The organism is Bradyrhizobium sp. 62B (assembly GCF_030272265.2).
GTDB lineage: Bacteria > Pseudomonadota > Alphaproteobacteria > Rhizobiales > Xanthobacteraceae > Bradyrhizobium.
On the sequence record NZ_CP092841.2, the window covers coordinates 6743036 to 6798229 of the forward strand.

Annotated in this window: 59 protein-coding genes (2 of these 59 only partly in view); 28 read left to right on the forward strand and 31 right to left on the reverse strand. The window is 65.0% G+C overall.

The features are described from left to right. From ML401_RS32280 to ML401_RS32310, 7 genes are all read right to left on the reverse strand, one after another. A protein-coding gene (locus ML401_RS32280) for a thioesterase family protein (protein WP_285808080.1) crosses the window boundary here: on the reverse strand, positions 1 to 449 show its 5' portion. 325 nt of this gene lie to the left of the window's left edge; the window shows 449 of its 774 coding nt (coding positions 1-449); it begins with the start codon at positions 447 to 449; the stop codon falls past the left edge of the window. A gap of 207 nt (positions 450 to 656) precedes the next feature. Then, positions 657 to 1625, reverse strand: coding sequence for a nitronate monooxygenase family protein (locus ML401_RS32285; protein WP_211415746.1), 969 nt, complete (start codon positions 1623 to 1625; stop codon positions 657 to 659). A gap of 189 nt (positions 1626 to 1814) precedes the next feature. Then, positions 1815 to 3215: an aspartate ammonia-lyase gene (locus ML401_RS32290; RefSeq protein WP_211415745.1), complete on the reverse strand. Its 1401-nt coding sequence runs from the start codon at positions 3213 to 3215 to the stop codon at positions 1815 to 1817. 36 nt (positions 3216 to 3251) lie between these two features. After that, complete coding sequence (locus ML401_RS32295; protein ID WP_194404618.1) at positions 3252 to 3779, reverse strand: hypothetical protein; 528 nt, start codon at positions 3777 to 3779, stop codon at positions 3252 to 3254. A gap of 48 nt (positions 3780 to 3827) precedes the next feature. Beyond that, the gene (locus ML401_RS32300) at positions 3828 to 4430 is read right to left on the reverse strand and encodes a YqaA family protein (RefSeq protein WP_194404619.1); all 603 of its coding nucleotides are present in this window, start codon (positions 4428 to 4430) and stop codon (positions 3828 to 3830) included. Between the two features lie 46 nt (positions 4431 to 4476). Beyond that, positions 4477 to 4881 (reverse strand): phosphoribosyl-ATP diphosphatase, encoded by a 405-nt coding sequence (hisE, locus tag ML401_RS32305; RefSeq protein ID WP_028140691.1) that lies wholly within the window; start codon positions 4879 to 4881, stop codon positions 4477 to 4479. A 116-nt stretch (positions 4882 to 4997) separates the two neighbouring features. Beyond that, positions 4998 to 5366, reverse strand: coding sequence for a hypothetical protein (locus ML401_RS32310; protein WP_285808081.1), 369 nt, complete (start codon positions 5364 to 5366; stop codon positions 4998 to 5000). 226 nt (positions 5367 to 5592) lie between these two features. Here ML401_RS32310 and ML401_RS32315 point away from each other — a divergent pair, with 226 nt between their 5' ends. The 9 genes from ML401_RS32315 to ML401_RS32355 all read left to right on the forward strand — a co-directional run bounded on the left by ML401_RS32315 (position 5593) and on the right by ML401_RS32355 (position 14355). Further along, positions 5593 to 6645 (forward strand): ABC transporter substrate-binding protein, encoded by a 1053-nt coding sequence (locus ML401_RS32315; protein WP_285808082.1) that lies wholly within the window; start codon positions 5593 to 5595, stop codon positions 6643 to 6645. A 67-nt stretch (positions 6646 to 6712) separates the two neighbouring features. Then, a complete protein-coding gene (locus ML401_RS32320) occupies positions 6713 to 6988 on the forward strand; it encodes a type II toxin-antitoxin system RelE/ParE family toxin (RefSeq protein WP_285808083.1) in 276 nt (91 codons plus the stop codon). 39 nt (positions 6989 to 7027) lie between these two features. Then, positions 7028 to 7339, forward strand: coding sequence for a HigA family addiction module antitoxin (locus ML401_RS32325; protein WP_063200303.1), 312 nt, complete (start codon positions 7028 to 7030; stop codon positions 7337 to 7339). A 74-nt stretch (positions 7340 to 7413) separates the two neighbouring features. After that, positions 7414 to 9210, forward strand: a complete 1797-nt coding sequence (locus ML401_RS32330) for a glucan ABC transporter ATP-binding protein/ permease (RefSeq protein WP_194404622.1) — start codon at positions 7414 to 7416, stop codon at positions 9208 to 9210. Positions 9211 to 9398: 188 nt separating this feature from the next. Further along, positions 9399 to 10916 (forward strand): D-alanyl-D-alanine carboxypeptidase family protein, encoded by a 1518-nt coding sequence (locus tag ML401_RS32335; RefSeq protein ID WP_285808084.1) that lies wholly within the window; start codon positions 9399 to 9401, stop codon positions 10914 to 10916. A 187-nt stretch (positions 10917 to 11103) separates the two neighbouring features. Then, positions 11104 to 12789 carry a long-chain fatty acid--CoA ligase gene (locus ML401_RS32340; RefSeq protein WP_194404624.1) on the forward strand — a complete coding sequence of 562 codons (1686 nt, stop codon included), beginning with the start codon at positions 11104 to 11106 and terminating at the stop codon, positions 12787 to 12789. A 12-nt stretch (positions 12790 to 12801) separates the two neighbouring features. Continuing rightward, positions 12802 to 13374 (forward strand): DUF924 family protein, encoded by a 573-nt coding sequence (locus ML401_RS32345; protein WP_285808085.1) that lies wholly within the window; start codon positions 12802 to 12804, stop codon positions 13372 to 13374. Between the two features lie 108 nt (positions 13375 to 13482). After that, entirely contained in the window at positions 13483 to 13968 is a 486-nt protein-coding gene (locus ML401_RS32350; protein ID WP_194404626.1) for a peroxiredoxin, read from the forward strand. Positions 13969 to 13995: 27 nt separating this feature from the next. Continuing rightward, positions 13996 to 14355, forward strand: a complete 360-nt coding sequence (locus ML401_RS32355) for a hypothetical protein (RefSeq protein ID WP_285808086.1) — start codon at positions 13996 to 13998, stop codon at positions 14353 to 14355. A gap of 22 nt (positions 14356 to 14377) precedes the next feature. On the opposite strand, the gene rnhA is transcribed toward ML401_RS32355, so the two are convergent. From rnhA to ispH, 3 genes are read right to left on the reverse strand one after another with little or no spacing between them, the layout of a single operon-like run. Beyond that, complete coding sequence (gene rnhA / locus ML401_RS32360) at positions 14378 to 14842, reverse strand: ribonuclease HI (RefSeq protein WP_285808087.1); 465 nt, start codon at positions 14840 to 14842, stop codon at positions 14378 to 14380. Next, on the reverse strand, positions 14839 to 15822 hold the full coding sequence (locus ML401_RS32365) for a homoserine kinase (RefSeq protein ID WP_285808088.1): 984 nt from the start codon (positions 15820 to 15822) through the stop codon (positions 14839 to 14841). The genes rnhA and ML401_RS32365 overlap by 4 nt, the downstream gene beginning before the upstream one ends. Before the next feature lie 6 nt (positions 15823 to 15828). Next, a complete protein-coding gene (gene ispH, locus ML401_RS32370) occupies positions 15829 to 16797 on the reverse strand; it encodes a 4-hydroxy-3-methylbut-2-enyl diphosphate reductase (RefSeq protein ID WP_194404630.1) in 969 nt (322 codons plus the stop codon). 264 nt (positions 16798 to 17061) lie between these two features. On the opposite strand from ispH, the gene ML401_RS32375 reads away from it, so the two are divergent. Beyond that, on the forward strand, positions 17062 to 17757 hold the full coding sequence (locus tag ML401_RS32375) for a DUF1013 domain-containing protein (protein WP_194404631.1): 696 nt from the start codon (positions 17062 to 17064) through the stop codon (positions 17755 to 17757). A 130-nt stretch (positions 17758 to 17887) separates the two neighbouring features. Here ML401_RS32375 and ML401_RS32380 read toward each other — a convergent pair whose 3' ends face one another. The 5 genes from ML401_RS32380 to ML401_RS32400 form a co-directional block, all read right to left on the reverse strand. Then, positions 17888 to 18634 (reverse strand): OmpW family protein, encoded by a 747-nt coding sequence (locus tag ML401_RS32380; protein ID WP_285808089.1) that lies wholly within the window; start codon positions 18632 to 18634, stop codon positions 17888 to 17890. Positions 18635 to 18826: 192 nt separating this feature from the next. Continuing rightward, positions 18827 to 19096: a hypothetical protein gene (locus ML401_RS32385; protein WP_285808090.1), complete on the reverse strand. Its 270-nt coding sequence runs from the start codon at positions 19094 to 19096 to the stop codon at positions 18827 to 18829. Between the two features lie 232 nt (positions 19097 to 19328). Next, positions 19329 to 21239: a propionyl-CoA synthetase gene (locus ML401_RS32390; protein WP_285808091.1), complete on the reverse strand. Its 1911-nt coding sequence runs from the start codon at positions 21237 to 21239 to the stop codon at positions 19329 to 19331. A gap of 352 nt (positions 21240 to 21591) precedes the next feature. Next, positions 21592 to 22977 (reverse strand): tetratricopeptide repeat protein, encoded by a 1386-nt coding sequence (locus tag ML401_RS32395; RefSeq protein ID WP_285808092.1) that lies wholly within the window; start codon positions 22975 to 22977, stop codon positions 21592 to 21594. A 185-nt stretch (positions 22978 to 23162) separates the two neighbouring features. Next, on the reverse strand, positions 23163 to 23927 hold the full coding sequence (locus ML401_RS32400) for a tetratricopeptide repeat protein (RefSeq protein ID WP_211416591.1): 765 nt from the start codon (positions 23925 to 23927) through the stop codon (positions 23163 to 23165). 161 nt (positions 23928 to 24088) lie between these two features. On the opposite strand from ML401_RS32400, the gene ML401_RS32405 reads away from it, so the two are divergent. Beyond that, positions 24089 to 25666 carry a sodium:proton antiporter gene (locus ML401_RS32405; RefSeq protein ID WP_211415733.1) on the forward strand — a complete coding sequence of 526 codons (1578 nt, stop codon included), beginning with the start codon at positions 24089 to 24091 and terminating at the stop codon, positions 25664 to 25666. A 66-nt stretch (positions 25667 to 25732) separates the two neighbouring features. Next, a complete protein-coding gene (locus ML401_RS32410) occupies positions 25733 to 26503 on the forward strand; it encodes a hypothetical protein (protein WP_285808093.1) in 771 nt (256 codons plus the stop codon). A gap of 57 nt (positions 26504 to 26560) precedes the next feature. On the opposite strand, the gene ML401_RS32415 is transcribed toward ML401_RS32410, so the two are convergent. The 5 genes from ML401_RS32415 to ML401_RS32435 all read right to left on the reverse strand — a co-directional run bounded on the left by ML401_RS32415 (position 26561) and on the right by ML401_RS32435 (position 31714). Beyond that, positions 26561 to 27367: an SDR family NAD(P)-dependent oxidoreductase gene (locus tag ML401_RS32415; protein WP_091955767.1), complete on the reverse strand. Its 807-nt coding sequence runs from the start codon at positions 27365 to 27367 to the stop codon at positions 26561 to 26563. A 55-nt stretch (positions 27368 to 27422) separates the two neighbouring features. Then, entirely contained in the window at positions 27423 to 27800 is a 378-nt protein-coding gene (locus ML401_RS32420) for a DUF1850 domain-containing protein (protein ID WP_212067770.1), read from the reverse strand. Continuing rightward, positions 27797 to 29908, reverse strand: coding sequence for a TRAP transporter permease (locus ML401_RS32425; RefSeq protein WP_211415729.1), 2112 nt, complete (start codon positions 29906 to 29908; stop codon positions 27797 to 27799). Before ML401_RS32425 ends, ML401_RS32420 begins: the two co-directional genes overlap by 4 nt. Before the next feature lie 184 nt (positions 29909 to 30092). After that, a complete protein-coding gene (locus ML401_RS32430; RefSeq protein WP_194404640.1) occupies positions 30093 to 31040 on the reverse strand; it encodes a TAXI family TRAP transporter solute-binding subunit in 948 nt (315 codons plus the stop codon). 194 nt (positions 31041 to 31234) lie between these two features. Beyond that, positions 31235 to 31714, reverse strand: a complete 480-nt coding sequence (locus ML401_RS32435) for a hypothetical protein (RefSeq protein WP_212067768.1) — start codon at positions 31712 to 31714, stop codon at positions 31235 to 31237. 193 nt (positions 31715 to 31907) lie between these two features. Between ML401_RS32435 and ML401_RS32440 the strand changes: the two genes are divergently transcribed. Next, positions 31908 to 32213: a hypothetical protein gene (locus tag ML401_RS32440; RefSeq protein ID WP_211415728.1), complete on the forward strand. Its 306-nt coding sequence runs from the start codon at positions 31908 to 31910 to the stop codon at positions 32211 to 32213. Positions 32214 to 32361: 148 nt separating this feature from the next. On the opposite strand, the gene ML401_RS32445 is transcribed toward ML401_RS32440, so the two are convergent. Together ML401_RS32445 and ML401_RS32450 are read right to left on the reverse strand one after the other, a co-directional pair. Continuing rightward, positions 32362 to 33576, reverse strand: a complete 1215-nt coding sequence (locus ML401_RS32445) for a hypothetical protein (RefSeq protein WP_285808094.1) — start codon at positions 33574 to 33576, stop codon at positions 32362 to 32364. A 53-nt stretch (positions 33577 to 33629) separates the two neighbouring features. Beyond that, positions 33630 to 34256 (reverse strand): CoA pyrophosphatase, encoded by a 627-nt coding sequence (locus ML401_RS32450; protein WP_211415726.1) that lies wholly within the window; start codon positions 34254 to 34256, stop codon positions 33630 to 33632. Positions 34257 to 34326: 70 nt separating this feature from the next. On the opposite strand from ML401_RS32450, the gene ML401_RS32455 reads away from it, so the two are divergent. The 5 genes from ML401_RS32455 to ML401_RS32475 all read left to right on the forward strand — a co-directional run bounded on the left by ML401_RS32455 (position 34327) and on the right by ML401_RS32475 (position 40121). Then, positions 34327 to 34752, forward strand: coding sequence for a PaaI family thioesterase (locus ML401_RS32455; protein WP_211415725.1), 426 nt, complete (start codon positions 34327 to 34329; stop codon positions 34750 to 34752). Positions 34753 to 34980: 228 nt separating this feature from the next. Continuing rightward, positions 34981 to 36003, forward strand: coding sequence for an aldo/keto reductase (locus ML401_RS32460; protein ID WP_285808098.1), 1023 nt, complete (start codon positions 34981 to 34983; stop codon positions 36001 to 36003). A gap of 15 nt (positions 36004 to 36018) precedes the next feature. Beyond that, positions 36019 to 37332 carry a tetratricopeptide repeat protein gene (locus tag ML401_RS32465; RefSeq protein WP_285808100.1) on the forward strand — a complete coding sequence of 438 codons (1314 nt, stop codon included), beginning with the start codon at positions 36019 to 36021 and terminating at the stop codon, positions 37330 to 37332. A gap of 203 nt (positions 37333 to 37535) precedes the next feature. Next, positions 37536 to 38126, forward strand: a complete 591-nt coding sequence (locus tag ML401_RS32470) for a hypothetical protein (RefSeq protein ID WP_212067765.1) — start codon at positions 37536 to 37538, stop codon at positions 38124 to 38126. A gap of 147 nt (positions 38127 to 38273) precedes the next feature. Continuing rightward, positions 38274 to 40121, forward strand: a complete 1848-nt coding sequence (locus ML401_RS32475) for an ATP-binding protein (protein ID WP_285808103.1) — start codon at positions 38274 to 38276, stop codon at positions 40119 to 40121. A gap of 35 nt (positions 40122 to 40156) precedes the next feature. On the opposite strand, the gene ML401_RS32480 is transcribed toward ML401_RS32475, so the two are convergent. Then, positions 40157 to 41716, reverse strand: a complete 1560-nt coding sequence (locus ML401_RS32480) for an oleate hydratase (protein ID WP_285808104.1) — start codon at positions 41714 to 41716, stop codon at positions 40157 to 40159. Between the two features lie 97 nt (positions 41717 to 41813). Beyond that, positions 41814 to 43676, reverse strand: a complete 1863-nt coding sequence (locus tag ML401_RS32485; RefSeq protein ID WP_285808106.1) for a long-chain fatty acid--CoA ligase — start codon at positions 43674 to 43676, stop codon at positions 41814 to 41816. A gap of 95 nt (positions 43677 to 43771) precedes the next feature. On the opposite strand from ML401_RS32485, the gene ML401_RS32490 reads away from it, so the two are divergent. From ML401_RS32490 to ML401_RS32500, 3 genes are all read left to right on the forward strand, one after another. After that, the gene (locus ML401_RS32490) at positions 43772 to 44119 is read left to right on the forward strand and encodes a DUF3088 domain-containing protein (RefSeq protein WP_285808108.1); all 348 of its coding nucleotides are present in this window, start codon (positions 43772 to 43774) and stop codon (positions 44117 to 44119) included. Positions 44120 to 44241: 122 nt separating this feature from the next. Continuing rightward, on the forward strand, positions 44242 to 44811 hold the full coding sequence (locus ML401_RS32495) for a cysteine hydrolase family protein (RefSeq protein WP_285808110.1): 570 nt from the start codon (positions 44242 to 44244) through the stop codon (positions 44809 to 44811). A gap of 163 nt (positions 44812 to 44974) precedes the next feature. Beyond that, positions 44975 to 45292: a hypothetical protein gene (locus tag ML401_RS32500; protein WP_211415716.1), complete on the forward strand. Its 318-nt coding sequence runs from the start codon at positions 44975 to 44977 to the stop codon at positions 45290 to 45292. 32 nt (positions 45293 to 45324) lie between these two features. Here the strand turns inward: ML401_RS32500 and ML401_RS32505 are convergent, their stop codons facing one another. From ML401_RS32505 to ML401_RS32525, 5 genes are all read right to left on the reverse strand, one after another. Continuing rightward, on the reverse strand, positions 45325 to 46596 hold the full coding sequence (locus ML401_RS32505; protein WP_285808112.1) for an NAD(P)/FAD-dependent oxidoreductase: 1272 nt from the start codon (positions 46594 to 46596) through the stop codon (positions 45325 to 45327). Positions 46597 to 46604: 8 nt separating this feature from the next. After that, on the reverse strand, positions 46605 to 47312 hold the full coding sequence (locus ML401_RS32510; RefSeq protein WP_212067761.1) for a dihydrofolate reductase family protein: 708 nt from the start codon (positions 47310 to 47312) through the stop codon (positions 46605 to 46607). Between the two features lie 21 nt (positions 47313 to 47333). Further along, positions 47334 to 48005 (reverse strand): FABP family protein, encoded by a 672-nt coding sequence (locus ML401_RS32515; protein WP_211415713.1) that lies wholly within the window; start codon positions 48003 to 48005, stop codon positions 47334 to 47336. Positions 48006 to 48239: 234 nt separating this feature from the next. After that, a complete protein-coding gene (locus ML401_RS32520; RefSeq protein WP_212067760.1) occupies positions 48240 to 48419 on the reverse strand; it encodes a hypothetical protein in 180 nt (59 codons plus the stop codon). Between the two features lie 180 nt (positions 48420 to 48599). Next, positions 48600 to 48848, reverse strand: a complete 249-nt coding sequence (locus ML401_RS32525; protein ID WP_194404658.1) for a hypothetical protein — start codon at positions 48846 to 48848, stop codon at positions 48600 to 48602. 299 nt (positions 48849 to 49147) lie between these two features. On the opposite strand from ML401_RS32525, the gene ML401_RS32530 reads away from it, so the two are divergent. The 4 genes from ML401_RS32530 (at position 49148) to ML401_RS32545 (ending at position 51333) form a co-directional block, all read left to right on the forward strand. After that, complete coding sequence (locus ML401_RS32530) at positions 49148 to 49693, forward strand: sigma-70 family RNA polymerase sigma factor (protein WP_211416590.1); 546 nt, start codon at positions 49148 to 49150, stop codon at positions 49691 to 49693. Next, the gene (locus tag ML401_RS32535; protein WP_285808118.1) at positions 49690 to 50331 is read left to right on the forward strand and encodes a ChrR family anti-sigma-E factor; all 642 of its coding nucleotides are present in this window, start codon (positions 49690 to 49692) and stop codon (positions 50329 to 50331) included. The genes ML401_RS32530 and ML401_RS32535 overlap by 4 nt, the downstream gene beginning before the upstream one ends. A 119-nt stretch (positions 50332 to 50450) precedes the next feature. After that, the gene (locus tag ML401_RS32540; protein ID WP_259218671.1) at positions 50451 to 50996 is read left to right on the forward strand and encodes an RNA polymerase sigma factor; all 546 of its coding nucleotides are present in this window, start codon (positions 50451 to 50453) and stop codon (positions 50994 to 50996) included. 19 nt (positions 50997 to 51015) lie between these two features. Continuing rightward, positions 51016 to 51333 (forward strand): hypothetical protein, encoded by a 318-nt coding sequence (locus ML401_RS32545; RefSeq protein WP_285808119.1) that lies wholly within the window; start codon positions 51016 to 51018, stop codon positions 51331 to 51333. A 25-nt stretch (positions 51334 to 51358) separates the two neighbouring features. Here ML401_RS32545 and ML401_RS32550 read toward each other — a convergent pair whose 3' ends face one another. Both ML401_RS32550 and ML401_RS32555 read right to left on the reverse strand, forming a co-directional pair. Continuing rightward, complete coding sequence (locus ML401_RS32550) at positions 51359 to 51760, reverse strand: DUF2177 family protein (protein ID WP_285808120.1); 402 nt, start codon at positions 51758 to 51760, stop codon at positions 51359 to 51361. Between the two features lie 138 nt (positions 51761 to 51898). Beyond that, positions 51899 to 52705, reverse strand: coding sequence for a DUF1295 domain-containing protein (locus ML401_RS32555; RefSeq protein WP_259217803.1), 807 nt, complete (start codon positions 52703 to 52705; stop codon positions 51899 to 51901). 159 nt (positions 52706 to 52864) lie between these two features. Here ML401_RS32555 and ML401_RS32560 point away from each other — a divergent pair, with 159 nt between their 5' ends. The 3 genes in view from ML401_RS32560 to ML401_RS32570 are tightly spaced (at most 4 nt apart) and all read left to right on the forward strand, a layout consistent with a single transcriptional unit that may run on beyond the window. Next, a complete protein-coding gene (locus tag ML401_RS32560; protein WP_285808121.1) occupies positions 52865 to 54178 on the forward strand; it encodes an NAD(P)/FAD-dependent oxidoreductase in 1314 nt (437 codons plus the stop codon). Positions 54179 to 54182: 4 nt separating this feature from the next. Beyond that, positions 54183 to 54971 (forward strand): DUF1365 domain-containing protein, encoded by a 789-nt coding sequence (locus ML401_RS32565; RefSeq protein ID WP_285808122.1) that lies wholly within the window; start codon positions 54183 to 54185, stop codon positions 54969 to 54971. Positions 54972 to 54974: 3 nt separating this feature from the next. Further along, positions 54975 to 55194 carry the 5' portion of a cyclopropane-fatty-acyl-phospholipid synthase family protein gene (locus ML401_RS32570; protein ID WP_285808123.1) on the forward strand. It continues 998 nt past the right edge of the window, so 220 of the gene's 1218 nt are visible here — the first part of the coding sequence; it begins with the start codon at positions 54975 to 54977; its stop codon lies off the right edge, out of view.

Genomic DNA, 55194 nt, shown 5'->3' on the forward strand with positions numbered 1-55194 from the left:
CGGCCGCGCGCGGCACGCATCGAGACCGAACGCACGAACGGGCTGGTGGCGGCGTGACCATCCTCGGCCAGTGAATCCTCCGGCGACGGCAGCGTGACCGGAAGCTCCTCGACATCATCGGGCAGGCTCAAGGCCTGGCGCCTGATCTTGAGCACGGTTGCGCCGACGACCTGCACGCCATCGGCCAGCAACTTGATATTGCAGAGCTGGATCTTGCGGCCCTCGCGCAGGACCTCGGTCTCGATCGTGAGCGGCGCCACTGGCACCGGGCGCATCAGGTCGATGGTGACGCGTGCGATGTCCATTGCAACAGGCGTCGGAATGCGCTCGGCTGCCCACGTCACCAGCGACGCCGGCGCCGAGCCGTGCTGCATGCGCCGATCCCAGGGACCGGCGGCATCCGGGCTGGTGACGACGCTGTTGCCGTCGACGCGGTAGATGGCGGACATCACTCAAATCTCTGTTGGCTTTGAATGTCGGAGCTTAGCAAAAAGTGTCGTCCCTGCGAACGCAGGGACCCATAAAGCCAGGAAGAAGTTGTCGCGCGAGACTGGCAACCCCGAGTGTTCGCCAAACTCCTCGTGGTGGCTATGGGTCCCGGGTCTGCGCTGACGCTTGCCCGGGACGACGGTGGAGAGAGGCGGGACGACAGTGTTCTACAACGGCGGATCGACCGCTTCGTCGTATTCCTTCTTGAAACGGGCGATCAGTTCGGCGGCGGGCACGATGCCGTCGACGCTGCCGATGCCCTGGCCCGAGCCCCAGATCTCCTTCCACGCCTTCGGCTTGGCGCGCTCGCCGGAGGCGTCGGTGCCGAAATTCATCTTGGAGGGATCGGAGGTCGGCAGATTCTCGGGATCCATGCCGGCAGCGAGAATCGAGGGCTTCAGATAATTGCCGTGCACGCCGGTGAAGAGGTTGGAATAGACGATGTCGTCGGCGGTCGATCCCGCGATCATCTCCTTGTACTTCTCGACCGCGTTGGCTTCCTTGGTCGCGATGAAGGCCGAGCCGATATAGGCGAAGTCGGCCCCCAGGATGCGCGCCGCGCGGATCGCCTTGCCGTTGCCGATCGCCCCGGACAGCGCGATCGGTCCGTCGAACCATTTGCGCGTCTCGGCGACGAAGGCCAGCGGCGAGATGGTGCCGGCATGGCCGCCGGCGCCCGCTGCGACCAGGATCAGACCGTCGGCGCCCTTCTCGATCGCCTTGTGCGCGAACTTCTGGTTGATCACGTCGTGGAAGACGATGCCGCCCCAGCCGTGCACGGCCTGGTTCAGCTCCTCGCGGGCGCCGAGCGAGGAGATGATCATCGGCACCTTGTACTTGGCACAGAGCTGCATGTCGTGGTCGAGCCGGTTGTTCGACTTGTGCACGATCTGGTTGACGGCAAACGGCGCCGACGGCTTGTCGGGATGGGCGCGGTCATAGGCCGCGAGCTCTTCGGTGATCCGCGCCAGCCATTCGTCGAGCAGCTCCGGCGGCCGCGCGTTCAGCGACGGGAACGAGCCGACCACACCCGCCTTGCACTGCGCGATCACGAGATCGGGCACCGAGATGATGAAGAGCGGCGAGCCGATCACGGGGATCGACAGGCGCCCTTTGAACAGGGCAGGCATGGACATTTCGAAACGATCCTCTGTTGGTCGGCCGATGGCAGGTTGGACGCCATACCAACAAGGCAATCTTTCCACTGTCAAGTATTGCGTTTTGGCGCCGTGGCGACACCAGCGCCACTATTCCAAGGTGCGGAATTCTCTCCTCGTCGATCCGGGGAGACGCGTCAGCGTCGAACCCGGAATGACGGCGACTGCCTATCCGATCAGATCCGGATTGATCAGCCGCTCGAACGAGAACATCTCGTCCCACTTCTCCTGCGTCAGCAGTTTGCGCTCGGTCACCACGATCTGGTGCAGCGACTTGCCGCTCTTGTAGCCTTCACGCGCGATCTCGGCGCATTGCTTGTAGCCGAGCAGCGGCTTGAGCACCGTGACGATACCGAGCGAATTCAGCACCATGTTGCGGGTGTGCTCCGCGTTGGCGGTGATGCCGACGACGCAATTCTCGCGCAGGCTGTTGACGGCGCGCTCCATGGTGCGGATCGAGAAGAACAGCGCGAACGAGATCACCGGCTCCATCACGTTGAGCTGGAGCTGGCCCGCGGACGCCGCGAGCGTCACCGTGGTGTCGAGCCCGATGACGAGGAAGCTGGTCTGGTTGACGACCTCGGGGATGACAGGGTTGACCTTGCCGGGCATGATCGAAGATCCAGGCTGCAGCTGCGGCAGGTTGATCTCGTTGAAGCCGGCGCGCGGGCCGGAGGCGAGCAGGCGGATGTCGTTGCAGATCTTCGTCAGCTTGCTCGCCGTGCGCTTGAGGACGCCCGAGAGCTGCACATAGGCGCCGGTGTCCGAGGTCGCCTCGACGAGATCGCCTGCGAGGATGAAGTCGACGCCGGTGAGCGCGCTCAGATGCCGGACCGCGAGCTTGGGATAGCCGACGGCCGCGGTGACGGAGGTGCCGATCGCGGTGGCGCCGAGATTGATCTCGCGCAGCAGCGCGCGCGCTTCCGAGATGCGGTCGACCTCTTCGCCGATCGTGGTGCCCCATCCCCGGAATTCCGCCCCGAGCGACATCGGCACGGCATCCTGCAGATGCGTGCGGCCCATCTTCAGAACGCGGTCGAACTCGCGCCCCTTGGCGAAGAACGCTTCCTGGAGCTGGCGCAGCGCGGTCATGTAGCTCTCGAGCCGCAGGACCAACGCGAGGCGAAAGGCGGTCGGATAGGTGTCGTTGGTGGACTGGCCGTAATTGACGTGATCGTTGGGACTGACGTGCTGGTAGTCGCCCTTGCCGAAGCCGAGCGATTCCAGCGCGAGGTTCGCGATCACCTCGTTGGCGTTCATGTTGGTGGAGGTGCCGGCGCCGCCCTGGATGAAGTCGGTGACGAACTGGTCCATCATGTCGCCGGCGATGACGCGGTCGCAGCCGAGGATGATGGCGTCAGCGATCCTGGCATCGATCGCGCCGAGATCGCGGTTGGCCATGGCGGCTGCCTTCTTGACGTAACCGAGCGCCTTCACGAAGTAAGGCTCCTGGTTCATCGGAATGCCGGTGATGTGGAAGTTCTCCTTACCCCGGATGGTCTGGACGCCGTAGTAGATGTCGTCGGCGATCTCACGCTGTCCGAGGAAGTCCTGCTCCGTACGGCTCATAGGCGCTCCTTGTTGCATGCGCGCGAGGCCTTCACCTCAGTTCTGGCACAGCGCGCTGGTCACGAAAGTATCGGTGCGGCAGTCGTCCGGCTTGCGTTGCCTACCCGGGATCAGGACCTTGGCCGAGCATTTCTCGGCGGAATCGGCATTCAGGCTCTTGCCTTCCTTGTAGCCCTTGCTCTGGCAGAGCTGGTCGGCGGCCTGCTTGCAGTCGGGCGCGCCGTTCGACGAGGCCGGACAGGCCACACGCCCTGACACCATGGTCGAGGGCTTGGTGAGCCGTGACAGGTCGTTCATGGTTTCGCCGGGGCTTTTGATCGGCGGCAGGATCGAGGGCAGCTTGTCGAACAGCTTGCCCATTTCATTGATCAATCCGGGATTTTCCTCGCGGGCCGGCGGCGCCGGTGGAGCGGGCGTCGACGGTGGCGGCGCGGCCTGCGTTCCCTGCTGCTGGAGGCCGAGCGATTGCGGCCATCCTGTCCCGCCGGCACCGAGCAGGAGCAGAAGCGCTGCTGACATCAGCGTCCCGAGCCGCAGAGCCGGATTGCCGGATCGAACCATCATGCCGGCAACCGTAGCCGAAGCCGGCCCGGCGGCAAAGCCGCCAAGACGTTAGATCAGCTTGATGGCGATGACGAAGCCGAGCACCAACGCCGCGGCGCCGACCGCCACCACGAGACCAAGATGCTTCTCGATCTTGACGCGGATCCAGTCGCCATAGCGATTGAGCAGGATCGCGACGATGAAGAAGCGTCCGCCGCGTGCAATGACGGAGAACAGGACGAATAGAAGCAGGTTGTATCCGGCAAAGCCGGACGTGATGGTGACGAGCTTGTACGGGATCGGCGTCAGCCCCTTGAGCAGGATGATCAGCGCGCCCCATTCGGCATATTTGGCACGGAAGCCGTCGACCTGATCGCCGAGCCCGTAGAGCTGGATCAGCCAATGACCCAGCGAGTCGTAGAGCAGCGCGCCGATGGCGTAGCCGAGGATGCCGCCAAGCACCGAGGTCGCGGTGCAGACGGTCGCATAGAGCCAGGCGCGCTGCGGGCGCGCCAGCGACATCGGGATCAGCATCACATCCGGGGGGACCGGAAAAAAGGAGCTTTCGGCGAAAGACACGATGCCCATGATCCAGAGCGCGTAGGGCTTATGGGCGGCGTCGATGCACCAGTCGTAGATACGTTTCAGCATGGCGCCGCGATGAAGCACCATGGGGCGGATTTGTCCATCGCGAGTTTTGTGACGATTTTGTCGCGCTTTAGTGGCGCTTGCGCGCGGCGCGCCCCTCGAGCGCGACAATTGGCCGCCTGGCAGCCACGCGCGGTGAGGCGACTTTGGGCAGCTTCATCGACGATTTCGGCAACTTCTCGGCTATGCCGAGCATGTCTTCCCGCCGCGTCATCTCGCGCCAGACGTCCTCGGGGCGCACGCCGGCCGAGGCCCAGAGCACGGTGAGATTGTACAGGAGGTCGGCGCTTTCCCGGATCACGGCGTCGGTGTCGCCATTGACCGCATCGATCACGACCTCGATGGCCTCTTCGGCAAGCTTCTTTGCCATCTTCGAGGGCCCGCGCTGAAACAGCCGGGCCGTACGCGATGTTGCCGGATCAAGATCCCTGGCCGCGAGCACAGCCAGATATAGCCGCTCAAGCGAATCACTCATGGTACTCAAAACTACTCTAAACAAATGGCGAGCGTGTTAACGCGCGGGCATAAAAGCAGAAAACAGGCCGGCGCGGCAAGCGCGACGGCCTGTTCGGGTCAAGTTCGGTAACCCGCTTAGTAGCAGGTTGAGAGGTTGCCCTGGCCGCCTTGCGCAGACTGGTAGGGACCGCCGCAACGATGGAACGGGCGCGGGCCGATATAGGAATCGCCGCCGTAGTAGACCGGGCCCTCGTCATAGTAGACCGGACCGCCGCCATAATAGGCCGGTGCGTCGTAAGCATAGGCGTCGCGGGTGGCGGCGATCGCAAGGCCGGTGCCGATGGCGCCGGCGATGGCCGCGCCGGCAAAGGCCGCGCCGCCTCCGCCATGCCAGTGGCGACCGCCGGCGTAGGAGGCAGTCGGGGCGACCGCGGTCAGCGCCAGCACCGCGGCAGTGGCGAGAACGGCCTTGCGGCCGGTAAACTTCGAAAAACTGTCAAACATGTCCTGGACCCTCCTTGGGACCTCGAATGGTGCCTGCAGACAAGGCTCATGTCTTTCAAACACGCACCTCCATGTTGGGTTCCCCACCCCCAACACAAGCTGAACGGGGTTGCGTAATCGTGACGCAACCGCCGCTCATCCTCCGTTCATGTTGGCGCGCGCACGGTGTCGCTGGCCGGCGCTGCAAGCGTCACGAAACCATAACAATGCGGGACCGGCGCAATTGATGTCGGAATTTCGGACGATCGCGCTTCGTTGCCTGCTGGCCCTCTCGATCTCGCTTGCGACACTGATCACACGCGGTGTCAGCGCGGCCGAGACGCCTGCGCCTTCCTCCGTTGCGATTCACTTCACCTTCGACCGTCCGTTCGACGCGAGCATGGCCCCGTTCTTCCTTGCGGCGAAGGACGGCAGGTTCGGCGCCGAGCGTCTCAACGTGTCCTTTGGCAGCGCGAGCGGATCGCCGGAAGCGCTCGCGCGCGTCGCCAAAGGCGAGAGCGAGCTTGCGCTCGTCGACATCAACGAGTTGATCCGGTATCGCGACAAGGAAGACGCGGCGCCGGTCAAGGCGGTGTTCGTGCTGTTCAATCGCGCGCCCTACGCGATCGTGGCGCGCAGCAGCCGGGGCATCCATGTGTTACCGGATCTCGACGGCAAGACCGTCGGCGTTGCCGACGGCGATCTGTCGATGCGGCTGTGGCCGGCGCTGGCGCAGCACAACGGCATCAAGTCATCGCGCGTCAAATTCCACAAGATCAGCGCGGCGGTGCGCGAGCCGATCCTGTCCGCGGGACAGGTCGATGCCGTCGCGGGCTTCAGCTATCTGTCGGCGGTGAACCTGCGTGATCGTGGCGTGCCCGGAGCCGATCTCGTCGTGCTGCGTTATGCCGATTATGGCTGCGAGGCCTATGGCTTCGCCGTGGTGGTCAATGCCGCCTTCGCCGCAGCAAAGCCGGATGCCGTGAAGGGCTTCATTCGCGCCTTGATCGCCGGCGTCGCCGCGACCGTCAAGGAGCCGGCGCGTGCGGCGGACGAGGCCGCGAGCCGCATCGACGACGGCGACCGCGCCCTGGAGCTGGAGCGCCTGCGCGCCGTCCTCGCCGACAACATCCTGACCGACGAAGTCAAGCGCAACGGTCTTGGCGGTATCGAGCCAGTGCGCCTGGAGCGCTCGATCGACCAGATCGCGCAGGACTTCAAATTCCGCAAGCGGCCCACGGCGGGCGATATCTTCGACGACCAATTCCTGCCGCCGGTCGCGGGGCGGTTGATCAATTGAGCCTTCCGATCTTGACTCATGTAAGCAAATAGCTTACACTCGTTGCCGGATCAGATTTGGCGGACTCTTGATAAAGTCTTTCCGAAACAAGGCTCTTGGCGATCTCTGGTCTAAAGGAAAGACGGCGAAGATCGACTCGAAGATGCGCGCCAGGATTCTGCGGCGTCTCGATCAACTCGATAGCGCCACGCTCGCCGAGGACATGAACGTGCTCGGCTTTGACTTCCATCGTCTGCAAGGAAAGCCAGTCCGTTACACTGTCCATGTGAACGGCCCCTGGTGCATCACTTTCGAATTCGAGGATGGCGACGCTTACCGGGTCGATTTCGAGCAATATCACTAATTACCTCAGCCGAGAGGGACTCGGTGTCGTGGAGCTGCCATGGTCGAATACGCTGCAAAGAAAAATCCGCGCCGTTGCCCGGTTCATCCCGGCGCGGTGCTGCGCGAGGACATGCTGCCGGCCTCCGGCAAGACCAAGGTCGAGATCGCGCGGCTATTGGGCATCTCGCGGCAGCACCTTCACGACATCATGGAAGAGAAGAAGCCGCTGTCGCCGGAGGTGGCGGTGCGTGTCGGAAAGCTGTTTGGAGGCGGCGCCGGGATCTGGGTCCGGATGCAGGCGGCCCATGATACCTGGCATGCGGAGCGGACGGTGGACGTCAGCCACATCCCCACCTTGAAGGTGGCCTGAACCGTCCATGCCGGTGTAGTGTTGCACCTTCCTACCGGTGATCCACGACCTTCTCTCACGGTTCAGCCTATCGCATGTCCATCCTCCGTCTCTATACCCGCGTTCTCGAGCTGCTCGGCAGGGAGGCGCGGCTGGGCTGGCTGCTCGCGGTCGCCAATCTCCTGCTGGCGGGTTCGCAATTCGCCGAACCCGTGCTGTTCGGCCGGATCGTCGACGTGCTCTCCGGCAAGACGGTGGCCGGCTCGAACTCGGCCTGGCCGTTCCTGGTCGCCTGGGTCGCATTCGGGCTCTTCACCATCCTGTGCAGTGCGCTCGTGGCTCTGCAGGCCGACCGGCTCTCGCATCGCCAGCGCCAGGCGGTGCTGACCGACTATTTCGAGCACATCCTGCAACTGCCGCTGACCTTCCATTCCGGCACCCATTCGGGCCGTCTGATGAAAGTGATGCTCAACGGCACCGACGCCCTGTGGCGACTGTGGCTCGGCTTCTTCCGCGAGCACTTTGCCGCGATCCTTTCGGTCGTGGTGCTGCTGCCGCTGTCGCTCTACCTGAACTGGCGGCTCGCGATCCTGCTGTTCGTGCTCTGCATCGTCTTCACCGCCCTGACCACCTTCGTGGTACGCAAGACCTTCGGCATGCAGATGGAGGTCGAGGAGCATTACAGCGAGCTCTCCGCGCGCGCCTCGGATGCGCTCGGCAACGTCGCGCTGGTACAGAGCTTCGTCCGCGTCGAATCCGAGGTGAAGGGGCTGCGCTCCGTCGCCGACCAATTGCTCGAAGCCCAGATGCCGGTGCTGTCGTGGTGGGCGCTGGTCACCGTCATCACGCGCGCCTCCACCACCATCACGGTGCTGGCGATCTTCACGCTCGGCATCGCCCTGCACGACCAGGGCCTCACCTCGGTCGGCGAGATCGTGATGTTCGTGAGCTTCGCCACGCTCCTGATCCAGAAGCTGGAGCAGGTCGTGAGCTTCATCAACAACGTGTTCATGGAAGCGCCGCGCCTGCGCGAGTTCTTCAATGTGCTCGACGCCGTGCCCGCGGTGCACGATCGTCACGACGCGATCGATGCCGGCAGGCTGTCCGGCCTCGTCGAGTTCAACGACGTCACCTTCTCCTATGACGGCAAGCGGCCGGCGATCGAGGATCTCACCTTCACCGCGCTGCCCGGCCAGACAATCGCGCTGGTCGGCCCGACCGGCGCCGGCAAATCGACCGCGATTGCCCTGCTGCATCGCGCCTTCGATCCGCAGTCCGGCTTCATCAAGATCGACGGCATGGACGTGCGCGGCGTGACGCTGACCTCGCTGCGGCGGAACATCGGCGTCGTGTTCCAGGAAGCGCTGCTGTTCAACCGTTCGATCGCGGAGAATTTGCGCGTCGGCAAGCCGGATGCGACCGAGGCCGAGATGCGCAAGGCGGCCGAGCGCGCGCAGGCGCTCGAATTCATCGAGCGCAGCGGCGGTTTCGAGACCAATGCCGGCGAGCGTGGCCGCATGCTGTCCGGCGGCGAGCGGCAACGCCTGTCGATCGCCCGCGCGCTGCTGAAGGACCCGCCGATCCTGATCCTGGACGAGGCGACAAGCGCGCTCGACGCCGTCACCGAGGCCAAGGTGAATGCTGCTCTCGACGAAGTGATGAAGGGCCGCACCACCTTCGTGATCGCCCATCGCCTCTCCACCATCCGCAACGCCACCCGGATCCTGGTGTTCGAGAATGGCCGCGTGATCGAAAGTGGAACTTTCGATGAACTCGTGGCCAAAGGCGGCCATTTTGCCGAGCTCGCCAGGGCCCAGTTCATGGTCCATGAAACCGCACGGGCCAGCGTGACGGCCTCTGAGGCTGCCGCGACGGCAGCCAAGTCCCCGTAGCAAGTCCCGACAGCACCGTCGAAATTCGGCCTATTTCATTGCGGAATACCGCACCCGGCCCCCTATTCTCGACGCATCAGCCGGTATAGGTTTGCGGCGCCGCAAGCGGCGGCGCTGGATTTCAGAACCGACAATCAGATCACGAGAGCCGCCTGGAACAGCGGGTCTCCAAGGACCGGAATCGGATAGTGCACGCCCTACGCCCGCTGCTTCGCAAATCCTTGTTCAACCTGTTTGCTGCGAGCCTCGCCTGTGCCGCGCTGCTTGCGCCGCGCGCTGCGAGCGCCGAAGCGCTGCTGCTGATCGAGGCCGACAGCGGCAAGGTGCTGCAGGCGGATAACGCGACCATTCCCTGGTATCCGGCCTCCGTCACCAAGATCATGACCGCCTATGTGACGCTGAAGGCGGTCAAGGACGGCAGACTGACGCTCGACACGCTGCTCACGGTATCTCCGGCGGCGGCCTCGCAATCGCCCTCGAAGATGGGGTTCCGTCCGGGAACGCAACTCACCGTCGACAACGCGCTGAAGATGATGATGGTCAAGTCGGCGAACGACATGGCCGTGGTGCTCGCCGAAGGCGTCGGCGGTTCGATCGACGGCTTCTCCGCGATGATGAACGACACCGCAAAGAAGCTCGGCATGACGCAGACCAGCTACGTCAATCCGAACGGCCTGCCCGCCGATGGCCAGATCACGTCGGCGCGCGACCTCGGCATCCTCGCGCGCTCGTTCCTGCGCGACCTGCCGGAATACGAATATTTCGTGCACATCCCGGCGATCCGCTTCGGCAAGCGCGTGACCGGTAATTTCAACAAGCTGATCGGCCGCTATCCCGGCGCCGACGGCTTCAAGACCGGCTTCATCTGCGCCTCCGGCTACAATCTCGTGGCCTCGGCGACGCGCAACGGCCGCCGGCTGATCGCGGTGGTGCTGGGCGCCAATTCCGGCACCGCGCGCGCGGTGAAGGCGGCGCAGCTGCTGGAACGCGGCTTCGCTCAGGACAACCTTACCTGGCTGCGCCCCTCGCTCGGCACGGTCGACAACCTCGTGCCGGTCGACGCCTCGCCGCCGAACCTCCGCGACGAGATGTGCGGCGGCCATCGCAAGCGGCCGGCCAGCGACGACGACGATGCGCTGATCGCCGCCAATGGCGGCACGTCAGGATCGGCCTCGGCCACCGGCGGCGAAGCCCAGGTGACCTTCTTCACCGCCGGCCTCCAGCCACCCCTGATGAAAGCCTCCGAACTGATGGCCTCGGCACCGGCGGCGACCGAGCCCGTGCTGGTCTATACCGGCCCGACCCGCACCGGCACCGCCCTGATCGCGGCAGTCGCGGCCGATGCCGATCAGCAGGCAGCGTCCAAGCCGCGTGGCAAGAAGTCGCGCGTCGCCAAGAAGCCTGATGCGGCCGACAAGCCGAAAGACGGCGGCAAGGACGCGAACACCAGGACGGCAGCGGTAAAGCCGGCCGGAGCCAAGAACAACGGCAAGAACGACGCGAAGAACGACGCGAAGAACGACGCCAAGAGCGACTCCAAGAGCGACTCCAAGACTGCAGCGAAGCCGGCACCGCCCAAGCATGCGGCCGCCAAGCATGATGCGGCGGCAAAACCCGCCGAGAAGCCTGCAGCGGGCGGCGATCCGAAGCCGGCCAAGCCGAAGGCCGCGACTAAGCCCGCGACCAAGCCCGCCAACAACAGTTAACGGCGCAGGCCGGCCGATCCGGCCCGGCTTCGCACCTGCGGCAGCACTTCGCGCGGATTCCAGTAGCCACTCCCCAACCTTTGCCCTAAGCGTCGACCGCTTGCCACCCGTTCCGGCAGGCTCGATACTGGCGGCAATGAGGCAAGCCCGAGACACAACGGGCTCAGGTCAATGAGGGGAGTTTTCCATGGAGCGCATCTGGCTCAAGCAATATCCGCCCGGCGTGCCTGCCGATATCGAGCCGACCCAGTACGCATCGCTGGTCGACCTGTTGGAGGAGAGCTTCACCAAGTTCGCCGACCGCAAGGCGTTCATCTGCATGGACAAGTCGGTCAGCTACCGCGACCTCGACCAGATGTCGGTCGCGCTGGCTGCCTATTTGCAGGGCCGCGGGCTGCAGCGCGGCGCCCGCGTCGCCATCATGATGCCGAACGTGCTGCAATATCCGGTGGCGACCGCGGCCGTGCTGCGCGCCGGCTTCGCGGTGGTCAACGTCAATCCGCTCTACACGCCACGTGAGCTCGAGCACCAGCTCAAGGATTCCGGCGCCGAAGCCATCATCGTGCTGGAGAACTTCGCCCACACCGTCGAGCAGGTGATCGCGAAGACCGCGGTGAAGCATGTCATCGTCGCCAGCATGGGCGACCTGCTCGGCTTCAAGGGCGTGATCGTCAATCTCGTCGTCCGCCGCGTCAAGAAGATGGTACCGGCATGGTCGCTGCCGGGCTCGGTCTCCTTCAACGACGCGCTGTCCGCGGGACGCGGCATGACGTTCAACAAGCCGAAGCTCTCGCCCGGCGACGTCGCCTTCCTGCAATATACCGGCGGCACCACAGGCGTCTCCAAGGGCGCCACTTTGCTCCACCGCAACATCGTCGCCAATGTCCTGCAGAACGACGCCTGGCTGCAGCCGGCGATGGCCGCGCCGCCGCATGTCGATCAGCTCATGATCGTCTGCGCGCTGCCGCTCTATCACATCTTCGCGCTGACGGCCTGCTACCTGCTCGCGGTGCGCGCCGGCGGCTGCAATCTCCTGATCCCCAACCCGCGCGACATCGCGGGCTTCGTCAAGGAGCTGGCGAAATACCAGGTCAACAGCTTCCCGGCCGTCAACACGCTCTACAACGGCTTGATGCACCATCCCGACTTCAAGAAGCTCGACTTCTCCAAGCTGAAGATCTCCAACGGCGGCGGCATGGCGGTGCAGCGTCCCGTGGCCGATCAATGGAAGGCGATCACCGGCTGCTTCATTGCCGAAGGCTATGGCCTGTCGGAGACCTCGCCGACGCTGACCTGCAATCCGGCGACCGCGACCGAGTTTACGGGGACGATCGGCATCCCCGTGCCGTCGACCTACATCTCGATCCGCGACGACGACGGCAACGAGGTGCCGCTCGGTCAGCCCGGCGAGATCTGTGCCAAGGGTCCGCAGGTGATGTCGGGCTACTGGAACAGGCCGGAGGAGACCGCCAAGGTGATGACCGCGGACGGATTTTTCCGCACCGGCGACATCGGCGTGATGGACGAGAAGGGCTACACCAAGATCGTCGACCGCAAGAAGGACATGATCCTGGTCTCCGGCTTCAACGTCTATCCGAACGAGATCGAGGAAGTGATCGCGAGCCATCCGGGCGTGCTCGAATGCGCCGTGATCGGCATCCCCGATTCCAAGTCGGGCGAAGCGGTGAAGGCTTTCGTGGTGAAGAAGGATCAAAACCTCACCGCCGAGGCCGTGATCAAATTCTGTCACGAGCAGCTCACCGGCTACAAGGTGCCCAAGCACATCGAGTTCCGCAACGACCTGCCCAAGACCAATGTCGGCAAGATCCTGCGCCGGCAGCTGCGCGACGAGAAGAAGGCCGAGGCGGCGTAAGCCGCACCGCTGATGACGGACGCCAGTGACATCGCGCCATCGGGCATTCTCGCCTTCTGGCGCGAGGCTGGCCGCGAGCGCTGGTACGAGCGCAACGAGGCTTTCGACGCCGAGGTCCGGCACCGCTTTCTTGCGCTGTGGCAGCAAGCGATCGCCAGCGAACTGGCATCATGGGAAGACAGTGACGACGGCGCGCTCGCGCTGATCATCGTGCTCGACCAGTTTCCCCGCAACATGTTTCGCGGCACGCCGCAAGCCTTTGCCAGCGACGCGCTGGCGCGCGACGTTGCCCGCCGCGCCATCGACCGGGGTGTCGATACCAGGGTCGCCCCGGTCCTGCGCGAATTCCTCTATCTGCCCTTCATGCATTCGGAGCACCTGCCCGACCAGCTGCATTGCGTCGCGCTGTTTCAAAATGCCGGCAACGCCAGCAAGGCTGACCATGCCGAGAACCTGAAATACGCCCGGGTGCACGCCGACATCATCCAGCGGTTCGGCCGGTTTCCCCACCGCAACCGCCTCCTCGGCCGCGACACCACGGAGGAAGAGCAGGCCTTTCTCGACAATGGCGGCTTTTCCGGCTGATGACATCGCGGTGAAGGCCCCCCGCCCCGGCCGCTTTCCCCGCCGGCAATATTGTGCAGGCCCGCCGCACGGTCTAAAAAGCGGGACCGATTTTCAGGGAGACTGACGATGGCGATCCAGATTGGCGACAAGCTGCCCGAGGCGAAATTCCGCGTGATGACGGCGGAAGGCCCGCAGGTGAAGACCACCGACGATATCTTCAAGGGCAAGAAGGTGGCGCTGTTCGCGGTGCCGGGCGCCTACACCGGCACCTGCCACAAGATGCATCTGCCGAGCATCTTCCTCAACGCCTATGCCATGAAGGACAAGGGCGTCGAGACCATCGCCATCGTCTCCGTCAACGACGCCTTCGTCATGAACGCCTGGAAGCGCGACACCGACCAGCGTGACGAGGCGATCTTCCTCGCCGACGGCAATGCCGAGTTCGCCAAGGCGATCGGCATGGAGCTCGACGCCTCCGCCAACGGCCTCGGCATCCGCTCCAAGCGCTATTCGATGCTGGTCGAGGACGGCGTGGTGAAGAAGCTGAACCTCGAGGCGATGCCCGGCAAGGTCGAGGTCTCCGGCGGCGATACGCTGCTCGGGCAGCTCTGAGCCTCCACTAAAAGCGGAGGGTTGGCCTTGCCGATATCCATCAATGTTCATCTTGAAGAACACGCTGGCAGTACAAGCCAACCCTTCCACCCTGCGGGCGCCAAATATCAGTACCGCAAGGCTTCGAGCCTAACGGACAAGCCTGCACGGCTGACCGAGAGACAGGCCGTCTTTTACCGCAATTTGATTCGCATGGCGGAGCAGGTTCAATCGCAGGAGCTGCCTATCGACTTTGTCGATGCTAGCGGCGCGCACATGGCCATGGATCTGGGCTGCGTCAAGATCGCCGAGCACGCAAGTTTTCTGAAACCGCTCGCTGACGGCCCAAGTGGCGAGATGAAAACGGTCGTTTTGAATTGGTCCGTGCTACCGTCAGACAAGACATGAATGGGAGCAGAGATCTGCCTCGCTACTCGCTGATCCGAGCCTGCAACCGCGCCTTCGCAATCCCATCGCGCGCGAGCTGATCGGCGCGCTCGTTCTCGGGGTGGCCGGCGTGGCCCTTGACCCAGTGCCAGCGCACCTCGTGCTGCTTCAGCGCGGCATCGAGGCGCTGCCATAGCTCGACATTCTTCACCGGCTTCTTGTCGGCAGTGCGCCAGCCATTGCGCTTCCAGCCGTGGATCCAGCCGGTGATGCCCTGCCGGACATATTGGCTGTCGGTGTAGAGATCGACGATGCACGGTTTCTTCAGCGCTTCGAGCGCCGAGATCGCCGCCATCAGCTCCATCTGGTTGTTGGTGGTGTGACGCTCGCCGCCGTTCAGCTCTTTTTCCTTGTCGCCGAACTTCAGGATCGCGCCCCAGCCGCCCGGCCCGGGATTTCCCGAGCAGGCGCCGTCGGTATAGATCGTGACATTGGGACGCTCGCTCACGCCACCAGCCCCGACGGCATCAGCCCATAGTCGCGCACGCTCGTGACGCTCTGGTGGAAGCGCAGCTTGCGGACATATTCGAGAGGGTCTTTCGGCTTCACCAGCGCACCGGGCGGCACGTTGAGCCAATCCACCAGCCGCGTCAGCAGAAAGCGGATCGCCGCCCCGCGCGCCAGCAGCGGCAGCGCGGCCTCTTCCGCCTCCGAGAGCTTGCGCACCCGGCCATAGGCGTTGAGGAAGGCACGCGCCTTGGTGACGTTGAAGGAATGATCCGGCTCGAAGCACCACGCGTTGAGGCAGATCGCGACGTCATAGGCCAGCATGTCGTTGCAGGCGAACGTGAAGTCGATGATCCCGGAGAGCTGATCGCCGAGGAAGAAGACGTTGTCGTTGAAGAGGTCGGCGTGGATCACGCCTTCCGGCAAATGTTGCGGCCAGACCCCGCTCTCGAGGTGGTCGAGCTCGGCCGCGAGGAACGCGCGCAAGCCCGGCTGCACCTCGTCGGCACGGTGCGAGGCCGCATCGAACAGCGGCCGCCAGCCTGAGACCGACAGCGCGTTGGCGCGCCGAACCGTAAAATTCGCGCCGGCCAGATGCATCTTCGCCAGCCCCGCGCCGACGCCGGCGCAATGCGCCACGTTCGGCTTGCGCGGCCACATGCCTTCGAGAAAGGTGATGATCGCCGCAGGCCGCCCCGACAGCTCGCGCAGCGCCTCGCCGTCGCGTCCCTTCACCGGCAGCGGACAGTTGACGCCGTGCTCGGCCAGATGCGTCATCAGCGCGAGGAAGAACGGCAGGTCGTTCTTCGCCACGCGCTTCTCGTAGAGCGTGAGGATGAACGACCCCTGACTGGTATGCAGCAGGAAGTTGGTGTTCTCTACTCCCTCGGCGATGCCCTTGTAAGAGAGCAATTCGCCGAGATCATATTGCCTCAGGAAGTCCGCAAGCTCGTCGGCGGCGACGTCGGTGTAGACCGCCATAAAGGTCTACTCGGCGGCAGCTTCGGGACGCACCTGACGCGGCAGCGGGAAGAACTCGTTCTCTTCCGCGGCCGAGACCGTCTCCACATGCAGCGTGTAGCGCTCGGCGAAGGCGTCCATGATCTCTTCGACGATCACCTCCGGCGCGGAGGCGCCCGCCGTGATGCCAAGGCTCGAGATGTTGCTGAACCGCTCCCAGTCGAGGTCAGCCGCGCGCTGCGCCAGCACCGCGATCCGGCAGCCCTCGCGCTCGGCGACCTCGCGCAGGCGCTGCGAGTTCGACGAGTTCGGCGCACCGACCACGATCAGGGCGTCCACCACCGGCGCCACCTTCTTCACCGCGAGCTGGCGGTTGGTGGTGGCGTAGCAGATGTCTTCCTTGTGCGGCCCGTTGATGTTGGGGAAGCGCTCCTTCAAGAGCGCCACGATCTCCGCGGTGTCGTCGATCGACAGCGTCGTCTGGGTCACGAAGGCGAGGTTGTTGGGGTCCTTCGGGGCGATGGTCTTGGCGTCCTCGGCGGTCTCGATCAGGGTCACGGCGCCGGTCGGAAGCTGGCCGAGCGTGCCCACCACCTCGGGGTGATGGGAGTGGCCGATCAGGAAGATCTCGCGGCCACGCTTGAAATGGATCGCGGCCTCGCGATGGACCTTGGTCACCAGCGGGCAGGTCGCATCCAGCGAGAACAGATTGCGGGACTGCGCGTCGGCCGGAACCGATTTCGGCACGCCATGGGCCGAGAACACCACCGGCGCGGTGGTGTTTTCCGGGATCTCGGCGAGCTCCTCGACGAAGATGGCGCCCTTCTTCTTCAACCCGTCGACGACGTACTTGTTGTGTACAATCTCGTGGCGAACATAGACGGGGGCGCCATATTTATCGAGCGCCCGTTCCACGGTGTCGATCGCCCGGACCACCCCGGCACAGAAGCCGCGGGGAGAACAAAGCACGATCTTGAGGTCTGGTTTGGCTGACATTGAGCGATCTCGGGACCGAATCACCCGTTTCGCCTTCCGGCAGGGGCGGTCGATGGATGGAATGGGCTTAAAACGGTCGGCTTGAACTATACCGCGAGTTCTAAGGGAATTGGGCCCCCTTTCGGGCGCTGTCAAGGCACTATCTATAGCAGAACCATTGCGTGGCTACCCCCTCCGGGCTTATATAGTGCGAATTCCCTGTCATCGCTGATGACCACCGGTTTCGCCTCCAGAGGGGTGGGCGAAGCACAAAGGAGATTTGCCATGAGCAACGCACCTCTGATGCCCAAGGCGACCGCCGTCTGGCTGCTCGACAACACCGCGCTGACCTTCGACCAGGTCGCCGATTTCACCAAGATGCATCCCCTCGAGGTGCGCGCGATCGCCGACGGCGATGCGGCCCAGGGCATCAAGGGCATGGATCCCCTCTCCAACGGCCAGCTCACCCGCGAGGAGATCGAGAAGGGCGAGAGGAACCCGGATTATCGGCTCCGCCTTCAGGAGAGCAAGGTGGTGCTGCCGCCGCAGCCCAAGCGCAAGGGCCCGCGCTACACCCCGGTGTCGCGCCGCCACGAGCGTCCGAGCGCCATCCTCTGGCTGCTGCGCAGCCATCCGGAGCTCAAGGACGCCCAGATCATGCGCCTGGTCGGCACCACCAAGAGCACCATCGCCAGCGTGCGCGACCGCACCCACTGGAACACGTCCCAGCTCACCCCGATCGATCCCGTCACCCTCGGCCTCTGCTCGCAGATCGAGCTCGATTTCGAGGTGGCGCGCGCAGCCAAGGAAAAGCCGATCGACGCAGCCTATGGCGGCGCCACTCTGCTGCCGGCTTCCGAGACCACGAAGAAGGACGAGTTCGAGCCCGCCGAGCGATCGAGCGACGACCTCAACGTCGATGCCGTGTTCGCCAAGCTGAAGACGCTCGGTGGCAAGAAGCAGGAAGAAGAGGAGGAGTAATTCCTCTCTCTTACACTCATTATCGAATGCAAACGCGGCGGGAAAACCCGCCGCGTTTTTGTTTTTGCCCGCGTTCGCGAGGGCGACAGCAGAACTTGTTGCCGCTGGATACCTTTTATCGGCAACGCCCTCAGAACTTATACGTCACGCCCGCGCCGACCAGCCACGGATCGATATGGGCGGTGCCGGTGACCGGCAGGCCCGAGACGGTCGCGCTGTAATCCGGGCGCAGCCAGAGCTTCTTGACGTCGACGTTGAGACCCCAGTGCCGGTCGATCATGTAGTCGAAGCCGAACTGCACGGCGCCGCCCCAGGCGTTGCTGACATGCAGGTTGGTGGTGGTGGCGACGATCGCGGGCGGACCGGCGATCGCGGCCGGCGCATTGGCCGCGGAATTGCTGAAGAACACGGTGTAGTTCACGCCGGCGCCGATATACGGCTTGAACCCGCCGAACTGATCGAAGTGATATTGCAGCGTCAGCGTCGGCGGCAGCAGCGTGGTCTTGCCGATCGGCAGGCTCGCGAGCGAGCCGGTGCCGGTGATCGAGTGCCGCGTCACGCCGAGGATTAGCTCGGCCGCGATGTTCTTGGTGAAGAAATAGCTGATGTCGAGCTCGGGGACGACCTGGTCGCTGATCGACAGGCCGGAGTTCGGCGAGGACAGCGAGGGCACGCCCGCCACATTGACGGTCGAGCCGCCGGCGTCCGGCAACACGCCGAGCACGCGCAGGCGCACCATCCACGGATTGAAGGCTTCCACCGGCGGCGGTGCCTTCTTGTAAACCGGCAAATCGGCAGCTTGCACCGTTGCAAGCGTGCCCGCGAGCATCGCGCCAACCGTCGCAAGCCGCGCCAGGTTTCTTGTCGTTCTCTGCATTTCAATCCCCTTCAGCCTTCTCTCGCGCGTCGTTGCGCGACATGAGCGTCAGAGCAGAAAGGGACCGCTGAAGGATTTGACCTTGATCAATTCAGGCCAAGGTCGCCACGATTTGGCCATGGCGTTGCAGATGTGTCACGAAAGCCACGAAGGCGGGATGCATTGCGCGGCAAGATAGTGCCGCACATCATGTCAGGGCCGTTCGGGATGGTTCAGCATGTATTCGCCGAGGTCGCGCTGGCGGCGGTCGGCGCGCGTGGTGGCGGCGTTGCGCTGGACGTCGCGGTCCTTGCGGCAGGCCACGTATTCCGGCGAGCCCTGCGCGTAACCGCGGCCCTGGCAGACCGCATCGTCATCGTCGCCGCCCACCGCTACGGCATTCTGGTGACGCGCGGAGCAGGCGGAAAGGGCGATGGCGAGCAGCACGGCTGCAAGCAGGCGCGGCGTGGCGGCGAGTGGCATACGAGGTCCCTTGTTGGCGGCCCCTGTTTAGCGCGGAATGCGGAGATTGTAAGTCCCTGGAGCCTGTTCTGAGCACACTGTCATTCCCAGCGCAGGCGGGGAATCCAGTACGACGCGGCGGTCATCGAGTTGCACAATTTCGGCCACGGAGTACTGGATCACCCGCTTTCGCGGGTGATGACTGGGGCACGTGGAGAGGCGATGTCTCACCTCACGGGCATGAGACTGCGCCTCACACCCGCCCCTTCAGAGCCTCCCCGATCTCCTCGAGCGTCTTGGGATCCTCGATCGTTGCCGGCATGGTCCAGGATTCGCCGTCGGCAATCTTCTTGATGGTACCGCGCAAAATCTTGCCGGAGCGCGTCTTGGGCAGGCGGCCGACGGTGATCGCGAGCTTGAAGGCGGCGACGGGGCCGAGCTTGTCGCGCACCAGCGCGACGATCTCCTTCTCGATCTCGGCCGGGGCACGCTTCACGCCGGCCTTGAGCACCAGGAAGCCGCAGGGCACCTCGCCCTTGATCGCGTCCTTGACGCCGAGCACGGCGCATTCGGCGACGTCGGGATGCGAGGCCAAAATCTCCTCCATGCCGCCGGTGGAGAGCCGATGGCCGGCGACGTTGATGATGTCGTCGGTGCGGCCCATGACGAAGACATAGCCGTCCTCGTCCTTGTAGCCGGCGTCCGAGGTTTTGTAATAGCCGGGGAATTCGCTCAAATACGCTTCCTTGAAGCGCGCATCCTGATTCCACAGCGTCGGCAGGCAGCCCGGCGGCATCGGCAGCTTGATAACGATCGAGCCCATGGTGTTGGGCCCCACTGGCCTTGCCGCCTCGTCGACCACGTCGACCTGGTAGCCCGGCATCGGCACCGTCGGCGAGCCGTGCTTCACCGGCAGCATACCGAGCCCGACCGGGTTGCCGGCGATGCACCAGCCGGTCTCGGTCTGCCACCAATGGTCGATCACCGGCACCTTCAGCTGCTGCTCCGCCCATTCGACCGTCGGCGGATCGGCGCGCTCGCCGGCCAAGAAGAGCGTGCGGAATTTCGAGAGGTCGTATTGCCGGATGAATTTTCCTTCCGGGTCCTCTTTCCGGATCGCGCGGAACGCGGTCGGCGCGGTGAAGAACGCGACCGCCTTGTGCTCGGAGATCACGCGCCAGAATGCGCCGGCATCCGGCGTGCCGACCGGCTTGCCCTCGTACATGATCGTGGTCGCGCCATGCAGCAGCGGGCCATAGACGATATAGCTGTGGCCGACCACCCAGCCGATGTCTGAGCCGCACCACCACACCTCGCCCGGCTTGACGCCATAGAGGTTGAACATCGACCATTTCACCGCGACGAGATGACCGCCATTGTCGCGCACGACGCCCTTGGGGATGCCCGTGGTGCCCGAGGTGTAGAGGATGTAGAGCGGATCGGTGGCGGCCACAGGCACGCAAGGTGCCTTCTTGCCGTCGTTCAGCGCCTTGCGGCGCAGGCTCGCCCAATCATAGTCCCGTCCCGGCGCCAGATCGCAGGTGAGCTGCGGACGCTGCAGCACGATGCAGGCTTTCGGCTTGCTGCCGGCCAGCTTGATCGCCTCGTCGAGTAGCGGCTTGTACTGCACGATGCGGCCGGGCTCGATGCCGCAGCTTGCGGACAGAATCAGTTTCGGCTGCGCGTCGTCGATGCGGGTGGCGAGCTCCTTCGCGGCAAAGCCGCCGAACACCACGGAGTGCACCGCCCCGATCCGCGCGCAGGCGAGCATCGCGACCACGGCCTCCGGCACCATCGGCATATAGAGGATGACGCGATCGCCTTTGGCGACGCCGAAATCCTGCATGATGGCGGCAAGCGCCTGCACCTCGTTCAGCAGTTCGGCATAGGTGAATTTGGCGACGCTGCCCGTCAACGGCGAATCATGGATCAGCGCGACCTGGCCGGCGCGGCCGCCTTCGACATGGCGGTCGAGCGCGTTGTAGCAGGTATTGACGACACCGCCGGTGAACCAGCGGCCGTAGGTTCCTTGGCTGGGATCGAAGATTTTCTTGGGTGGCTCGATCCAGTCGATCTCCTTGGCCGCCTCCGCCCAGAAGCCTTCGGGGTCGGCGAGCGAGCGCGCATGGACCTCGTGATAGAGACTCTTGCCCTGGATGTTCATTCCCGCGCTCCCGTTCCCTTTATTCGGCTGGCTTTGAGCCTCGTGGCAGGGCGGGCGTGCCGCCATGACCAGGATCAATCGCCGGCCTTGTTTGAGGGCTATTTTCCCGGGAACGGGCCGCGGTTCAAGCTGAAAAGGATGGGTCTTCTGAAGGTAGAGTTCGCGCGGCATTGGCGGTGCGCCCGCTTGCGGGGGAGGGCCGGGGTGGGTGTGCTTCCGCGTCGGGATTGCTCGAGGCCCTCGTAGGTAATCCCCAAGAGGAGAGAGCCCCCACCCGCCGCGCTCTTCGAGCGCGTCGACCTCCCCCGCAAGCGGGAGAGGTAACCGAGCCAGCTGCGCGACCTCGGTCCGCTCAGCTCTCCATCGCATTCAGCTTCTGCAAGCGTTCCTGCATGACCTTCTTGAGGTCATAGCCCGGGCGGCCGAAGCTCGTGTTGCGCGTCGTCAGGAAATCGCGCTGGGTCTTGCGCAGGTCGCTCGCCGAGCGCTTGCTCGCCGTCTTCAGCACGCGCGCGTAGGTCTCAGCGATCTGGCGATCGAGCACGCCCAGGTCGGGATCGGCGCAGATCACCTTCTCGACCTCGCGCCTGGCGGTCGCGCATGCGAAGGATGGACCGTTACCGGACGCCGCATTCAGCGCCCGCGGCGGTTCGGTGCCGAATTTGGCGATCTCGGCGATCATGGTGCGGCGACCGCTCGCGGCATTGTCGTTGGCGGGATCGAGCCGCAGGGCCGCCTCGTAATCGGCCAGGGCCTTCGCGCGCTCCCCCATCTTCTTGTAGAGCACGGCGCGGTTGTTGTAGGTCTTCGCAAAGTTCGGATCGAGCTTGAGCGCGGCGTCATAGTCGCTCAAGGCAGCGCCGAGTTCACCCTTGAACTGGTAGGAATCGCCGCGATTGGTCAGGAAGTTCGCGCGCTGCTCGCGCCGGATCGCCTGGTCGTAATCGGCGATGGCCTTGTCGTACTCGCCCATCGCGGCATAGGCGAGGCCGCGATTGTCGTAAAATTCCGGCTGCTTCGGATCGAGCCTGATCGCCTCGCTATTGTCGGCAACCGACTTGTCGAACTGGCCGAGCTTCTTCCAGGCCGCGCCGCGGTTGGAATAGGTGCGGGTCCGGTTGGGATCGAGCCGCAGGGCCTCGTCGAAATTCCTGATCGCCTTGTCGTTGTCGCCGCCGAGATAATAGGTCGCGCCGCGGTCGGACCAGGCCTGCGCGTCATCCGGCTTCAGCTTGATCGCCTGATCGTAATCGGCGAGCGCGCGGTCGAGCCGGCGCTGATTGGTGTAGACGACGCCGCGCAGCCCGTAAGCCTCCGCATCCGAAGGATCGAGCTCGATCGCCCTGCTGAGATCGGCCGCGGCGCGATTGAGATCGCCGCCGGCCTCGCGCAGCAAGTCGCCGCGCAGGCGCCAGGCCTTTGCATTCTTGCCGTCGAGCGCAATGGCGCGGTCGATATCCCGCAAGGCCTGGGTGAGGCCGCCCGAAGTTCGGGCGTGGGCGTCGGCACGAACCAGCAAAGCCGCGGCGCGGTCGGACGTGGGATTGGCGGCCTGGTCGATGATGACGGCGCAGGCCGGGATCAACTCGGCCGGGGCGGCCTTGCTGCCCATCACACAATCGGTGCCGGCGGAGGCTGGGTTTGCAAGGGCAAGGCTCATGGCCGCGCCGGCGAGAAGGATGCGCAGCGATGTCTCGGTAAACGAAGAGATTTGCGCGGAAAAATGCGTGCCGCACATGACAGAGGACTCCGTGACGTCAGGTTTTCACCATTGTCGCGGCGGGAAAGGGATGGGTTCAATTCGGGGCTGTCGTCGTCATGGCCGGGCTTGTCCCGGCCATCCACGTCTAGCCCCCGGGACGGAAAGAACGTGGATGCCCGGGACAAGCCCGGGCATGACGAACTCTCACAAGGCGACGACGCTCAATATCCGTCCACCCCGTTGATCTCTTGCACCCGCTCCTGCATCGCCTTCTTCAGATCGTACCCCGGCCGGCCATACGCCGCGTTGCGGCGGGCGATGAACGCGTCCTGCTCGCGCTGGAGCTTCTTCGCCGCCGCCGGATTGGGCGCCTCCCGGATCGCCCGCACATGCGATCCGTAGATCTCGCGGTCGAGATCGGCGAGCTCGCGATTGCCGCAGATCGCTCTTTCCACCGCGCGACGCGCTCGTGCGCAATTGAAACTGGGCTTGCCGGCCACGGCCATCTGCGCGCCGATCCGCTCGATCTCGCGCGCCATCGCCTTGTGATTGGCCTTGGCCTTCTCGTGGTTCGGATCGATCTTCAGGGCCGCGCCGAAATCCTGCACCGCCTTGGGCTTGTCGCCCTTCCTGAGCCAGAGCTCGCCGCGCGCATTGAAGATGTCGGCAAGCGTGGGGTCGAGCTGGAGAGCGCGGCTGTCGTCGGCGATGGCGCGGTCGACCTGATCGTGCCGCGCAAAGAGCGCCCCGCGCGCGATCAGCGCCTTGATCAGATCCCCCTTCGCGGTCTTCTCATTGTCGATCACGGCGGCACAGGCCGTGGCGGCCTTGTCCACGTCGTCGGCCGCGGTCGCCGCGAGGCACGATGCGACATCGACCTGGATCACCGCAGCCGGCTCGCCGCCGGTCGCAGCCTTCGCACCGGCGAGCGGGAGCGCGCAAAGCAACAATGCACCTGACGATTGGATGAGTTTTCGAAAACGCATGCTCATGGCGGTCAGAAGTCTTGCTTTCGGTCTTGCCTTACGTCTTGCCTTTTTGGACTTGCCTCTAAGCCTTGCCTTCTAAGACTTGCCTTTTAGGACTTGCCATCAAGACTTGCCTCGGGGCCGTACTATCCATCATACGGCCCGATTGGTGCTGGCTTGTGGCGCCGCTCACATCGAGTTCGAGGATCATCGTGTCGACATTCGAATGGATCATCGTGCTGCTGCTCGGCGCCGTTGCCTTATCGGCGCTGGCGCGGCGGATCAAGGTCCCCTACCCGACCTTTCTCGCCATCGGCGGCGCGCTGATCGCCTTCGTGCCCTCCAGCCCGTCCTGGACGCTGGAGCCCGACCTGGCATTGGCCCTTTTTGTCGCACCGGTCCTGCTCGACGCCGCGTTCGACACCTCGCTGCGCGATCTGCGCAACAATTGGGTTCCCGTCTCGACCCTGGTCGTCGCGGCGGTCGGCCTGACCACGGCCGGCGTCGCCGTCGTGGCGCACCGGCTGATGCCCGAGATGCCCTGGGCCGCCGCGGTTGCGCTCGGCGCGATCGTGGCGCCACCCGATGCGGCTGCCGCGGTCGCGATCCTGAGCCAGGTCAAGCTGCCCCACCGCATGGTGAAGGTGCTGGAGGGCGAAAGCCTGCTCAACGATGCCAGTGCGCTGCTGATCTATCGCATTGCGGTCGGAGCGGTCGCCACCGAGCATCTGACGTGGAGCCAGGTTGCACCGACCATGGCGCTGGCCCTGGTCGGCAGCGTCGTCGCCGGCCTGCTCGCAGGCCGCATCATTCCGCTGTTCCTGGAGCGGGTGACGGAGGCGCCGAGTGCCATCATCGTGCAGTTCGCCACCACCTTCATGGTCTGGATCGCCGCCGAGCATCTCGGCCTCTCCGGCATCCTCACCATCGTGGTCTATGCCATGACGATGGCGCGCTCGGCGGGGATGCGCATGCCGGCGCGGCTGCGGGTGCCATCTTACGCGGTCTGGGAGACCATGGTGTTCGTGCTCAACGTGCTCGCCTTCATGCTGATCGGCATGCAGATGCGGCCGATCTGGACACGGCTGGATGCGGACGTGCGCTGGGAATATTGCGTGGCTGCGGCCTGGATCCTGCTCACCGTGGTGCTGGTCCGGCTGCTCTGGGTGACGTTCTACCGCACCACCTTGCGCGTGCTGGTCGCACAGGGGATCTATCATCCGAAGGACCCCAGGGCCGTCGCCTCGCCCAAGGGCGGCCTCATCATCTCCTGGTGCGGCATGCGTGGCCTCGTCACGCTCGCCACCGCCTTCGCGCTGCCGGAGAATTTTCCCCAGCGCGACTTCATCGTCTTCATCGCCTTTGCGGTGGTGCTGGGATCGCTGGTGATCCAGGGCCTGACGCTGCGGCCGCTGATCCTGGCGTTCGGCCTCAGGGATGACGATCCCGTCGGCACCGAGGTCGCGCACGCACGCGCCGTCGCTTATCGCGCAGCGCTCGATGCCATCGAGAACGATCCGTCCGAGGAGGCGGAGATCCTGCGCCTCGAATATCGCGCCGTCCTGATGCAGGCCGAGAGCGATCCCAAGGGCGGCATCGCCAATGGCGAACTGCCCGCCGATCCCCTGCGCCGCCGCGCCATCGAAGCCGCCCGCAAATCGATCGTCGACCTCCGCGCCACCGAGGTGATCGGCGACGATGCCTTCCACCGGATCGAGGAAGAGCTCGATCGCGCAGAATTGAGCGCGGGGGGATGAGGTAGCGACAGTGGAGGGGGAACAGCCGGCATTGAACCAAACCACTCTTTCCCAGACTCACTCCTGATGACGACCCTGACCGACGACCGTCGTGTACGCGCGCGAGATGCGTCGCCTGCACGATATTTTTATCTGCACATGGCCCTGGCCTGCGCCGCCACCGCCTTTCTCGGTTTTGCGCCGACCTATTGGGTCCCGCTCGCCCACCGGACGCTCTCCGCAAGCCCGGTGATTCATTTTCACGGATTCTTGTTCTTCACCTGGTCGCTTTATTTCGTGTTGCAGACCTGGCTCGCAGCCTCCGGCCGCGTGGTCAATCACCGCTCGCTCGGCATTGCCGGTGTCTCGCTCGCGACTGCGATGACCATCTTCGGCTTCCTCGCTTCCGTGCACGTGATGCAGCATTCCGCCGCGCTCGGGCACCGCGAAGCGGGCATCGTCTTCTCGATCGTGCCGATGAGCGGCATCGCGTTCTTCGCAATCGTGTTCGTGCTGGCGATCATGAACACGCGCAAGCCCGAGATTCACAAGCGCCTGATGTTGCTCGCCGCAGTCTCGATCCTCGACGCTGCGATCGCGCGCTGGTTCCTGACCTTCCTGGCGCCTCCGGGACCGCCCGGCCCGCCGCCGGTGCCGGTGACGATCGCGCCGGCCGTCGTCGCCTCGCTGCTGCTTGTCGTCGCCATGGTGCGCGACTGGCGAACCGAAGGCCGCGTGCATCCGGTCTATATCTACGGCACGCTCGCGCTGCTGGCGGTGAAGGTGCTGAATTGGCCGATCAGCGAGACCGCGGCCTGGCATTCGTTTGCCGGCGGCATTCTGGCGCTGGCGCAGTAATCACCGCTGTCGTCCCGGACCGGCGCAGCCGCCGGGACGACGGCAGAGTGTGGGCGCCTACGCCCCCGCCTTGCACGTGATGCCGCCGTCCACCACGAGCTCTATCCCCGTCACATATTTCGACTCGTCCGACGCCAGGAACAGCGCGGCGTTGGCGACGTCGAAGGCATCGCCCATGTGGCCCATCGGCACTTGCGCATCGCGGGCGCGCCACATCGCCTCGACATCGCCCTTGGCGTAGCTGGCGGCAAGGCCTGCGGAATGCTCGACCATCGGCGTCTTCATCAGGCCGGGCAGGATCGCGTTGACGCGCACGTGATGGCGCGCGAACTCGATCGCCGTGGTGCGGGTCATCTGGTTCATGGCCGCCTTGGAGGTGCCGTAGGTGACGTAGGAAATGCCCATGTGGCGGATCGAGGCGATCGAGGAGATGTTGATGATCGAGCCGCCGCCCTGCTTCACCATGACGGGGATGACGTGCTTCATGGCGAAATAGGCGCTCTTGAGGTTGACGCTGAAGACGCGGTCCCAGCTCTCTTCGGTCACCTCGACCACGCTGCCCATCTCGGCGATGCCAACATTGTTGTCGAGCACGTCGATGCGGCCATAGGCCTTCAGGCACGCCGCCACCATCGCCTCGATCTCGCTCGCCCGCGACACATCGGCCGTGAAGGCCGTCGCCTTGCCGCCCTCGCCAGTGATGATCTTCGCCGTCTCCTCGGCCGCAGCGCCGTTGCGGTCGACGCAAAACACCTGCGCGCCCTCGCGCGCAAAGGTCACCGCGGTTGCCTTGCCATTGCCCCAGCCGGGCCCGATCGAGCCGGCCCCCACCACCATCGCAACCTTGCCCTTGAGCCGATCCATTTGTGTCTCCTTGTTGTTGTTCTTGTAGCCCGGATGAAGCGAGGCGTAATCCGGGCTACGGATCGTCGCACACCTTCATCGTCGTCACGTTAGCACCAATGGGATGTCCGACAATCTCCGACAGCGTCCGACACTGTCCGTCATGGCACAACCGCCATTCGCCCGCCGCGCCGGAATTGCCGAGCACCACCTCCTGCATCGGTGCCCGCTTCGGCTGCCACTGAAACCAGCCGTCGACCAGCCGTGCCTCCGGCGGCGGCTCCATGCCGGGGCCGGTGCCCTTGACGCGGGCCTGCACCAGTTCGAGACCGGCGGGCGTGACGCGCCAATCCTCCTGCCAGTCGATCTTGGCGATCGAATGCGTCCAGACCAGCGTGAAGGCGGACAGCGTCAGCGCCTTCACGCCGAAAGCCGTGGCGAAGCAGAGGCTCACACCGCCTCGACCGGCGCCGGCGGACGCTGCCGCCACTGCCACAGCACGAGCGCCGCGGCGAGCACGAATCCGGCGGTGTCGCTGAACGCAAATTCGCCGAGCAGGCAGAACGCGGCACCTAGCGCGACCAGGCGCTCGATCAGCGTCAACCGTGTGAACAGGAAGCCGATCGCGACCATCCCGAACAGGGCGATCGCCACCAGCGCCTTCACGCTCGCCAGTGCCACCGCGCCGTAGAAGCCGAGCTTGGCCGCCATGGGATCGCCGGCCTGCAGCATCAAGGCGGGCGAATAGACGAAGATGAAGGGGATGACGTAGCCGGCGAGCGCGATGCGCATCGCCTCCCAGCCGATCTTGTCCGGGTTCTCCTTGGCGATCGGCGCCGCCGCGAGCGCGGCGAGCGCCACCGGCGGCGAGAGGTCGGCCATGATGCCGTAGTAGAACGCGAACATGTGGCTCGCGATCAGGGGCACGCCGAGCTTGGCAAGCGCCGGCGCGGCCAGCGCAGCGGTGATGATGTAGGTTGGGATGGTCGGAATGCCGGTGCCGAGCAGGATCGACAGCAGCATGGTCATGATCAGCGCCAGGAACAGGCTCTTTTCGCCGAGCCCGATCACCCAGCCGCCGAAGATGGTGCCGACGCCGGTCTGCGACATCATGCCGATGATGACGCCGACGATGGCGCAGGCCATGCCGACGGTGATGGCGGATTTGGCGCTCTCGGCCAGCGCGTCGCGGCACTCGCGCAACGCCTTGAACCCGCCGCGTACGAAGGCGGCGATCAGGATCAGCCCGACCACGACGCCCGCGACCGGCACGATCTTGAGACCATCACGCGACAGCGCAGCGACGACGAGCGCAAGGCCGACCCAGAAGATGATGCGGATCGCATTGGAGGAGGCGCCCGTCGTGATGGCGGTGCCGAGGATCAGCGCCACGGTCAGCGCAAGGCCCATGCTGCCGGCATAGAGCGGCGTGAAGCCCTCGAACAGCATGTAGACCAGCGCGGCCAGCGGCAGCACGAGGTACCAGCGCGTCACCAGCGCCTTCCACGCGCTCGGGATCTCCGAGCGCTTCATGCCGACGAGGCCGTGCTTGCCGGCTTCCAGATGCACCATCCAGAACGCCGAGGCGAAATAGAGGATCGCGGGGATCGCCGCCGCCTTGACGATCTCCGAATATTGCACGCCGAGCGTTTCGGCCATGATGAAGGCGACCGCGCCCATCACCGGCGGCATGATCTGCCCGCCCATCGAGGCCGTCGCCTCGACGCCCGCCGCAAAGGCGCGGCGATAGCCGAACCTGATCATCAAGGGAATCGTGAACTGGCCGACGGTGACAACGTTGGCGACGCCGGAGCCCGAGATCGTGCCCATCATGCCCGAAGCGAACACCGCGACCTTGGCGGGGCCGCCGCGGGTCCTGCCAAACAGCCCGAGCGAAACATCGGTGAAGAGCTGGATCATGCCGGCGCGCTCCAGGAACGAGCCGAACAGGATGAACAGGAAGATGTAGGTTGCCGAGACGTAGATCGGCACGCCGTAGAAGCCTTCGGTGCCGAACGACAGATGCGTGATGATCTGGTCGAAATCGTAGCCGCGATGGTTGAGCGGCGACGGCAGATATTGGCCGAAGAACCAGTAGACGAGGCACGCGCCGCACATCAGTGGCAGCGCCGCGCCCATCAGGCGCCGCGTGCCCTCGAAGATCAAAACCGCCAGCAACGTGCCGACCACGAGATCGAGCCGGGTCGGATCGCCGTCGCGCGCGATCAGGTCGGCGTAGAAAATCCACTGGTAGAGCCCGCAAAGGAAGCCTGCGCCACCGATCACCCAGCCGAGCGCGCGGCCGGCATTGCTCTTCGCGGTGAAATTGGCGATCAGGCCGAAAGTGAGGAGAACCAGGAAGCCGACATGGACGCCGCGCACCACCTGGCTCGGCAGATAGTTGAAGGCGGCGACATAGAGCTGGAAGGTGGCGAAGGCGATGCCGATCCAATAAGCGAGCGCGCCCCACCAGCCCGGGCCGAACCCTTCGGGGAAACCGTGCTCGAAATTGTCGAACTCGACCTTGATGGGGGCCTGGGTGGCCTCTGCCTTTTCCAGCATCTAAATCGTCCTTAGCCCGTGAGGGCGATAATAGCACCGGCACTGCTGCCGCATACGTCATGGCCGGGCTTGTCCCGGCCATCCACGGCTTACGGTGCCGCTAAGAACGTGGATGCCCGGGACATCTGCGCGAAGACGCGCTTCGCGCTTTTGCCCCGGGCATGACGTCGGCGGATGAGGCTGATTACTTGATCAGCCCTTTTTCCTTGTAATAGCGGATCGCGCCGGGGTGCAGCGGAACCGGGCTGCCGCTGGCGGCGGTCTCGAGCTTGATCTCCTTGCCGGCGGCATGCGCGTTCACGAGTTCCGGCAGCGACTCGTAGACCAGCTTGGTCATCTGATAGGCGAGGTCGTCCGACACGGCTGAGCTCGTGACGAGATAGTTGATCACGGCCGCCGTCGGCACGTCCTTGTCCTGGCCGGCATAGGTGTTGGCCGGAATGATCGCGGAGACGAAGGGCGGGCCGATCTTGTCGACCGTCTCCTTCGGCACCGACACCACCGTGATCGGGCTCGAGGTCGACAGGTCCTTCAGCGAGGCGACGCCAAGGCCGGCCGATTGCAGCGTCGCGTTGAGCTGCCGGTTCTTCATGAGGTCGACGGATTCGGCGAACGGCAGATACTCGACCTTGCCGAGATCCTTGTAGCTCATGCCGGCCGCGGACAGGATGGCGCGCGAATTCAGCTCGGTGCCGGACTTCGGCGCGCCGACAGAGAGGCTCTTGCCCTTGAGGTCGGCCAGCGTCTTGATGCCGGACTCGGTGGTCGCGACGATCTGGATGTAGTTCGGATAGATCGCGCCGATGGTGCGCAGCTTGTCGAGCTTGGTCTTGAAGCCCGCTTCCTCCTCACCGTCCCAGGCCGCCTTCAGCGAATCGCCTAGCGTGAACGCCAGCTCGCCGCGGCCCTGCTGCAGCAGGATCAGATTCTCGACCGACGCCTTGGTGGCCTGCACCTGCGTCTTCACGTTCGGGATCTTGTCGCCGTAGATCTTTCCGATCGCGACCCCGAGCGGATAATAGACGCCGGAAGTGCCGCCGGTCAGCACGTTGATGAAGGATTGCGCCTGCGCGCAAGGTGCCGACGCCGCCAGAGCAAGAGCCGCGGCCGCGCCGAAAATGGTCCGTTTCATGGTTGTTGTTCTCCCCAAACCGGCCGCGAAATTGGCCGGATGACGCGAGCGGGTCAACCCATCCAAAAGATAAAGCTGGGCTGCGGTAAATGGCCGATCCGGCTCGATTTTTCGGGAACCGGCGGGTGCGGCGACATGGCGCAGCGGCCGCTGCGCGGCCCGAACGCGTCAGATTCGGGCGCGCGATCCCGGTCTCACTGGAACGTCATGTCCAGACACTTGGAGATGTCGGAGCCGAGGCCGGAGGAGATGGTGATGCAGCCGCGGATCTTCTGCGCGCCGACGTCGGCGGCCCACACCGAATAGCCGCCGGGACCGAAGAACGAATTGGTGTTCGGCGGCTCGGTCTCGGTCGCGTCGAAATCATACTTGCCGTCGGTCTCGAAGATGCGCGGCTTCTTGGTGCAGCCGCCGTCGGTCTGGACGTTGATGACTTCCTTGTTGTCGCGGGTCAGCGCCAGCGAAACCTGGCAGCGGAAATATTCCGAGGTCTTGGTATTGAAGAGATAGGTGTAGGACTTGCAGGTCGCCGTGTTCAGCTTGCCCGGGGCAAGGCCGCGGCTGCACGAAATGCGCTGGTTGTGGCTGAGCTGGTAGTCATCGGCCCGGGCGGCCGGCACCAGGGCCGTCAACGACAATGCAGCAGCCCAGCAAAGTTTAATCCCATGGCGCATCCGAATCATCCCTGCCAATAATTTTGTCGAGTTGCGTTCTAGACGGAAAGCGGAACATAGTCGCGAGGGGACGAAGGGAAAATCACAAACTGCTGGGCAAGACGTGATGTGCTGCGGCGCTTTCGCAAATTGACCCGGACATACCGTTCGTGATTTGTTCAAGCCCGGATGTCCCGACCGTGGGAGGATGGGAATGACGGCATTTTCAATCAAGCCATTTGCAATCGCAGTCGCACTCAGCACCTTTTCAGCGCCCGCATTGGCGCAAGCCCCGGCAACGCCGTGGGAGCTCAAGCCCGACACCGGCTACGCCTATGACAAGGAGGGCAAGACCTTTTCCTACAAGATGGGCACCAGCAATGCCGGCGAACTGCTGAAGGGCGCCAAGAAAGTGCCGAAGGGCACGCTGTTCTTCATCGGTCACAACGGCCAGCTCTACATGCGCAGCGGCCCGTATCTGGAAGGCGACGGCAAGTTCAAGTTCGGCCCGGATCAGTAAGGGCTGCGGCTCTCGCCACAAACGAAGCTGTCGTAGTGTGGGCAAAGGCGCCCTTGCGCCGTGCCCACCATCTCTCTCCATCGCAGAAGGTGCGTGGGCACGCTTCGCTTTGCCCAACCCTGCGGCAGGTCGCTACGGCAGCGGGTTGCTAAAATGCCGCCGCCAATTCCCTTGCGCCGGGCTTGCTGCTGTTCGCATCCATCCGATCGTCCGTCACCGCGAGCAGCTTCGCCACCGTGTTGTGGCGGATCGCGACCGGATTGCGCTCGTAGCCGCCGCGCTGGAAGAAGTTCGAGGTCGGCACCTGCTCGCGCATCGCCTGCGGCATCGTCACCATGTCGAGCCCGGTGCCGTCGCCGGTGAGGTTCATCATCTCGAGCTCGGCGGCGGTGAGCGGACGGGTGTAGCCCTTGGCGCGGGCGAACAGCACCGAGGTCAGCAGCTTGTGGGTCTGCAGCATCGGCCCGACATCGATGTCGAGCACCATCGCATGCATGGCCCAGCCCTGCGCGGTGTTGCCGATCTTCTCATGCTCCGACCAGGTGTCGGGCACCGCCTTGGCATGCGCGACCATCTTCTTCAGCACGACGAGCTTGTGCTCGAGCGACTGCCGCGCCGGTCCTGATGTCCGCGCCACCTTGTCGGAGAGCGCACGAATGAGTTCGTGGCCCTGCTCGGCCAGCAGCTCGACGCTGTTGGTGGTCAGGAGCTGGTTGTAGCCCATCGCGGTCGAGATCGCTCGCTTGCCGCCATGCTCGATTCCCGCCTGCACGTCGTGAGTGCCGGTGCCGCCGGTCTCGAACGAATAAACGCGCACGGCCTGCTCGCGCGTCAGCCCGGAGGCGAGCGCGTAGCGCGCATAGGCGCGCTTGAACTCGACCTCGCTTGTGGGTCGTTGCGGCATGAACTGGTAGAGCTCCTGCGCCGCGCGCAGGAAATCGGCGACGACGGGGATCGGCTTGCGAGGCGGCCGGTCCGGCGTTTCCTCCGGCTCCGGATTCACCGGCTTCTTCGGCCCGTTATAGAGCGGCGGATGCTCCAGCACGTAATCGTCGAGCGTCACCTGCTGCCCGCTGCGCCGCTTGGCGTTGCGGCCTTTGCGCTTCTCGGAGATCTGGCTCCAATAGGCGCCGGCCTCGGCGTCGAACGCCGCGCGCGCCGCCTGGTACTCCGCGAGCTTGCGGCGATATTCGAGCACGGCGGGCGAAGCGCCACCTTGCGCGAAAAACTGCGACAGCAGCTGGGCGTTGGCGTCGCGGACGGCGGGCGGCAGCGCGTCCGCCTCGCCGCCATGTGCGATGGGTGTGACCAGGACAAGCGCGAGTGGAACCAGCGCCAATGTGTTTCGAATCGATCGATGCATGCCGCCCTCTTAGCAGGCATCCGGTAACCGTCACGTTAACGCGCCGTTTACCATCACTTCCAGGCGAATACCGGCTGTTCCAGGTCGGTGACGCGGGTGTGCCGCCCCGCCAGCACCTCGCGGAACTGGTAGATCAGCGCCGCCGTCGGCGCGTGGATCAGGCTCATCTGGTGATGGAAGCGGATCACGCGGCGGGTGCTTTCGGGGATCGCGGTGAAGTCGAACGCGTCATCGCGCTCGATCGTGTCGAGCGCGATGCGATGGACGGAGGCGACCTCGTCCGGGTTCGGCGTGATCGCGACACGGCCCGCCGCCCACACCACGACCGGCGTGATCAGATAGCCGGAGCGGGTCGGATAATCGTCGAGCAGGCCGAGCACCGCGTCGGCCGAAAGTTTTAGCGCGAGCTCTTCATCCAGCTCGCGCAACGCCGCCTCGACCGGCGTCTCGCCGGCATCGCAGCGTCCGCCCGGCAGCGCCCACTGGCCGCGATGGGAGCGCAAGCTCGACGCACGCCTGGTGAGGAGGAAGGCGGTGTCGTCACCGTCGCTGGATTCGGTCAGCGCCAGCACCACCGCGGCGCGCTTCAGCGCCGACGGCTCGGCCTCGTCAGGCAGCCGTGCGAAGGACGCGCAGGCCGCTTCGATATTCCGTCTGGTGGCATCGCCGAAAGGTCTCATGAAGCTTGACTACACCAGGACCGCATCTGATGAAACGAGCAGAGACAGCGTTGCAGGGATGAACCTGAAGATGACGAGCAAGGCCGCCGCGAGGCTGAAATCAGAGGGCTGGAGCATCCTCGAGACCACCGGCTTCATGCACCTGGTCGGTCCCCTGTGGGAGCGCGAGGTCGACGGCCATTACGAGTTCGCGCTTGCCACCGAAGACAAGCACCACAACCGCCGCGGCATGGTCCAGGGCGGCGTCATGATGACCTTCGCCGACCGAACCTGCGGCATGACCGCCCGTTACGTCTCCGGCAAGGAGTTCATGGCGACGGTGCAGCTCGACACCCATTTCGTCGAAGCCGGCCAGATCGGCGACATCCTGATCTCCCGCCCCCGCGTGGTGCGCTCGACCCGCAGCCTGATCTTCATGAGCACGGAAGTGACGGTCGACGACCGCTGCATCGTGATGGCGAACGGCGTGTTCAAGATCCTGAAGGGGCCGGGGTAGCGCTCGCGCTGGCTCGCCCCCCGCCGCCTACCACGCACCGAGGCGCGCTTGTCCCGGACGACGAGAGGAGATTGGGCTTCTTTCCTCACACCGTCCTTGCGAGACGCCCTTGCGACGAAGCAATCCAGGCTGCTTCCGCGGACGCAGCTCTGGATTGCTTCGCTGCGCTCGCAATGACGAACGTAGCTGGCTATGCTGCCCTCAATCGAACGATCGAGGAAATCGCCCATGCAATACCGTCAGCTCGGCCGCTCCGGCCTGAAAGTGTCGCCGATCTGTCTGGGCTCCATGATGTTCGGCGGGCCCACCGATGAAGCCACATCGAAGCGGATCATCGCGAAAGCTCGCGATGCCGGCATCAACTTCATCGACACCGCAGACGCCTATTCGAAGGGCGCATCCGAGGAGGTCGTCGGCCGCGCCATCGCAGGCAACCGCCACGCCTGGGTGCTTGCCACCAAGCTCGCCAATCCCATGAACGCTGGGACGGGGGACGATCCCAACCGCGTCGGCCTGTCGCGGCGCTGGGTGCTGCAGGCCGCCGACGAAAGCTTGACGCGGCTCGGCACCGACCACATCGACATCTACTATTTGCACAAGGAAGACCATGCGACGCCGCTGGAGGAGACGGTGCGCGCGATGGGCGATTTGATCCGCGCCGGCAAGGTGCGCTATTTCGGCGTTTCCAACTACCGCGCCTGGCGCGTCGCAGAGATCTGCAACATCTGCGACCGGCTCGGCATCGACCGTCCCGCGGTGAGCCAGCCCTATTACAACGCGATGAACCGCATGCCCGAGGTTGAGCATTTTCCGGCCTGCTCCTATTACGGCCTCGGCATCGTGCCCTACAGCCCGCTGGCGCGCGGCGTGCTCACGGGCAAGTACAAGCCGGACGCCGCCCCCGACAAGGAGACACGCGCGGGACGCAACGACACCCGCATGATGCAGACCGAATGGCGGCCGGAATCGCTTCAGCTCGCACAGGAGATCAAGACTTACGCGGAGAGGCGGGGCATCACCGCCGGCCAATTCGCGGTTGCCTGGGTGCTCAACTCCGCCTTCGTCTCCTCGATCGTCGCGGGGCCGCGCACCGAGGAGCAGTGGGACGGCTACATCAGCGCGCTCGACTATCGCTTCACCGCCGATGACGAAGCATTGATCGACCGGCTCGTCGTTCCCGGCCATCCGTCGACGCCGGGCTACAACGACCCCGCCTACCCGATCGAAGGCCGCCGCGCGCGGACGGCGTGAACTTCGGAGAGGATCATGCTCCACGAAGACCGCTACGGCCTGCCGCTATCCACCGCATCCGATGCGGCTGCCTCCGCCTATCGCGAGGGCGTGGACCTCATGCTCGCGGGCTGGACCGGCATGGCGGAGACGCTGGAGCGCGCCATTGCGGCCGACCCGGATTTTGCGCTTCCCCATATCGCCCGCGCCCGCGTGCACGCCTTCTATCAGCAGGGCGATCTCGCACGTCAGAAGGCGGCGCTCGCGCGCGAGCTGGCCGCCAGGCGCGGCACGGAGCGCGAGCGCTCGCATGTCGAGACGCTGGCGCTGGCGATCGAGGGCCGGCTGCCGGAAGCGATCGCGGCGACGCTGAAGCATGTCGAGAGCTGGCCGCGCGATGCCCTGGTGCTGTCGCTGCCGCTCGGCGCCTTCGGCCTGTTCGCCTTCTCCGGCATGGCGGACCACGATCGCGCGCGGCATGAGCTGTGCGAGCGCGTCAAGCAGCATTACGGCGAGGACTGGTGGTTTCTCACCATGGCCGGCTGGGCGATGACCGAGAACGGCGACGTTGCGCGCGGCCGCAGCGTGACCGAGCGCGGCTTCAATCTGCGCCGGGCTAACGCCCATGCCGCGCATGCGGTGCTGCACGCGATGTTCGAGGACGGCTCGATCGACGCGGCCGACCGCCTCGTCGGCGAGTGGATTCCGACTTACGACCGCGCCGGAATCCTGCACGGCCACATTCGCTGGCACCAGGCGCTCGGCGCGCTCGAGCAGGACGATGCGGCCAGCGCGCTCGCGATCTATGCCGACGTGCTCCAGCCCACAGCCACGCAAGCGCCGCCGCTCAACGTCATCACCGATGCCGCCTCGCTGCTCTGGCGCCTGTCGGCCTACGGCCACACCGTACCAAAGGCGCTCTGGACCGAGGCCGACGCCACTGCGCAAAAACTGTTTCCGAAGTCGAGCCTGCCTTTCGCTGACGTCCACATGGCGCTGTTCGCGGCGGCCACGCAGAATCAGGAGGCGCTCGCTGCACGTCTTGCGGTGATCGAGCAGCGGCTCGCCGAGGGCAGGTTGCCGGCCGGCCCCGTGGTGCCGGCGATCTTCCGCGCGCTGGCGGCCTTTGCCGATGAGGACTACGCCTCATGCGTGCAAACGCTCGCGCCAGTCCTCACGGAGGTCGTGCGGATCGGCGGCAGCCACGCCCAGCGCGAGCTGGTCGAGGACACCTACATCGTCGCGCTCATGCGCAGCGGCGAGCTGCCGCGCGCCCGCGCCGTGCTGGACGCCCGCCTGCACCGCCGCCCCTCGCTTCGCGATGCACGCTGGCAGGCGGCGATGGGCTAGCTCTGCCACGAAAAAAACACCGGCCTGACGGCAAGTGCCGGCCGGGACGGGTTGGGCGATTGCGGCGAATCGCCGTCGGGGGTGGCGCGGTGGTATTCCAGAACGGTCTTGCAGAACAAACGGGATCGCAACCAATTTGCGGTCCGATCGTTATGGTGCGGACCTTTTCCGCCGCCACGGCCCTCCGGCACACGAGCCCGACGATGCGCCTTCGCCGACCGGTCCTCTTCGCCATGGCCATGGTCTTGACCATGCCCTTGGCAAGTCCTTGTTTTGCCGAGACTTCCGAACCGATCCCAGTCAACAATCCGCCGGCGCAGCAGAATGCCCTCATCGACCTCCTGGCGCTGATGTCGGGCCATTGCAAGACGCTCAAGGTCGCCGGCCGCGCCTTTGCCTGCAAGACGGTGGCCTACGCCCATGGCGACAAGGGCCGGGTCAATTTCGCGGTCGCAGTCGACGATCCCTCCGACGACAGCCACGTGGTGTCGTTCTCCGGCGAGAACGGCAAGCGCGCCGACGACAATTCCTACGAGCTGCCGATCGACCGCATGCTGCTCAACTCCAAGGACCGTCCCAAGGTCGATGGCCTGCCGGTGCCGGCCGAGCAGACCTCCACCGGCCTCTGCCGCCAGACCGGCAATTTCGCCGCCAGGAAGGTGACCGATGTCACCTGCTCGGCGACTGACAACGAAGGCCGTCGATATGAACTGCTGTTCGTCTCCGACGGTACGCCGGTGAGCGTTCGCCGCATCCGGCAGTCCTCGCCGTCGATCCAGGATCCGTTCAAGTAGCGGCACCTCGTCTCGGCTTGCGTGGTAGCGCAACCGTCACGCAACGCTCCGTTGAAACTCCAGGCGAGGCGGTTATGCTCGCGCCAGCGTTCTCATCGCGGAGACGCGATCGCAGTGGGGGCGGGCCGACGGTCCAGCAACGCGCGTATGATCACCGGGCTGGTGCGCATCCTGATCGTCTGCCTGCTTGCAAGCTTGTCGCGCGACTGCATCGCGGCCGAGGGCAAGCGGCAGCGTTCGATCCTGGTTCTTGAAGAAGCCGATTTTCGCTCGCCGTTTTATTCCGAGATCTTTGCCGGCATCCGCGCCGCTGCGAAGCAGAGCGGCACGGCTGACACGGTGATCTACGGCGAGAGCCTCGATCTCAGCCGCTTCCCGGGACCCGGCTATGAAGAGAGCGTGGTCGGCCACCTCAGGACCAAATATGCACAGCGGCCGATCGACGTCATCGTTTCAATTGGCGTCACATCGGCGAAATTCCTTCAAAAGCGCAAGCAGGAGATTTGGCCGACCGCGCCAGTCGTCTACGGCTTCGTGCCTGATCTGCCCGAAACGCGCGCGCTGTTTCTGCCCGATACCACCGCCGTCTTCGCCCGCGTGACGCCAGCACATTTGCTGAATGCTGCGCGCGCCATCGTCCCCGACCTGACCCGCGTCGTCCTCGTGGGCGATGCCTGGAAGAATCCGCTGGTGTATGGACATTGGAAGCAGGACTTCGCGGCCATGATGCCGGGCCTCGAAGTCACAGATCTCTCCGATGCCGTGCTGCGCGACGTCCGCAAGCAAGTCGCTTCGCTGCCCGACCGTTCCGCGATCCTGACCTCCGCGATGTATTCCGACGGCGAAGGCACCTATTATTCCCCGGCGTCGGCGCTCGCGCTCGTCGCCGAGACTGCGAACCGTCCGATCGTCATCACGTCCGACACATTCCTCGGGCGATCGGGCGTCGGCGGCTTCCTGCTGATGCCGGAGATCATCGGACGGGAAGCCGGCGAAGTCGCCATGCGGATACTCGACGGCGAAGCGCCGTCGAACATCGTCCCCTTCGACGGGGACAACGTGAAACCGATCTTCGACTGGCGCCAGCTGAAGCGCTGGAACGTGAACGAGGCCAATCTGCCCCCAGGCAGCGAGGTACGTTTCCGTGAACCGACCTTCTGGGGGCAGTATCACTGGCACGTCACCATCGTTGCGAGCATCGTTCTGCTACAGGCGATGATGATCGCGATTCTGCTGCGCGAGCGCCACCTGCGCTTCGTGGCCGAGGTCGAAGCGCGGCAGCGCATGTCGGAGCTCGCCCACTTGAATCGCCGCGCCACCGTCGGCGAGATGTCTGCCTCGCTCGCCCACGAGCTGAACCAGCCGCTCGCCGCCATCATGATCAATGCCGAGTCGGCCCAGCAGATATTGCGGAATCCGGCTCCCGACCTCGGCGAGATCGAGGACATATTGGCCCACATTCGCCGAGACGATCAGCGGGCCGCCGAAATCATCAGCCGGCTGCGTGCGTTTCTGAAACGAGACCCGACCGTACGGCACGAACTCGACCTCAATGCGATGGTCGGCGAGGTGTTTCGCTTCCTCTCCGTGCAGGCCTTGACGCACGATGTCGAACTCGTGACGGAACCCTCGCCCGCGGATATCCGCGTCAAGGGCGACAAGGTTCAGCTCCAGCAGGCCATTCTGAATCTGGCCATGAACGGCATCGATGCGGTGGCCCATCTACCGAACAAGCGGCGCCGCGTGGTCGGCCGAACCGGTCTCGCCGAGGGCAATCTGGCCCTCGTCTCCGTCGCCGATGCCGGTGACGGCATCCTCGCAGAGAGGGTGACGGAGATATTCAAGCCGTTCTTCACGACCAAGGCGCAAGGCATGGGCATCGGCCTGTCGATCGCCCATACCATCGTCGAAGCGCATGGCGGGCGGATCTGGGCCGAGAACGCGCCCTCAGGCGGCGCCGTCTTTCACGTCGCCCTGCCGCTGGCGGCGCCATAGCCGCGATCGCAGGCACCAGCGCCGCCGAACCGGCATCACGCGAACGCCTTTTCCAGCGTCGCGAAGATCACCGCGAGCGACTTGTCGTGCCGCGTCACCGGCGGCACCGGGCGGTCGATCTTCATGAGCTGATAGACCGCCATCTGTGCTGCCCGCACCGAATATTCGACGGTGAACACGACGTCGTCGGGGATTTCGACGAACTGGCTGACGAAAGCGAGGTTGACCGAATTCTTCGGCACCGGCAGCGGCCGATCAGTCAGGTTACGCGGCATGAACATGCTGGTGATATAGGGCATGCGGCAGGGAACGCAGATCGCGTCGTCGAGCACGCTCGCATCGAAGTTCAGGTGGCCGCACAGCTCCTTCAAAATATCCGCGCCGCCGCAATCGGACATCGGCTTGCCGACGAAATTGCCGACGCGGTCGGGATGCAGCGCATAGCCCCAGAACACCTGCACGTTCTTCGGCTGGCCTGCGAAATGCGGCTGGTGATACAGCACGACCGACATCAGCCAGTTGGAATCCTTGAACGTCACGAGGCCGCCGGTGCCGGCCCTGTTGCCGGAGAACGCCTCCATCCGGTCGAAGAACTGCGGATCGCGGCAGGTGACAGTGAAGGACAGCCAATAGGATTCGGGGATCGACGAGTTGAAGGCGGCGGGATTGCCGAACTCGGGACGGCCTTGCGCGATCGTCTCCCACAGCGCCCAGCCCTGGCTCTCCTTCTTGGTGAGGCGCGACGGCGGCTCGGTCATCGAGCCCAGGCTCGAGGCGTCCGTCATCGAGCCGTTCTGGAAGAACACGAGATCGCCGTCCTCGAGCCGGACATTGGCGATGCGGCCGTCGCGGTCGAGCACGAGCTGGCGCACGCGCAAGCGTCCGCCTTCGCTCTCGATCGCCATGTCGGTGACGCGCGTGCCGCGCACGAATTGCACGCCCTGGCGCTTCAGCCAGTCGGCGAGCGGCCGCACGATCGCATCATACTGATTGTAGACGGTGCGCTTGACGCCGGCGAGCGTCTCGATGCGCGGAAACTCGTTCATGAAGCGATGCAGGTAGCGCTTCAGCTCGACCGCACTGTGCCAGGGCTGGAAGGCGAAGGTGGTCTGCCACATGTACCAGAAATTGGACTCGAAGAATTTCGGCGAGAGCCAGTCGGTGATGCGGCTGTTGCCGAGCGTCTCCTCCGAGGCCTCAGTCAGCCTCAGCAGTTCCAGCCGGTCGCGCGCGGAGAAGCCCATATGCGAGACGTCGACCTTGAAGCGGTTGCGGTCGACCAGCCGCGCCTGCGAATGCGCGGGATTCTCCAGGTTGAACGCGATGGTCTCCTCGCGCACGCTGAGGCCGGGACGCTCGAGCGAGGGAATGCTGGAGAGCAGATCCCAGGTGCATTCGTAGTGGTCGGTGGTCAGCATGCGGCCGCCGCGCAGCGAATAGGCGCCGTTCGCGAGCTGCGCGCCGTCGAGACTGCCGCCGACCAGCGGCTGCGCCTCGTAGATCACGATGTCACGCCCCGCCTGTTGCGCGTCGCGGATCAGGAACGCCGCGCCCGCGAGCGATCCAATGCCACCGCCGATGAAATACGCCTTCATGACTTGCCTCGATTGCCACACGAATTTGTCGTGGGCGACATTGCATGCGGAGGCAGCGGCCGAAGTTGCGCTGGATCAAGCGCGGCGGAAGCAGCGTTCAAGAGGACGTGAGCGCGCTCGCGGGGAGAGCCGAAACATTCGCCTTCTTCGCATAGATGTGCTCGATCTCGTCCGCGAAGCGGCGCTCGAGCGCGGGCCGCTTGTTCTTCAGCGTCGGCGTCAGCAGGCCCGCCGCAATGGTCCACGGATCCAGCGTCCACCACACCGCGCGCGGTGCGGCGTAGGACGGGTAGGCCTTCACGGCCGCGGCGATCCGCGCCAGCAGCGCCGCCCGTTCCGCCGCGCCGCCTTGCTGGCCGCGCGCCGCCAGCCTTTCCTTCTCCTCGACCCAGGCCTTGGCATTCAGCACCACGAGCGCGGCGAGGAACGGCCGCTGCTCGCCAACCACCAGCGCCTGCTCGAACAAGGGATCGGCGAGGATCGCGGTCTCCAGATCGACCGGCGCGACCTTCTCGCCGGTGGAGGTGACCAGGATGTCCTTGATGCGACCGGTGATGGTGATGCGCCCGTTCTCGATGCGGGCCTGGTCGCCGGTATGCAGCCAGCCATCGGCGTCCTTGACGCGGCGCGTCTCCTCGTCCTTGTGCCAGTAGCCGAGCATGACGCTCGGACCGCGCACCAGCAATTCGTCGTTCTCGCCGAGCCTGACCTCGACGCCGTCGAGGACATGGCCGACCGAATGCGGATCGTTATCCTCGACGGTATTCACGGAGACCACCGGCGAGGTCTCCGTCATGCCGTAGCCCTGGAGGACGTCGAGCCCGAGCGCGAGAAACAGGCGAATGACGGGCGCCGCGATCGGCGCGCCACCGGACACCGCGACGCGCAGGCGACCGCCGAGCTGCGCCAGCACCTTGTCGGCGACAAGCCGCTTCAGCAGCGGCCAGGCCAGCCGGTCCAGCAGCGACGGCATGGCGTGCTGCTGCCGCGCGTCGAAGCGCCGCCCGCCGACGGCGACGGTGAGATCGAGCAGCGCGCGCTCGATCCAGCCCGCGGATGCCCGATGCTGCATGATCAGCGCGTAGATGCGCTCGTAGATCCGGGGCACCGAGACCAGCACCGTCGGCCGCACATGCTTCAGATCCTCCGCCAGTTGCGGCACCGAGCGGGCATAGGCGACGCAGGCGCCGGCCGCGATCGGGTAGTAATAGCCGCCGGTGCGCTCGAAAGTGTGCGAGAGCGGCAGAAAGGACAGGAAGACGTCGTGCGGCTCGGCTTCGATGCGGCGCGCGATCGCTTTCACATTGGCGACGACGTTGCCATGCGACAGCATCACGCCCTTGGGCCGCCCCGTGGTACCCGAGGTGTAGACGATGGCGGCGAGATCGTGCGGTTCGATCGCGACATCGGCCAGCGGCGCGCTCGCCCCCGGGGCTTGCGCGAGCCAATGGTCGAGCCCGACGATCCGCGCGTTCGGCGTGATGAGCCCGCTTGCATCCGCGCAGACGACGCGCTTGAGATGGTCGAGCGGCTGGCCGGTCGCCACGATCGCCTGCCAGCGCTCCAGGGTATCGACGAACAAGAGCAGTGCGCCGGAATCGACGAGGACGTAGGCGATGCTGTCGGGGTTGTCGACGGCGTGCATCGGCACCGGGACGAGGCCGCGCGACAGCGCCGCCTGGTCCATCGCGATATGCGCCGTGCCGTTCGGCATCAGGATCGCGACGCGCTCGCCGGGCGCGAAATTCTCCGCGGCCAGCGCCCGCCGCCACAGCTCGAATTCGGCATCGATCTCCCGCCAGGACTGGCTGAGCCAGCGCTTGGCACCGGCGTCGAAATGGCGATAGGCCTCCGCCGCCGGCGTCGCCTTGATTCGCCAGCGCAGGAGCTCCGGCAGCGTCTTGATGTCGGCAAGACCGTCTGGTTGACTCGCCTGTCCCGGCATGGCGTTCTCTCGCATCTCGTCGATTCCCAACCATTTGGTGCCTCGACCCTAGGCCGGCCAGTCCTTGCCGCTTTGATCCTCAGCAAGGCGGCCATGCTTTGGAGCGACCCATGACGCGCGACCGCCTGTTTCTGCTGCGGCCCGGTTTCGAGGACCCGGCCTTTCCGGGGCGACTGTTCTATTGCTGGCATTGTGCGCTGATCGAGGGCGTGCTGGCCTCGTTTCCGCAGCTTGCCGCAAAGCTCGAGGTCGAGCGCATCGCGTGGCCGCGCCCGCGGCAGCCGGTGATCGCGCTTCTTGGCAAGGAGAACCAATCGCTGCCGCTGCTGGTATTGGCCGACGGCGCGACATCGCCGCACCAGACCGGCAGCCATCAGGGCCGCGCCTTCATCGCCGACAAGGACGCGATCCTCGCCGCACTTTCCGAACGCCACGGCTTTCCCGATCCGCATCCGTGAGGCGCATCCGCCAGCCGGCATGACCGCTCTCGTGTCCCGTCGCAAAACGAGGGAAGATCGGCATTGCGCGCCGTCCCCATCCCCGCATATTCGCTTCCACGACCCGCGCGAAAGATCCGATCATGCCCCACGCCCTCCCCGCTCTCATCGTCATCGACGTCCAGCGCGCGTTCGACGAATGGGAGGCCGCGGGGAAACGGCGCAACAATCCGGATGCGGTGGCGCGGATCGCCGATCTGCTGCAGGCGTTCAGAACCCGCGGCGCGCCGATCTTTCATATCCGCCATGAAGGCACCAAGCCGAGCTCGTCGTTCCTGCCTCAAAGCTCAGGCTATGCCGTCAAGGACGAGGCGCGCGAGCAGCCCGGCGAGACCGTCATCGTCAAGCGCGTCAACAGCGCCTTCATCGGCACGGATCTGGAGACACGCCTGCGCGCGGCCGGCATCGGCACGCTCGTGATCTGCGGCGCCACCACCAATCATTGCGTCGAGACGACGACGCGGATGGCCGGCAATCTCGGCTTCGACGCGCACCTCGTGCGCGATGCGACATGGACGTTCGACCGCATCGGGCCCGACGGCGACGTGCACGCGGCCGAGGAGATCCATGCGATGACGCTGTCGAACCTCAACGGCGAGTTCGCCCGCATCGTGACAACGCGTGACGTGATCGGGTCATTCGCGGCCAAGTGATGGCAGCAATGTGATCGACGCGATAATGCGACAATAAATCTCACGACGCGCGTTCAAGGGTGCGAATCAAGCACCGCGCACTGCGTCGTTTCGACGCCCGCACTGTCCTGGAACGCAGCCGACGCCCATCTGTTGTCTCACGACATTCAACTGGAGTGATGACATGAAATATCTCATTGTCGCGATGGCGGTCGGAGCTGCGGCGCTTGCCGGCGGATCGGCGGCGAACGCGGCCGGCAGTTCGAGCGCTAAGCAGAGCGCGCAGGGCGGCCAATCGACCGACATTAGCGCGCAGCACCGGCACCACGGCCATCACCATCATTGGCGCCGTCATCACCACCATCACGGCTACTACCGTCCGCACTACCGCAGCTATGGCTACTACCCGCGGCATCACGGCTATTACGGCGGCGGGCCGTATGGATATTACGGTGGCGGCGGCCCGGGCGTGACGTTCAGCTTCGGCGGCGGACGCTGGTGAGACATGAGGCCCGCAAGTGTGCGGGCCTCTTTTCATTTCCGCAGGATCATCCCCGCCGTCTCCGCCCCGCTCGCCAGTGCCGCTTCCACCGTGCCCATGTCGCGGCCGCGATAGAGCGCTTCACCGGAGAACAACACCAGGCCGTCGGCGCCCGCCAGAATCGCCTGCGCCTCGCGCGTCCGCGGTGTCGCCCAGGAATAGGCGCCGCGGGCGAAGGGATCATGCGCCCAGTTGGTCGCCGCCGCCGCCACCAGCTCGCGCGCAAGGTCCGCGCGCGGCAGCTTGAAGATGCCGGCGAGTGAATCGAGCCCGGCCTCGATCAATTCCTGCGCATCGAGCCTGTCCAGCTCCCTTGTGCGCGGGCCGCCGAACCAGCCGGTGAGCACGGCATGCTCGCTCGGATATTGTGTCCACCACACCGGGATCTTCTGTTCGGACAACAGGAAGGTCATGCCTGCGAGTTCACGGTGCCGCTCGCGCCACCATGGCCGCGCGAAGCGCAGCAGGATCTTGATGACATTGCCGAATCCGATGTCATCAATGGCGGCAAGCCTCGTACGCGCGCTCGCCGGCAGCGCCATCTCGCGCAGCAAAGGCAGCGGCACGGTGAGGATCACGCTGTCACAGCCATGTCGATCGCCGCCGGCGCAGCGAACAGCAATCGCGCCGCGCTCCTCCTCGATCGCCGACACCACGCAGCCGAGATGGATGGTGACGCCAAGCCTGCGGCAGTCCACCGCGAGAAAGTCGATCAGCGCGCCATAGCCGCGATCGATGCGCGCCTGCGGCGCGTGCCCGCCATCCATCCATTCCTCGCGCAGCGCCAGCGTCGAGGCGCGCTCGGGGTCGGCCGCGTCATAGCCCTCGACCATCCGCTCGATCGAATGGCGCATCGGCGCATACTCATCCCCGGAAAAATGCCAGCGCAGGAAATCGGCGACGGAGAGATCGTCCTGCAAATCCCTCAGCGCGGCTTGAAGCTCCGCCTCGTGGGGATCGTCACGCGCCTCGCGCGAGAGCCTCGTTCCGTCAAAGCTCCACTGCTCGCCTTCGATCTCCTGAAGCGACAGCCCGGCCTCGCGCAGCAATCCGCGCGTGACCGGCGCCTCGCCATGGACGAATTCGGCGCCGCCCGCGGCGGGATAGCCGAACTCCTCAGCCGGCAACGGATGGATGCGGCCGCCGCAGCGCCCGCGCGCCTCCAGCACCGTCACCTTCCGGCCGGCACGCGCCAGCTCGCGCGCCGCCATCAGTCCTGCCGCGCCGGCGCCGACGATGACGATATGCTGTGACGTCTCGGACATGGCCGGCTTTACCGGATCACGCCTGGCGGGTCGTTCTTGATCAGATAGCGCAGCAGCAGCACACCGCCGCCGAGCTCCCGCGTGCTCTCCAGCGTCATTGCCGCGATCGGCGCGCGCTTGTCGCTGTCCGCCTCCGTCGAGGAGAACACGAAGGGCGCACCCGTGGCGCCATCGATCGCGGGACTGAGGATCAGGTTGAACTCGTCGATCAGGCCGGCCCGCAGGAATGCGCCATTGGCGACGCCGCCGCCCTCCACCAGCAGGCGCTTCACGCCGAGCTCGCGGTGGAGAATGTCCAGCGCCAGCGCCAAGTCGATCTCGGACTTGCCGGCAAAGACATAGGACACGCCCTCGCCGCGGAGCCCTGCGAGATGCGAATCCGGAACGCTCTCGGTCAGCACCACGACGATCGGGTCGCCGCCGATGTCCGAGCGGCCCCAGCCGATCTTGCCCTGCGCATCGAGCACGATTCCATAGGTTTTCGCGTCGCGCCGCGCGAACCAGTTTTCGCGCGGCAGCTTCTCCTTCGTCGCGGGATAGGGCTGGCCCTTGGCGAACTCCGATCCCGTGACGCGGCCGATCACCCAGGCATCGCCGCCGAGCTCCTCATGGATCTTCTCGAACCAGTCGGTGCCCGCCCCTTTCGGACGCCAGCGGCTGGGATGCGTGCGGCCGTCGAGGCTGGAATGCATCAGGCAGATGACGTAGGGCTTCATGCAATTCTCCGGAAATGCGCTTCACACCGCCGCATCGCTCTTCTCATCGCCTCTCGCGCGATCCCTGGCAATCGCCGCCAGCGGATTGAGCTTTGGCGGTGCGACCAGCTGCAGCGTGTTGGTGTCGTGATGATTGAACGGCGCGCCGCGCACGAACAACTCGGTCTGGATCAGATAGGTCCAACTGCCGTCGTCGTTGAAGGTGATGTCGCAGCGGTAGGAATCGGTGCGGAACGCCTGCTCCAGGAAATCGGTCGAGCAGATCCCGTAGGCGGTGTCGCCGCGCTTGGCAGTGACCGAGATCGTCTTGTCGCCGGGGCCGGCCTTGCCCGAGGCCAGCAGCACCTGCCCGCGCGGAATCGCCAGCGTCTGCATGATCAGCCCGGTCGCGGGCTCCCACAGCCAGTAGCCGACCTGATCGTGGAAGGTGATGTCTTCCTCGGGCGTGTTGATGTGGATGTGGTAGCGCAGCCCGTAGAGGAGCTGCGGGCCGTTGGCCTGCGGATCGATCGGATCCATGCGGATGCGCTCGATGAAGGTCCGCCGCTCGGGTCCCTCCGCCTTCGGATTGACGTCGATGCCCTTGTCCGCCTGCCAACGGCCGGCGAGGCGGCGCAGCGGGCCGAGATTGGCAAGGCCGTCCGGCGAGACGTCCTCGGGCTCGGTGAAGATGTCGGCGGGAATGGGGAGCATGGCGGCCTCGCGGGAAATTGCAGAGGCAGCCATAGCACGGCGGCGCGAACCTGGCGCGTGCTCAGGCCTCACAATCGCGAATGGACACCGGCGTTGCGCGCGGAGCGATTGTCGGGCTTTCTGGAAAGATCGTGCGTTGCTGGTCGCGGTAACGTCCTCGGAGGACAGGCGGGTCGGCCCACATCGGCCGAAGCGGAGTCGAACCTGTTCGATTCGACTCCGCCGCCAGAACGCTTAGTGGCGATGGTCGCGCAAATCGGGCTGATTGCGGTGGTCGCGGACGATGGTCTGATTGCGATGGTCGCGCACGACGGGCGGATCGCGATGATCGCGCACGATCGTTAGCGCGCTTGCGGGGGTCACCGCGCCCGCCAGGGTGATCGCTGCGAAAGCCACGAGGATGAAATTGCGCATGAGTCTTTTCCTTTGCCTGGTGGATCACTGCGAACCACCTGACGCAAAGCTAGATCGACCCGCGAGGAAGTTATGTGTCACGCCTCACGCGCGGACGATCGATGCGCTGGCGGCGGCGTCATCCGATCGGATGAGCTCAGCCCCTTAAATCACCGACCTGCCGGCGTCAGCGACGAGCCGTCAAGCCGCCTCGGACACCGACTTCGCGCGCTGCTCGAGCACACCGATCGTGGAGACGAGATTGTCGCGCCGCGCGCGGAGGTTGGCGGCTAGCAGCGGATAGGTCGGCTGCTGCACGTCGAACACCCCGGCTCTGGCTTCTTCCTCGAGAATGTCGGTATTCAAGAGCCGAACGCGCCACCACAAATCGGCGATCAGCGCATCGAGCCGGAGCTCGCCGGCAGTACCAGAACGGGACATGTCTTGCATCGCTTGCCTCAACCTGAAACGGGCCTCGCCGCCGAGGCCTGACTTTGATCATGACTGAGCAAGCGGAGTGCCAGGGCCGGACCGCCACGCCCGGCAGGCGTGGGGAACTCGCAACAATGCGCCTCCCGGGGTGATCCAGCGGCTGTCCGCGGTCGTTGTCTATCCGAGAGGTCGCTTGTCGAGGCGCTATGATCGCTGCTATCCCGGCTTTGAAGATGCCGATCCGGGCTGAGGCCGGTTTACCCCGGAGGGTGCCGGCGCGGCTGTCGATTGGTGCGAGCAAAGGGCCAAAGGCAAAGGTGGATTGGGCTGATTTGATCGGACGGGTCGCCGCTGACGGCGACCGGGAGGCTTTCAAGCGGCTGTTCGAGCATTTCGCGCCCCGCATCAAGGGGCTGATGCTGAAAGCCGGTTGCAGCTCCGACGAGGCAGAAGAGATCGCTCAAAGCACCCTGATCGCCGTGTGGCGGAAGGCGCATCAGTTCGATCCTGCGACCGCGGGAGCGCCGGCCTGGATCTTCACGATCGCGCGCAATCTACGGATCGATTTGTTCCGCCGCAGGGCGCGGATAGACCGTTTGCAAGCCGGTTCCGAGCTGCCGGACGAGCCGGATCAAGCCGAGCCGGCCGATATCCTGATTTCGCGCGGGCAGGATGCGGCGCGGATCGCGTCGGCCATCCAGCAGCTCTCGGCGGAGCAATCCATGGTGGTGAGGCTGTCCTTCATCGAGGAGAGGCCGCATCCCGAAATCGCGAGCGCGCTCGGGATTCCGCTTGGGACGGTCAAATCCCGGATCAGGCTGGCGATGAACCGGTTGCGAGACATTTTGGACGAAGAAGCATGACGATCAGCCATCATCCGCCGGAAGATCTTCTGGCCGATTTCGCGGCCGGCAAGCTCGAAGAAGCCCATCATTTGGTCGTCGGTGTGCATGTGTCCGGCTGCGCGCGCTGCGCCCGTTTCGTGCAGGCCGTCGAGCAGCTCGCGGGGGCGGCGCTCGAGGAGGTCGAGCCAGCAGCGATCGCACCGGATGCGTTCGATCGCGTGATGTCACGAATTCACGAGGCTCCGAAGCAGATAGCCGCGCCTCCGCTGGCGTCGGCCACCGATGACGATGTTCCACCGGCCTTGCGCAAATATCGCATCGGCAAGCGTCGGCGGGTCGCGCCCGGTCTCAGCCTGCGGCCGATCGAGCTCTCCGGTTCGGGCACGGCGCGCGCCTTCCTGCTTCGGTCAGCGCCGGGCTCGCGGATGCTCGAGCATACCCACACCGGCACCGAGCTGACGCTCGTGCTCGAGGGCAGCTTCAGCCATGAGGGCGGACGCTTCGGTCCTGGTGATTTCGACTATGGCGACGACGAGGTCGATCACCGTCCCATCGTCGGTGACGAAGGTCCTTGCCTCTGCCTGGTCGCGATGACCGGCGACTTGCGCATGAACGGTTTCCTCGGCCGGTTGATCGGGCCCTTCGTGCGGCTCTGAACTGCTGCTCCCTTTACCGTCAGGTGATCCGGGCCCGCGCTCGGAGCGTTTCGTAAGGAAACGCAAGGGAGAGACAGGACATGACCTGTTCGGGCCTGGCCAATCGGGCGCAGAGCGAGATGTTGCCCGGACTGCTGGGACGCGTCTCGGCAGGCGAGACACGCGCCTTCGCAGAGCTTCATACGATGACCCGCGGCAGGCTGCGCAGGATTGCGCTGGCCGTCGGGACGGCGCCGCACGATGCGGACGACATCCTGCAGGAAAGTTTCCTGAAGATCTGGCGCAATGCGGCTCGGTTCGATCCCGGTCGGGCGTCGGCCATGACCTGGATGGCTGCAATCGTCCGTCACACCGCGATTGACCATCTGCGGACAAGGCGGCAGCCCAGTGTCGAACTGGACAAGGCGCTCGCGGTCCCCGCAACGGCCGGGCTGTCACCAACCGAGCACTTCGACTACGCCAGCGCCGAACCCATTGCGCTGGGCGCATTGGCCCGCTTGCCGGAAGATCGCCGCAGGCTGGTCGCACTGGCCTATCTCGAAGGCGAGAGCCGCGCGAGCCTGTCTCAACGCTTCGGCGTGCCGGTGGGCACGATCAAGACCTGGCTGCACCGAACCATCTTGTCGGTGCGCAAGGATTGCCTCAGCGCATCGGCTGCGGCTTGAAGCCGGCGAGAACGTGGGCATGGACGCAGAGATTATTGAATTTCCCGAGCGTGGGCGCGAGAACCGGCTTGTCTCCTCGACGGCAAGGCTCGAAGCGATCGTGAGAGAAGTCGAAAGTGTCGTCGCGCACGAGCCTGCGGCCGGTGTCGATCGGCTGCTCGCAATCATGGAGCGCATGGGCGATCAACTGGTCGAACTCGCGAGCCTCTTGCTCGACGAGCCGACAAAGATCCAGGCTCACGAGACCTTCAAATCCTTGTCCGACAAGATCGCGGAAACCAGAGAGGCGTTCGAGCTGCTCGAAGGTCGGAAGCAGTCGGACACGACGGCCCCCTGATGCAAGGTCATGCGGTCGCGCCGACTCAGTGCGCCAGCTTCTGCGCGACAAGAAATCCGATCCAGGCACTGAGGCCGGCGAGACAGGATCCCCAGCACACGTCAGCGAGGGTCAGTCCGGTCGACCAGTTGCGCAGCGTCGCCTGGTTGGTCAGATCGTAGGTCGCATAGGTGAAGCAGCCAAGTAGCAGGCCGGATGTGAAAGCGCGCAGCGCGCCGCCGTCCTGCTGCGCCGGCAGCACGGCAAACCAGATCAATCCGAGGGGATACAACACATAGAACGCGGCCGCGGCCGGCAGGCTGGGCTGAGCCCGCAACATATCACCCAGCACGGGTCGATACAGTCTTTCGACCATGATCGTCAGCCAGATCATGTCGACGGCAACGAAGGTCACGGCCACAGCCAGGTAGGTCAAGAACAGATTCATGTCGCGCGTCTCGTCGCCCTGCAGCCGGCTGATCGGCCGCCCGTCAGATTAACGCTCCACAATCCGTTGCGGATCACATCCGCCACGCATTCGGTTTGCCGACCCAGCTGGCCGGCATCGCGGCGGCCTCGACACTGTTCATCGCGAAGCCTGCCGCGGCGGCCATGGAAAGAAGGCGCTCGTGCGCGCCTGATATCGGCGATAGCGCTCGCCGCGCGATCGCAGCATCTGCTCTTCAAGCGGCGGGATGCCCGTCACGTGGACCAGGATCCAGTACATGATCGCCGGCGCCGCCAGGCTGGCCCAGCCCCATGCATATCCCGGCGACAGCGCCATGACCGGATAGGCCAGCCACCCCAGCCATTCGAAGAAATAGTTCGGGTGACGCGACCAGTTCCATAGGCCGACATCGCAGACCTGTCCCTTGCTTGAGGGGTCGCGTTTGAAGAGCCGCAGCTGCCGGTCCGCCATGGCCTCGCCGACGACGGCAATCAGGACGATGACGATGCCGATGTAGTCCTGCAGCCGCAGCCCCGGCGCCGGAGCGTGCGCCGCGAGGAACACGGCGAAGGGGAGCGGCAGCGAGACCAGCGCCTGTGATTGCAGGAAGAAGAACATCCGGCGCGGAGCATCCGCTCCCCATTCGCGCGCATAGTTCGCATATCTGGGATCGTCGATCCCGGCTGCGGAGCGGCGCGCAATGTGCGTGCCCAGCCTTACCGACCAGAGCAGCACAAGCCCGGCAACGAGCGCCTGGCGGCCCGGCAAGGAGCCGGCAAGCGGCCACAGGGCACCTGCTGCACCGACGAGACCGCACGAATAGGACCAGATCGCGTCGACCCAGCCGGAATTGCCCGTGCGCTGCTGGACGACCCAGGCCAGTCCCATCAAGAGACAGAAGCCCAGCGCCATGCAGCCGATCGCCTGAATATACGGAAGGATCATGTCCTCACCCAAATTGACCCTGTCGATACGTCATGTCCGGGCTGCGGTTTCACCCCCGGCGCCAGGCTCGGGCGAGTGATCCGCGACCTCCCGCCGAACGTTTCCTGAGGGTTGCTTGGAGGGCCGTAGCTGACGGTACCGCAGTGGGGGCGAAATAGAATGCGTTTGGCCGTGATCGGGACGGGAATTGCCGGCAATGCCGCCGCGTGGCTCCTGTCGAAACGTTACGCAGTCACCGTTTACGAGCGCGAGCTGCAGCCGGGTGGGCATAGCCACACCGTTCGCGTCGACTATGACGGTGAGCCCATCGATGTCGATGTCGGCTTCATCGTGTTCAACGAGACCAACTACCCGCAACTGACGTCGCTGTTCTCACATCTCGGCGTGAAGACCGTCGAGACTTGCATGAGCTTCGCCCTGTCCGCCGACCACGGCCGCTTCGAATGGCGCGGTGGCGGCGAGACCGCCCTGCAGACGGTCTGCGGCCTGTTCGCGCAACCCCGCAACCTCGCATCCCCGTCATATTTCCGCATGCTGGCCGAGGTCGCGCGGTTCAACAAGCAGAGCGTGGCCGATCTGCGCGCCGGCCGGCTGCATGGCCTGACCCTCGGCGAATATCTGCGCCGGCAATCGTTCGGGCCGCGCCTGTTCTCCGACTATCTCGGTCCGATGGGGGCGGCGATCTGGTCGTCTTCGTCCGACGACATCCTGTCGTTCCCGGCGGAGAACTTCGTCGCCTTCTTCGACAATCACCGTCTCCTGCATCTCGATCGACCGCGCTGGCGCACGGTCGAGGGCGGCAGCCGGCGCTATGTCGACAAGCTGACCACTTCGTTCAAGCACAATATTCGGCTAGGCTGCGCGGTGACATCGATCGACCGGACGGGGCATGGCGTGACCGTCCGCGACAGTCATGGCGGTATAGAAACTTACGATGCGGTGGTGATGGCTTGTCACAGCGACCAGGCCTTGGCGACGTTGTCGGACGCCGACGCCACGGAGCGTTCCATCCTTGGCGCCATCAGATATGCTCCGAACACCATTTATCTGCACCGCGATCCCAGTCTCATGCCCCGGCGGCGTCAGGCGTGGGCCTCCTGGAACTTCCTGCGCTGGCCGCGGCAAACGCCTGCCCCGAACGACGTCGCGGTGACCTATTGGATGAACCGGCTGCAGGGGATCGACGAGCGCAGACCCTTGTTCGTCAGCCTCAACCCTCCCTTCGAGCCGGCGGCCGACCTCACGTTCGGACAATTCACCTTCGCCCATCCGCAATACGACATGGCTGCGTTCGCGGCGCAGCGAAAGCTGCCCGCGATTCAAGGACGCCGTCGAACCTGGTTCTGCGGCGCCTGGACCGGCTACGGCTTTCACGAGGATGGCCTGCAGGCCGGCATTTCCGTTGCCGAGGCACTCGGCGTCGAACTTCCTTGGCGTCAACCGGATCCGGCCCTGGCCGAGGCTGCCGAGTAAGGCGATGGTCCGAACCACACCAGCCGAAACTGAGACTGCGACAGCGCCCGCCGCGCTCTATTGGGGAAAGGTGATGCACGCGCGCTGGCGCCCCGTGCAGCACAGGTTCACCTATCGCGTGATGAGTCTGCTGATCGATCTCGACCGGCTGGGCGAAGCGGATCGCCAATCCCGGCTGTTCGGCGTCAACCGAGCGGCCCTCTTCAGCTTTCACGAGCGCGACCACGGCGACGGCAGCGGCGCAGGCCTCAGCGAACACGCCCGACAGCTCGCGGCCGACCACGGCATCGACCTGTCCGGGGGCCGCGTTCTCCTGCTCTGCTATCCCAGGGTCTTCGGTTACGTGTTCAATCCGCTCTCGGTCTACTTCTGCTATGGCGCGTCCGGCACTGTTGCGCTGATGATCTACGAAGTCCGCAACACCTTTGGCGAGATGCACTCCTACGTCCTGCCAGTGCAACAGGACAGCGCGGGCCCGGCCATCCGCCAAAACCAGGCGAAGGCATTCTACGTTTCACCCTTCATGGAGATGGAAACGTATTACCGTTTCAGCGTTTCTCCACCCCAGCAGGATGTGAAAGTCAGGATCCTGCAGAGCGGCGCGCAGGGCGCGATGTTTGCGGCAGCATTTTGTGGGCGACGCCGCGCCCTGACGAGCCGCTCCCTGCTGGCGGCGCTCTTTGGAATGCCTTTCCTGACCTTGAAGGTCATCGCAGCCATTCACTGGGAAGCGATGCGGCTCTGGCTGAAAGGCGTTCCGTACGTGCCTCGTTTGAAACAACGCGAGATCTGAACCATGGACCTGGCAGCCAGCCATCCCGCCGTTCAATTTGATGGCGTCCCGTTCTTCGCCCGCGTGGCTCTGCGCCTTGCATCACAGCTTCGCTGTGGCACCCTTCATGTGCGTCTCCCCGACCAGAGGATGGTGACGTTGCGCGGGCAGCTGCAGGGTCCGTCGGCCACGATCGAGCTGAAGAACTACAGGTTCGCGCGCAGCCTCGTCATCGGTGGCGACA

What these genes read in the sequence shown, in the direction of transcription:
- ML401_RS32310 (WP_285808081.1), bottom strand. Translation starts at nt 5,366, where the DNA reads ATGTTTGACAGTTTTTCGAAGTTTACCGGCCGCAAGGCCGTTCTCGCC.
- ML401_RS32450 (WP_211415726.1), bottom strand. Translation starts at nt 34,256, where the DNA reads ATGAGACCTTTCGGCGATGCCACCAGACGGAATATCGAAGCGGCCTGC.
- ML401_RS32380 (WP_285808089.1), bottom strand. Translation starts at nt 18,634, where the DNA reads ATGCAGAGAACGACAAGAAACCTGGCGCGGCTTGCGACGGTTGGCGCG.
- ML401_RS32340 (WP_194404624.1), top strand. Translation starts at nt 11,104, where the DNA reads ATGGAGCGCATCTGGCTCAAGCAATATCCGCCCGGCGTGCCTGCCGAT.
- ML401_RS32555 (WP_259217803.1), bottom strand. Translation starts at nt 52,705, where the DNA reads ATGATCCTTCCGTATATTCAGGCGATCGGCTGCATGGCGCTGGGCTTC.
- ML401_RS32425 (WP_211415729.1), bottom strand. Translation starts at nt 29,908, where the DNA reads ATGCTGGAAAAGGCAGAGGCCACCCAGGCCCCCATCAAGGTCGAGTTC.
- ML401_RS32430 (WP_194404640.1), bottom strand. Translation starts at nt 31,040, where the DNA reads ATGAAACGGACCATTTTCGGCGCGGCCGCGGCTCTTGCTCTGGCGGCG.
- hisE (WP_028140691.1), bottom strand. Translation starts at nt 4,881, where the DNA reads ATGAGTGATTCGCTTGAGCGGCTATATCTGGCTGTGCTCGCGGCCAGG.
- ML401_RS32415 (WP_091955767.1), bottom strand. Translation starts at nt 27,367, where the DNA reads ATGGATCGGCTCAAGGGCAAGGTTGCGATGGTGGTGGGGGCCGGCTCG.
- ML401_RS32480 (WP_285808104.1), bottom strand. Translation starts at nt 41,716, where the DNA reads ATGAAGGCGTATTTCATCGGCGGTGGCATTGGATCGCTCGCGGGCGCG.
- ML401_RS32465 (WP_285808100.1), top strand. Translation starts at nt 36,019, where the DNA reads ATGCTCCACGAAGACCGCTACGGCCTGCCGCTATCCACCGCATCCGAT.
- ML401_RS32495 (WP_285808110.1), top strand. Translation starts at nt 44,242, where the DNA reads ATGCCCCACGCCCTCCCCGCTCTCATCGTCATCGACGTCCAGCGCGCG.
- ML401_RS32505 (WP_285808112.1), bottom strand. Translation starts at nt 46,596, where the DNA reads ATGTCCGAGACGTCACAGCATATCGTCATCGTCGGCGCCGGCGCGGCA.
- ML401_RS32350 (WP_194404626.1), top strand. Translation starts at nt 13,483, where the DNA reads ATGGCGATCCAGATTGGCGACAAGCTGCCCGAGGCGAAATTCCGCGTG.
- ML401_RS32330 (WP_194404622.1), top strand. Translation starts at nt 7,414, where the DNA reads ATGTCCATCCTCCGTCTCTATACCCGCGTTCTCGAGCTGCTCGGCAGG.
- ML401_RS32460 (WP_285808098.1), top strand. Translation starts at nt 34,981, where the DNA reads ATGCAATACCGTCAGCTCGGCCGCTCCGGCCTGAAAGTGTCGCCGATC.
- ML401_RS32285 (WP_211415746.1), bottom strand. Translation starts at nt 1,625, where the DNA reads ATGTCCATGCCTGCCCTGTTCAAAGGGCGCCTGTCGATCCCCGTGATC.
- ML401_RS32485 (WP_285808106.1), bottom strand. Translation starts at nt 43,676, where the DNA reads ATGCGAGAGAACGCCATGCCGGGACAGGCGAGTCAACCAGACGGTCTT.
- ispH (WP_194404630.1), bottom strand. Translation starts at nt 16,797, where the DNA reads ATGTCAGCCAAACCAGACCTCAAGATCGTGCTTTGTTCTCCCCGCGGC.
- ML401_RS32445 (WP_285808094.1), bottom strand. Translation starts at nt 33,576, where the DNA reads ATGCATCGATCGATTCGAAACACATTGGCGCTGGTTCCACTCGCGCTT.
- ML401_RS32550 (WP_285808120.1), bottom strand. Translation starts at nt 51,760, where the DNA reads ATGAATCTGTTCTTGACCTACCTGGCTGTGGCCGTGACCTTCGTTGCC.
- ML401_RS32540 (WP_259218671.1), top strand. Translation starts at nt 50,451, where the DNA reads ATGTTGCCCGGACTGCTGGGACGCGTCTCGGCAGGCGAGACACGCGCC.
- ML401_RS32535 (WP_285808118.1), top strand. Translation starts at nt 49,690, where the DNA reads ATGACGATCAGCCATCATCCGCCGGAAGATCTTCTGGCCGATTTCGCG.
- ML401_RS32295 (WP_194404618.1), bottom strand. Translation starts at nt 3,779, where the DNA reads ATGATGGTTCGATCCGGCAATCCGGCTCTGCGGCTCGGGACGCTGATG.
- ML401_RS32315 (WP_285808082.1), top strand. Translation starts at nt 5,593, where the DNA reads ATGTCGGAATTTCGGACGATCGCGCTTCGTTGCCTGCTGGCCCTCTCG.
- ML401_RS32435 (WP_212067768.1), bottom strand. Translation starts at nt 31,714, where the DNA reads ATGCGCCATGGGATTAAACTTTGCTGGGCTGCTGCATTGTCGTTGACG.
- ML401_RS32440 (WP_211415728.1), top strand. Translation starts at nt 31,908, where the DNA reads ATGACGGCATTTTCAATCAAGCCATTTGCAATCGCAGTCGCACTCAGC.
- ML401_RS32290 (WP_211415745.1), bottom strand. Translation starts at nt 3,215, where the DNA reads ATGAGCCGTACGGAGCAGGACTTCCTCGGACAGCGTGAGATCGCCGAC.
- ML401_RS32510 (WP_212067761.1), bottom strand. Translation starts at nt 47,312, where the DNA reads ATGAAGCCCTACGTCATCTGCCTGATGCATTCCAGCCTCGACGGCCGC.
- ML401_RS32375 (WP_194404631.1), top strand. Translation starts at nt 17,062, where the DNA reads ATGAGCAACGCACCTCTGATGCCCAAGGCGACCGCCGTCTGGCTGCTC.
- ML401_RS32385 (WP_285808090.1), bottom strand. Translation starts at nt 19,096, where the DNA reads ATGCCACTCGCCGCCACGCCGCGCCTGCTTGCAGCCGTGCTGCTCGCC.
- ML401_RS32395 (WP_285808092.1), bottom strand. Translation starts at nt 22,977, where the DNA reads ATGTGCGGCACGCATTTTTCCGCGCAAATCTCTTCGTTTACCGAGACA.
- ML401_RS32475 (WP_285808103.1), top strand. Translation starts at nt 38,274, where the DNA reads ATGATCACCGGGCTGGTGCGCATCCTGATCGTCTGCCTGCTTGCAAGC.
- ML401_RS32400 (WP_211416591.1), bottom strand. Translation starts at nt 23,927, where the DNA reads ATGCGTTTTCGAAAACTCATCCAATCGTCAGGTGCATTGTTGCTTTGC.
- ML401_RS32345 (WP_285808085.1), top strand. Translation starts at nt 12,802, where the DNA reads ATGACGGACGCCAGTGACATCGCGCCATCGGGCATTCTCGCCTTCTGG.
- ML401_RS32390 (WP_285808091.1), bottom strand. Translation starts at nt 21,239, where the DNA reads ATGAACATCCAGGGCAAGAGTCTCTATCACGAGGTCCATGCGCGCTCG.
- ML401_RS32560 (WP_285808121.1), top strand. Translation starts at nt 52,865, where the DNA reads ATGCGTTTGGCCGTGATCGGGACGGGAATTGCCGGCAATGCCGCCGCG.
- ML401_RS32520 (WP_212067760.1), bottom strand. Translation starts at nt 48,419, where the DNA reads ATGCGCAATTTCATCCTCGTGGCTTTCGCAGCGATCACCCTGGCGGGC.
- ML401_RS32515 (WP_211415713.1), bottom strand. Translation starts at nt 48,005, where the DNA reads ATGCTCCCCATTCCCGCCGACATCTTCACCGAGCCCGAGGACGTCTCG.
- ML401_RS32300 (WP_194404619.1), bottom strand. Translation starts at nt 4,430, where the DNA reads ATGGTGCTTCATCGCGGCGCCATGCTGAAACGTATCTACGACTGGTGC.
- ML401_RS32565 (WP_285808122.1), top strand. Translation starts at nt 54,183, where the DNA reads ATGGTCCGAACCACACCAGCCGAAACTGAGACTGCGACAGCGCCCGCC.
- ML401_RS32365 (WP_285808088.1), bottom strand. Translation starts at nt 15,822, where the DNA reads ATGGCGGTCTACACCGACGTCGCCGCCGACGAGCTTGCGGACTTCCTG.
- ML401_RS32500 (WP_211415716.1), top strand. Translation starts at nt 44,975, where the DNA reads ATGAAATATCTCATTGTCGCGATGGCGGTCGGAGCTGCGGCGCTTGCC.
- ML401_RS32325 (WP_063200303.1), top strand. Translation starts at nt 7,028, where the DNA reads ATGGTCGAATACGCTGCAAAGAAAAATCCGCGCCGTTGCCCGGTTCAT.
- ML401_RS32410 (WP_285808093.1), top strand. Translation starts at nt 25,733, where the DNA reads ATGACGACCCTGACCGACGACCGTCGTGTACGCGCGCGAGATGCGTCG.
- ML401_RS32545 (WP_285808119.1), top strand. Translation starts at nt 51,016, where the DNA reads ATGGACGCAGAGATTATTGAATTTCCCGAGCGTGGGCGCGAGAACCGG.
- ML401_RS32490 (WP_285808108.1), top strand. Translation starts at nt 43,772, where the DNA reads ATGACGCGCGACCGCCTGTTTCTGCTGCGGCCCGGTTTCGAGGACCCG.
- ML401_RS32470 (WP_212067765.1), top strand. Translation starts at nt 37,536, where the DNA reads ATGCGCCTTCGCCGACCGGTCCTCTTCGCCATGGCCATGGTCTTGACC.
- ML401_RS32525 (WP_194404658.1), bottom strand. Translation starts at nt 48,848, where the DNA reads ATGCAAGACATGTCCCGTTCTGGTACTGCCGGCGAGCTCCGGCTCGAT.
- ML401_RS32455 (WP_211415725.1), top strand. Translation starts at nt 34,327, where the DNA reads ATGACGAGCAAGGCCGCCGCGAGGCTGAAATCAGAGGGCTGGAGCATC.